The following is a 57,671-nucleotide window of genomic DNA, read 5'->3' on the forward strand; positions in this document are numbered from 1 at the left end:
TGTCCGGTATGGACTGCGCCGACCCGTACGTCGAACGCCTGCTTGAGGGCTTTGCCTACCTCACTGCCCGCGTACAGCTCAAACTCGACGCCGAGTACCCGACCTTCACCCACAACCTGCTGGAAATCGCCTACCCGCACTACCTGGCGCCGACGCCATCGATGACCGTGGTGCAATTGCACACCGACCCCGACGAAGGCTCCCTGGCCAGCGGCTTTCCGCTGCCGCGCGACACCGTGTTGCGCGCCGCCCTGGGCCGCGAAACCCAGACCTGCTGCGAGTACCGCACCGCGCATCCGGTGACGTTGTGGCCGTTGCAGGTCAGCAGCGCCGAGTACTTCGGCAACCCCGCCGCCGTGCTCGGGCGCCTGGCCGCCAGCGAGCCGAAAGCCAAGGCCGGCCTGCGCCTGACCCTGCGTACCGGCGCCGAATTGCCGTTCAACAGCCTCGACCTGGACAACCTGCCGCTGTACCTCAGCGGTGCCGACGAGCAGCCGTTCCGCCTTTACGAACAACTGCTGGGCAACGCCTGCGCGGTGTTTGCGCGCAAGCCCGGTGGCGATTGGGTCGAGCGCCTGCCCCAGGACGCGTTGCGCTCACGGGGTTTCGACGACGCCGATGCGGCCATGCCGGTGGTCGCGCGGGCCTTCCAGGGCTATCGCCTGTTGCAGGAATACTTCGCCCTGCCCCACCGTTTCCTGTTCGTCGAATTCGCCGAGCTGAGCCGCGCGGTCAAGCGTTGCGACGGCCAGGAGTTGGAACTGATCGTGCTGTTCGACCGTCACGAGCCAAGCCTGGAAGGCAGCGTCGGCGCGGCGCAGTTCCTGCCGTTCTGCACCCCGGCGATCAACCTGTTCCCCAAGCGCGTGGACCGCATCCACTTGTCCGACCGGGTCAACGAGCACCACGTGATCGCCGACCGCACGCGGCCGATGGATTTCGAAATTCATTCGTTGAGCGGCATCACCGGCCACGGCACCGGGCCAGAGCAGCCCTTTTTGCCGTTCTATGCGGTCCGCGACCCATCCCGTTACGGCCGCGACCAGGCGTACTACACCGTGCGCCGCGAGCCGCGGGTACTGTCCAGCGACCAGCGCCGCAACGGCCCGCGCTCCACCTATGTGGGCAGCGAAACCTTTGTCAGCCTGGTCGACAGCCGCCAGGCGCCGTATCGCCATGACCTGCGCCAACTCGGCGTGACCGCGCTGTGCACCAACCGCGACCTGCCGTTGTTCATGAGCGTGGGCAACGGCAAGACCGACTTCACCCTGGCCGACAGCGCGCCGGTGTTATCCGTGCGTTGCGTCGCCGGGCCAAGCCGCCCACGCGCCAGCCATGCCCATGACGCCAAGGCCTGGCGCCTGATCAGCCAGTTGTCGCTCAACTATTTGTCCCTGAGCGAGCAAGGCCAGGGCGCGGCGGCATTGCGCGAACTGCTGCGCCTGTATGGCGACAGCAATGACGCGGCGCTGCAATTGCAGATCGAAGGCTTGCGCGACGTCAGCAGCAAGGCCGTTACCCGGCGCCTGCCGATGCCCGGCCCGATTGTGTTTGGCCGCGGCCTGGAAATTACCTTGGAGTTCGATGAAAACGCGTTTCGCGGCACCGGCGTGTTCCTGCTCGGTGCGGTGCTGGAACGCTTCCTGGCACGCTACGTGTCGATCAACAGTTTTACCGAGACGGTGATCCGTACCACCGAACGCGGCGAGATCATGCGATGGAAAGCCAAGCCCGGGCGTCGTCCGACCCTGTGAGTACGTTGGATGCGATGCATCAGGAGCCCTGGGAATACGATTTCTTCCAGGCGTTGCGGCGTATCGAGTGCGAATCGCCCGAGCTGCCGCGCCTGGGCCATTCCCTGCGCCTGGCGGATGACCCGTTGCGCCTGGGGCAACAGGCCGATTGCACCTTCGCCCCGGCCACCCTGGCCTCGGTCGATCCCGGCGGCGACGGCAAACCGGCGCGGCTGGAACAGTTCTTCTTCGGCCTGGGTGGCCCCAACGGCCCGTTGCCGCTGCATATCACCGAGTACGTACGCGAGCGCCAGCGCAACAACGCCGACAGCACCAGCAAGCAGTTCCTGGATGTCTTCCACCACCGCCTGCTGAGCCTGTTTTACCGGGCCTGGGCCGAGGCGCGGCCGACGGTCAGCCACGACCGCCCGGACGATGACTACTGGTCCGCACGCCTCGCTGCCTTGAGTGGCCGGGGCATGCCGAGCCTGCTTAACCAAGGATTGATTCCGGACACGGCGAAGCTGCACTACAGCGGCCACCTGTCGGCACAAACCCGCTACCCGGACGGTTTGAAGGCGATCCTCGGCGAGTATTTCGGCCTGCCGGTGGAGATCGAAGAATACGTCGGCCAATGGCTGGAACTGCCCGAACGCAGCCGCGTGGGCGTGAGCGCCCACCAGCTGGGGGTGGACTTCTGCCTGGGCAGCCACGTGTGGGACCGCCAGCATAAATTCCGCATCCGCCTGGGCCCGCTCAAGTTGGACGACTACATGGGCATGCTGCCCGGCAGCCAGCCGTTCAACGAGCTGGTGGCGTGGGTGGCCGAGTACCTGGGCCATGAATTGGACTGGGACTTGAACCTGGTTCTGCAACAACCCGAAGTACCGGCGCTGCAACTCAATGGCCAGTTCCGCCTGGGCTTCAACACCTGGCTCGGCTGCCCTGCGGTTGATGCCAACGACCTAATCCTGGCCCGGCATTACGCCGATCAAGCCACCACCTCAAGGAATCCAGAGCATGGGTGAAATCAGTCGCGCCGCACTGTTCGGCAAACTCAACAGCGTGGCCTACAAGGCCATCGAAGCCGCCACCGTGTTCTGCAAGCTGCGGGGCAACCCGTACGTGGAACTGGCCCACTGGTTCCACCAGTTGCTGCAACTGCAGGACTCGGACCTGCACCGCATCATCCGCCAGTTCAACGTCGAGCCGGCGCGCCTGGCCCGAGACCTCACCGAAGCCCTGGACCGCCTGCCGCGTGGCTCGACGTCGATCACTGACTTGTCTTCCCATGTTGAAGAGGCGGTGGAACGCGGCTGGGTGTACGGCAGCCTGATGTTCGGCGAAAGCCAGGTGCGCACCGGCTACCTGGTGCTGGGCATCCTCAAGACGCCAAGCCTGCGCCATGCGCTGCTGGGCTTGTCCTCGGAGTTCGACAAGATCAAGGCCGAAGCCCTGAGCGAGCGGTTTGACGAATACGTCGGTGATTCGCCGGAAAACGCTTTGACTGCCAGCGACGGCTTCAATGCCGGCGCCGTGCCGGGCGAGGCCAGCGGCGCCATGGCACCGAGTGCGATGGGCAAGCAGGAAGCCCTCAAGCGCTTCACCGTTGACCTCACCGAACAAGCGCGCAGCGGCAAGCTCGATCCGATCGTGGGCCGTGACGAAGAGATCCGCCAATTGGTGGACATCCTCATGCGCCGCCGCCAGAACAACCCGATCCTCACCGGTGAAGCCGGTGTGGGCAAGACCGCCGTGGTCGAAGGTTTTGCCCTGCGCATCGTCGCCGGTGACGTGCCGCCCGCACTCAAGGATGTGGAACTGCGCAGCCTCGACGTGGGCCTGCTGCAAGCCGGCGCGAGCATGAAAGGCGAGTTCGAACAGCGCCTGCGCCAGGTCATCGAAGACGTCCAGGCCTCGCCCAAGCCGATCATCCTGTTTATCGACGAAGCCCACACCCTGGTGGGTGCCGGTGGCGCTGCCGGCACCGGCGACGCGGCCAACCTGCTCAAACCCGCCCTGGCCCGTGGCACCCTGCGTACCGTGGCCGCGACGACCTGGGCCGAGTACAAGAAGCACATCGAGAAAGACCCGGCCCTGACCCGCCGCTTCCAGGTGGTACAAGTGGCCGAGCCGTCGGAAGACAAAGCGCTGTTGATGATGCGCGGCGTGGCCTCGACCATGGAAAAGCATCACCAGGTGCAGATCCTCGACGAAGCCCTGGAAGCCTCGGTGAAACTGTCCCACCGCTACATCCCGGCGCGCCAGCTGCCGGACAAATCCGTGAGCCTGCTGGACACCGCCTGCGCCCGCGTCGCCATCAGCCTGCACGCGGTGCCGGCCGAAGTGGACGACAGTCGCCGCCGCATCGAAGCCCTGGAAACCGAGCTGCAAATCATCGCCCGTGAGCATGCCATCGGCATTGCCATTGGTGCGCGCCAGAGCAACAGCGAAGCCCTGTTAAGCGCCGAGCGTGAGCGCCTGGCGACCCTGGAAAGCCGCTGGGCCGAAGAGAAAACCCTGGTGGATGAGCTGCTCGCCACCCGTGCAACCCTGCGCGAAAAGGCCGGCGTCGTGGACAGCGGCAACGATGAATTGCGTGCGCAACTGGTCGACCTGCAACAGCGCCTCACCGCGCTGCAAGGCGAAACCCCGTTGATCCTGCCGACCGTGGATTACCAGGCCGTGGCTTCGGTGGTCGCCGACTGGACCGGTATCCCGGTGGGCCGCATGGCCCGCAACGAACTGGAAACCGTGCTCAACCTCGACCAGCACCTGAAAAAACGCATCATCGGCCAGGACCACGCCCTGCAGATGATCGCCAAGCGCATCCAGACCTCCCGCGCCGGCCTCGACAACCCGAGCAAGCCGATTGGCGTGTTCATGCTGGCCGGCACCTCCGGCGTGGGCAAGACCGAAACCGCCCTGGCCCTGGCCGAAGCCATGTACGGCGGCGAGCAGAACGTGATCACCATCAACATGAGCGAGTTCCAGGAAGCCCACACGGTGTCCACCCTCAAGGGCGCGCCACCGGGCTATATCGGCTACGGCGAAGGCGGCGTGCTGACCGAAGCGGTGCGGCGCAAGCCCTACAGCGTGGTGCTGCTGGACGAGGTGGAAAAAGCCCACCCGGACGTGCATGAAATCTTCTTCCAGGTGTTCGACAAGGGCGTGATGGAAGACGGCGAAGGCCGGGTGATCGACTTCAAGAACACCCTGATCCTGTTGACCACCAACGCCGGTACCGAGCTGATCTCCCAGGTCTGCAAGGACCCGGCGAACATCCCCGAGCCGGAAGAAATCGCCAAGGCCCTGCGCCAGCCACTGCTGGAGATCTTCCCGCCCGCCCTGCTCGGCCGCCTGGTGACGATCCCGTACTACCCGCTGAGCGACGAGATGCTCAAGGCGATCACCCGCCTGCAACTCAACCGCATCAAGAAGCGCGTGGAGACGACCCACAAGGTCGCCTTCGACTACGACGACGCGGTGGTCGACCTGATCGTCTCGCGCTGCACCGAGACCGAAAGCGGCGGGCGCATGATCGACACCATCCTCACCAACAGCCTGCTGCCGGACATGAGCCGTGAATTCCTCACGCGCATGCTCGAAGGCAAGGCATTGGCGGGTGTGCGCATCAGCAGCCGGGATAACGAGCTGCATTACGACTTCAGCGACGCCGAATAACGACTGTTGGAATGCAATGCAAATGTGGGAGGGGGCTTGCCCCCGATGGCGGTGAATCAGTCGCCTGATACATCAACTGACACACTGCTATCGGGGGCAAGCCCCCTCCCACATTTGAACTCAGTTTCTTCAGTTATTTAGTCATTTTCGAGACGCCCGATGCTATTCAACCAAGCCTCACGCCTGGCCAAGATCACCAGCCCCCTCGGGCCGGATGTGCTGCTGCTCAATGAAATGGGCGGCGGCGAAGAGCTGGGCCGCCTGTTCAACTATGAACTGCAACTGACGTCCCTGGACGCCAACATCGACCTCAACCAGTTGCTCGGCAAGCCCATGAGCGTCGGTCTGCAACTGGCGGACGGTGGTGAGCGGCACTTCCACGGCATCGTCGCGCGCTGCAGCCAGAACATCGACCAGGGCCAGTTCGCCAGTTACCAGGTGACGCTGCGCCCGTGGTTCTGGCTGCTGACTCGCACCTCGGACTGCCGGATTTTCCAGAACCTGAGCATCCCGCAGATCATCAAGCAGGTGTTCCGCGACCTGGGGTTTTCCGACTTCGAAGACGCCCTGAGCCGGCCGTACCGCGAGTGGGAATACTGCGTGCAGTACCGCGAGACCAGCTTCGATTTCGTCAGCCGCCTGATGGAACAGGAAGGCATCTACTACTTCTTCCGCCATGAACAGGACCGCCATGTGCTGGTGCTGGCCGACGCCTATGGCGCCCACACCACGGTGCCGGGCTATGCCTCGATCCCGTACTACCCCAAGGACGAGCAACAGCGCGAACGCGACCACATGCACAACTGGCACCTGGCGCAGGAAGTCCAGCCGGGCTCGCTGGAGCTCAACGACTACGACTTCCAGCGCCCCAGCGCCAGCATCGACGTGCGTTCGGCCATGCCGCGCCCGCACACCGCCGGCGACTATCCGCTGTACGACTACCCCGGCACCTACGTGCAAAGCGCCGACGGCGAACACTACGCGCGAACCCGCATCGAAGCCCTGCAAACCCTGCATGAACAGGTCGAGTTCGCCGGCAATGCCCGTGGCCTGGGTTCCGGCCACCTGTTCAGCCTCACCGGCTTCAGCCGCCAGGACCAGAACCGCGAATACCTGATCGTCGGCTGCCGCTACTACATCGTCCAGGAAAGCCTGGAAAGCGGCGGCGGTTCGGGTTCGGCGCAGTTCGAAAGCAGCCTGACCTGCATCGACGCCCAGCAAAGCTTCCGCCCGCTGGCCACCACCCACCGCCCCATCGTCAAAGGCCCGCAGACGGCATTGGTGGTTGGCCCCAAAGGCGAGGAAATCTGGACCGACCAGTACGGCCGCGTGAAGGTGCACTTCTACTGGGACCGCCACGACCAATCCAACGAAAACAGCTCGTGCTGGATCCGCGTGTCGCAGTCCTGGGCCGGCAAGAACTGGGGCTCGATGCAGATTCCACGGATCGGCCAGGAAGTGATTGTCAGTTTTCTCGAAGGCGATCCGGACCGCCCGATCATCACCGGGCGGGTGTACAACGCCGAGCAGACGGTGCCCTACGACCTGCCGGAAAATGCGACCCAGAGCGGCATGAAGAGTCGCTCCAGCAAGGGCGGCACGCCGGCCAACTTCAATGAAATCCGCATGGAGGACAAGAAGGGGTTGGAGCAGTTGTATATCCATGCCGAGCGTAACCAGGACATTGTTGTCGAGGTGGACGAAAGTCATTCCGTCGGGCACGACCGCAATAAAAGTATCGGCCATAACGAGACGGTCACCATCGGCAACAACCGCCTGCGTATCGTCAAGCAGGAAGACATCCTCTCGGTGGGCCAGAGAAAGACCGACAGCATCAGCCAGAGCTACGTCATCGAAGTGGGCGAAAACCTGCGCCTGGTCTGCGGTGAAAGCATCCTGGAGCTCAACGCCAGTGGGCAGATCAACCTGACCGGCGTGAACATCAGCTTCTATGCCAGCGGCGATGCCGAGTTCAATACCGGCGGCGTGCTGCACCTGAACAACGGCGGCGGCCCTGGCGCCACGCCCGACGGCCAGGGCCAGAAAGGCGCCATCGACGCCAATATCAAAGCCGCCTTCCCCGCGCCCAAAAGCTCCTGACGAGACCCGTTTGCCATGACGTACCGAATCAACGAATTCCAGTTCCAATTGCCCGCCAGTGAGTTGCAGGACGCGACGATCAATATCCTCAAGTTCCCGGAGTTGGGCACATCCCTGATCGTCAGCCGCAGCCTGTTGGCCGACGGCGAAACCCTGCACAGCAACTTCAACGACCAACTCCAGCGCCTGGAAAAACAAGTACAGGATTTGCGCTATCAAGCGGGTGTGGACGTGCGTTTGGGCGCCGCGCAGGAGGTGGAAGGCATCGAGCTGCGCAGCCAGTTCAACAAGGGCAATGACAAGGTATTCCAGTATCAGTTGGCGCTGGTGATACCGGGCACGCGCAAGATGCTCGCGTTGAGTTATGTGAAGGCGGACACGCTGGGGGATGCAGAGGCGGCGCACTGGGCCTTGATCAAAAACTCGCTGTCGTTCGACGCTATTTCCTGATGAGCTGCCCGCATGTCTGACGCGTTATGGGCGGCCCGGATGGGCGATGCGCTCTCCCACACTTCGATGATGGCCGACATCCTCGGCGGTGTGCTGGAGGTGGCGGCCAACATCGCAATCACGGCGGTGGCGACTGCGGCGGTGGTTGCCGCCACCGGGATTACCGTGGCCACCGGCGGGCTCGGCTGTTTCCTGCTGGGCGCCGTGGTGGGCACGATTGTCGGCCTGGCCATGAGCAAGACCGGGGCGGACAAAGGCTTATCGAATTTATGCGAGAGCTTCAGCAACGCCCTGTTTCCACCCACGGTGCAGGCGAACATTCTCACAGGCTCCACCAATACCCTCACCAACAGTATTCCGGCCGCTCGCGCTGCCGGGGCGATCAGTTCTCACGTCGCACCCGCCGGCACTGAACTGGAAGAACCCGCGCCCGAGCCGGAAGCCAGCTACCTGGACATGGCCGAGAGTTTCTTCTCGCAGATGTGGCGCCCCACGGTTGCCACACCTGCGCCCGGCGCCGAACCCAAGCCGCTGGATTTGGTCACGTGCATGAAGCACCCGCCGATGCCGCCGCAGTTTCTGGCCGAGGGTTCGGAAAAAGTCACCATCAATGGCCAGCCGGCAGTGCGCAGCGGTGACCGCAGCACCTGCGATGCAACGGTGGTGTCGTCGGGGCTGATTTCCTCCAACGTGACCATTGGCGGCGGTTCGGTGGTGGTGCGCGAGATCCGCAGCGGCAAGACGCCGGGCGTCGGGCTGGCGGTGACGGCGTTGTTGATGCTCAAGGGCGGCAAGGGCAAGTTCTTCAGCAAGCTGCCGTGCATGTTGATCGGCGGCGCGACCTCGATGGCCGTGAGCAGCGCGATGGGGGCGATGGCCAATGCGGCCATGGGCTCGTCGAACCCGGTGCATGCGGCCACCGGCGCCAAGGTGCTGGGCGGCGATGATGAGCTGGATTTTGTCCTGCCCGGCATCCTGCCGATTGATTGGCAACGCTTCTACAACAGCCGCGACGAACGCTCGGGCAGCCTGTTCGGCGCAGGCTGGAGCGTGCCGTATGAAGTGTGCGTCGACATCCAGCCTCACCCCGACGGCGGCGAAACGCTGGTCTACACCGATGAACAGGGCCGGCCTATCGACATGGGCAGCATTCCCCTGGGCGGCGCGGTGTTCAGCGCCGGTGAAGGGCTGGCCGTGCGCCGACACCTCAACGGGCAATTGCTGATCGAAAGCGATGACGGGCTGTATCGCTTATTTGAGCCTTCCGCCAACCCGGCGTTGCTGCGCCTCAGCCAGCTCGGCGACCGCAACGACAACCGCATCCATGTTGATTACGACGAAGCCGGGCGGCTGATCCGGCTGCGCGATACGTTCGACCTGGTGCAAGTGGAGTTGATCCGCGATCAAGGCCACGTGGCGCGGCTCGAACGCCTTTACCCCGATCAGCGCCGCGAAGTACTGGTCAGCTATGACTATGACACCGCTGGCAACCTGGCGCTGGTGCGCGACGCCACCGGCCAGGTGCAGCGGCGCTTCAGCTACGACAGTGGTCGGCGAATGGTGGAGCATCAGTTGCCCACCGGATTGCGTTGCTTCTACGAATGGGCGTTGGTTGACTGCTTGGAGTGGCGGGTTGTCCGGCACTGGACCGATGAGGGCGACGCGTACCAGTTCGACTATGACTTGAAGGCCGGGCTCACTCGTATCACCGACGGTTTGCAGCGCGTCAGTACGCGGCATTGGAACACGCAGCACGAGATCATTCGACACAGCGATAATCTCGGGCAGACCTGGCTATTCGAATGGAACGACGAACGCCAACTGCTCAGCGCCACCGATCCGTTGGGTGGGCGCTATGAATACAGCTACGACGAAGCCGGCAACCTGATCGGCGAGAGCGACCCGTTGGGCCGCAGCGATTCGATTCTGTGGCTCGAACATTGGGCGCTGCCGCTGATGGAAACGGACGCCGCCGACAACAGTTGGCAGTATCGCTATGACCCGCGTGGTAACTGCATCGCCGAAACCGATCCGCTGGGCTACGTCACCCAATATCGCTACGACGCCCATGGACAGCCAGTAGAAATAATCGATACCACCGGCAAAAGCAAAAAGCTGCGCTGGAATCCATTCGGGCAATTGGTTGAGCATATCGACTGTTCGGGTTATCCGACGCGTTTCAGTTATGACGAGCGTGGGTATTTGCAGGTCATTACTGATGCGCTGGGTGAGCGCACGCTATTCATCCATGACGCCCAGGGTCGCTTGCTCAGCAGCCAACTGCCGGACGGGCGTACCGAGCACTACCAACGAGACGTCAGCGGCCAACTGCTGGGTTATACCGACCCGGCCGGGGACACCACTCTCTACCAGTACAACCGTCGTGGCCAGGTCAGCCAGCGCACCGACGCCCATGGTCGACAAGTGCAATTCGGTTATGACAGCTATGGGCGCCTGCAAGCGCTGATCAACGAGAACGGCGAACGTTATCGGTTTGCCTGGGACGCCGCAAACCGACTGGCCGAGCAACAGGACCTTGACGGCAGCGCCAAGCGCTACGACTACGACCCGCTGGATAATATCACCACGGTGACTGTAGTCCCTGCACCTTACGGGAATGGCTTGGCGGTGGTTCCCGAAACGCCACCCGCCCGCATCGCTCACCGGCTGGCGCGCGATGCGGTCGGCCGATTGGTTGCAAAAACCACCGACGATGGCCGCACCGACTACAGCTACGATGCTGTGGACCAGCTTACGGCAGTGACTTTCACCGACGTGCAAGGCAATACCCAAGCCCTGGGCTTCGCCTACGACGCCCTCGGTCAATTGCTGGCCGAACAGAGCTCAGCAGGCAACCTGCAACACCACTACGACGAGCTCGGCAACCTAATCCAGACCCAACTGCCTGACGGCCGCTGGCTCAATCGCCTGTACTACGGCAGCGGCCACCTGCACCAGATCAACCTCGACGGCCAGGTGATCAGCGACTTCGAGCGCGACCGCCTGCACCGCGAGGTCCTGCGTACCCAAGGCCAGCTCAGCACCCGCAGCGAATACGACCGCAGCGGCCGACTGCGCTCACGCCAACGCCGCCTGGTGAGTCAGCCTTCGTTAATGCCGGCAGCAGCGCGAAAACAGTTCGAGTACGACCCCGCTGACAACCTGATCGGCAAACTCGACCAGCAACCCGCCGCGCAACACCGCCAACTGCTGCACTACGACGCCACCGGCCGCATCATCGCCAGCCAGGACAGCCTGCACGGCCAGCGCGAAACCTTCGCGTATGACGCCGCCGCCAACCTTCTGGACGGCCCGCAGGCCGGTGCCGGGTTGGTGGTGCACAACAAGCTGCTGACGTATCAAGACAAGCGTTATCGCTATGACGCCTTTGGGCGAATGGTCGAAAAGCGCAGCGCCAAACGCGGTGTACAGCGATTTGCGTATGACGCCGAGAGTCGGTTGATCGAAGTACGCAATGAAAACGGCAGCGTGGTCAGGATGACCTATGACCCGCTGGGCCGGCGCATTGAGAAGACTGAGCATGGCAAGGATGGGTATCCGCTGGGGGAAACCCGATTTACCTGGGATGGTTTGCGGTTGTTGCAGGAGCATAAGCACAGCCAGACCAGTCTTTATGTCTACGAAGATGACGGCTACGAACCCTTGGCGCGGGTCGATGGCGCTGGGCCGTTACAGAAAATTCGTTACTACCACAACGACCTCAATGGCCTGCCGGAACAGCTGACAGACGCGGATGGGCATAGCGTCTGGCAGGCAACGTATCGGGTGTGGGGCAACACCCTGGAAGAGGTGCGCGAGCCTTATTACATTGAAGAGCAGAACCTGCGGTTCCAGGGGCAGTACCTGGATCGGGAGACAGGGCTGCATTTCAATACGTTCAGGTTTTATGATCCAGATGTGGGCCGGTTTACGACGCCGGACCCGATTGGATTGGACGGCGAGCTCAACCTCTACCAATACGCACCCAACCCCATTGCATGGTTAGATCCTTGGGGGTGGAAGACCTGTGGCGCTGCAAACGGAAACTCCAGACAAAATAACAAGCCAAACCACGTTTATGTCATCCGTAACAAAACGACTGGCCAGGTACATAAATACGGCATTAGCGGCGGGAAAATTTCTAAGAACGGCAAGTCTTACCGCGCTGAATCTCAGGTGCGCAAACTCAACAAACCACCCGGCTCTGATAAATACGAGTCAGCTATCATCAGGAAAAATGTAACGAGAACCAAGGCATTGAAGGTTGAGCAAGGTAGAGTAAATGGCTACTCGGTAGCCGCTCAAAGAGCCGGCCAAACACCTACGTTCCCAAAAGTTGGTATCAATCCAGTGGGTAACTCACTACCCAACGCGACGAGATAGAGATTCTGATGAGCAAATATTTATCAACACTTGAGATTGCCTCTCCTTCCGAGCGTCTGCAGCCCCACAGCATCCGCGAGGCAGCCGTACTCTATATTTATCTCCTTGCAACTAAGTGCAAGATACCCACTGGCGGAGTTGCCAAAATAATTCTTCAGCCAACGTCTGTTGAGGCGGAGCAGACACTCGCGAATGTTTGCACCTATTCCCACCCATTCAAACACCTGAATGAGTTACCTGCGAATGCTTCAGAGAGCGCAATTCGCCAGTCGTTAATCGAAGATATTCATGAAGCGCTTTTATCATTGGCGGTGCTTAAGGGCTGGGATACCGATCCGATACATAAGTTGCACGCCGAGATCATCAAGCGTGAGTATCAATTTTCAGGCACTGCAGGGCGGCCCCAAAAAAACCCATCCAATACACTGTCCGCGACTGCTGCCTGGCGCACGGATCGGTACATTAATATCGGTGTTTTGGTACAGGGCGCCAAAGACACACCTGAGAGATTTTTTACCGCTGCGCGAATCGGTATTGCTTTGGGCCTTTTTGAGTCACTGATAGGGGCTGTTGAGTGGGTAGATGATCAAACGGTCAGGCTCTTCCAAGCAAACAAGCGCGACTATTGGGACATTGATGTAATCACCCAAACCGTGGAATTTCACTTCCCACGAGCCGACTCCGGCGACGCTCATGGCCAATTTGACTTGGCGAAAATGTACATCGATGGATGGATAGTAGATCAGGACATTGAACAAGCCAGGAAGTGGCTGGAGCGCTCAGCCGAACAAGGTTTTCCACGCGCGATTAAGCTCTTGCAGCGCATGAATGACGGCACTGAAAATCTTGCCGACCCCGTGATGAACAGCAAAAAATGACCCTGTGGCGATAAATTTTCCCCACAGGAAAAGAACATGAGTGTCCTCGACAAAGCATTTAAAGAACTGCGTAACTATAAAGGACTATAAAAGACACCCTGATGAAACCGCCCAGCGCTGCATCGTCGTGCCGTTTCATGTCACAGACCCCAAGCAGGTGGAAGTAGCCTCGGCGTCCGAAAAATTCAACGTTACGCTGGATCTGGAGAAGCGCGACTATGCGTTGTACTTCGAGGTCTGCGAAGGCGACGAGATTTTCTACAAGATCCCCTTGGTCCCAACTGACACCAAAGTCGCTGCCAAGTACCTGCTGGACGATCCGTGGGGTGGCGAGAAAGACCAGGAACTCGTCGAAGGCATTCGTTAAAGCACTTAATAAGCGGCCACAAAAAAAGGGCACCCGACCCAGTCGGCGTGCCCATTTTCCTACCACCCCGCCCCCTGTCGAGACGGCACTGCTTACGCGTTAACGGTGTCTTTAAGCGACTTGCCCGGCTTGAACGCAACGGTGTTGCTCGCCTTGATCTTCACAGGCTCACCGGTTTGCGGGTTTTTACCGGTGCGGGCGCCACGGTGGCGTTGCAGGAAGGTGCCGAAGCCCACCAGGGTGACGCTGTCCTTGCGGTGCAGGGCGCCGGTGATTTCTTCGAGAACGGCGTTGAGGACGCGGTTGGCCTGTTCTTTGGTGAGATCCGCTTTTTCAGCGATGGCGGCTGCGAGTTCTGGTTTACGCATATGTGAAGCCTCTTTGACGGTTTTTTGTTGTTATGTCCGTGCTGCTCGTCTGTGGAGCAGCGCCCAAAGCGCCGCAGGCTCTACTCTGCGGCAGACGGGAGTGAGGATGGCATGCCCTCGCACGCTCCGCCAGTCTCGCGGCGACCTTTCTCGGGGGAAAAACGTGCTTATTCCGACAGAACGACCGGTATTTACGCCAGCAACGGCGGAAGTTCTTTGTTGAGGGCGAGTTTTTCCATCACGGCGCTGCCGGTCAGCGCGTAACCCAGCAGGCGGCCGCTGGCGTCGCGGCACAGGGCCTTGATGTCGGCACCCTGGCCTTCGACGCTCCACACCCCTTCGGTGCCCCGTGGCGGTGGCGAAACCACCAGCGGGCAGACCGGGGTTTTCACGGTGACCGGCATCGGGCCATAGCTGACAGCTGTGGCGTTGCCGGCCAGGGTCTGGGCCAGGGCACGGGCGCAGCTCATCAGCGGCATGACGTACAGCAGGTTGAGGCCATCGACCTCGGCGCAGTCGCCCAGGGCGTAGATATTGGCGTGGGAGGTCTTGAGGTGGCGGTCCACCATGATCCCACGATTGGTCTGCAGACCGGCGGCGGCGGCCAGGTCGACACGCGGGCGCAGGCCGATGGCCGAGACCACCAGGTCGCAGTGCACCACTTCACCGTCCGACAGATGCGCTTCCAGGCCGTCAGCGCTGCGTTGCAGGCGGTTGAGCACCGGGCCCAGGTGGAAACGCGCCCCCAGCCCTTCCAGGCCAGCCTGTACCGCTGCGGCCGCCGCCGGGTGCAGCAGGGTCGGCATCACTTGCTCGCACGGCGCCACCAGGTCGATTTCATAACCGCCGAGGATCAGGTCGTTGGCAAATTCACAGCCGATCAGGCCGGCGCCGAGCAGCAGCACGCGGCGCTTGCCGGCCGCGGCGGCGCGAAAGCGGGCGTAATCTTCGAGGTCGTTGATCGGGAAAACCAGCTCAGCCGCATCACCTTCGACGGGGACACGCACGGTTTCTGCGCCCCAGGCCAGGACCAGATCACGATAGGCCACCGCTTCTTCACCGATCCACAGGCGCTTGTGGCCGGGGTCGATGCCGCTGACACGGGTGTGAGTGCGCACTTCGGCCTTGAGTTGCTCGGCCATGGCGCCGGGTTCCGCCATGCTCAGGCCATCGGCTTCCTTGTTCTTGCCAAAGCCGGTGGAGAGCATGGGCTTGGAGTAGGAGCGCCCGTCATCCGCGGTGATCAGCAGCAATGGGGTCTCGCTGTCGAGCTTGCGAAACTCCCGGGCCACGTTGTAACCGGCCAATCCTGTGCCGATGATCACGACAGGTGTGTTCATTCCGTTCTCCTTGTAGTACGTCTCTGAAACTGAAAATTAGCCGATTTCGATCATTTCGAAATCCATTTTGCCGACGCCGCAGTCCGGGCACAGCCAGTCTTCCGGTACGTCCTGCCACAGGGTACCCGGAGCGATACCATCATCCGGCCAGCCGTCTTTTTCGTCATAGATCAGGCCGCAGACTACACATTGCCACTTCTTCATTTACTTGCTTCCTCAGGGTCCAGGCAGGTTGGCCGGCGGTCGATGGATCCAGCGTTGCCGCGCGGCTCAGGGCGTTTTGTACTGATCGGGGCCGACAGATGCAAGCTTGATCGACGCAAGGCGCCGGGACGGCCCGGCAAAAGATCAGGACGCCATGGTAAGCTCGCCGCCTCTTTTGCCGCCAATACTGACGCACCGTGCCGCACTCAATCGCCCTTCCCGATGCTTGCCAATGGTTGACCCAGAGCCTCCTGAGCCCTGCGCCCGCGCCCTTGACCCTGAACTGGCTGTTCGACGAAGGCTCGCTGACCCGCCGGCTGACGTGGCTGTCCCACGATGGCTTCAGCGTGACGCCGCTGTTCGAAGGCTGGCAGCCGCTGCGCGATGATGAATGCGCGGCGCTGCACATGCCACCGGCCAGTATCGGTTGGGTGCGCGAGGTGTATCTGCGCGGGCATGGCCAACCCTGGGTGTTCGCCCGCAGTGTGGCGGCGCGCAGTGCGCTGCAGGGCGACGGCTTGCAGATGGACGAATTGGGCAGCCGTTCCCTCGGCGAATTGCTGTTTTGCGACCGCGCGTTCACCCGCCAGGCCATCGAGGTGTGCCATTACCCCCGCCAATGGTTGCCCACCACGGACCAGGCCGACGGGCTGTGGGCGCGCCGCTCACGCTTCGATCGCGGGCCGCTGAGCGTGCTGGTGGCGGAAGTCTTCCTGCCGGTTTTCTGGCACGCGCTGCATGACCATCCGGAGAACTGCTGATGTATCAACGTCTGCTCAAATCCTTGAACCGCCTGCACCCCAGGGCCTGGGATTTCATTCAGTTGACCCGCATGGACAAGCCTATCGGCATCTACCTGCTGCTGTGGCCGACGCTGTGGGCGCTGTGGATCGCCGGCAAGGGCTCGCCGTCCCTGGCCAACATCGTGATTTTTGTGCTGGGCGTGACGCTGACTCGTGCTGCCGGTTGTGTCATCAATGACTGGGCGGACCGCAAGGTCGATGGTCACGTGAAACGCACCGCGCAACGCCCGTTGGCCAGCGGCAGGATCAGTTCGAAAGAGGCCCTGGTGTTCTTTGCGGTACTGATGCTGATCAGCTTCCTGCTGGTGCTGTTGACCAACGCCACCACCATCTGGTTGTCGCTGGGCGGTCTGGCACTGGCGGTCAGCTACCCGTTCATGAAGCGCTACACCTATTACCCCCAGGTGGTGTTGGGCGCGGCGTTTTCCTGGGGCATGCCGATGGCGTTCACCGCCGAAACCGGCCACCTGCCCGCTATCGCCTGGCTGCTCTATATAGCCAATCTGCTGTGGACAGTGGCCTACGACACCTATTACGCGATGACCGACCGCGACGACGACTTGAAGATCGGCGTCAAGTCCACCGCCATTCTGTTCGGCGATGCCGACCGTGTGATCATCCTGACCCTGCAAGGCCTGGCGCTGCTGTGCCTGTTGCTGGCCGGCGCACGGTTTGAGCTGGGGGGTTGGTTCCACCTGGGCCTGCTGGCGGCGGCAGGCTGCTTTGCCTGGGAGTTCTGGTACACCCGCGACCGGGACCGGATGAAATGCTTCAAGGCGTTTTTGCACAACCACTGGGCCGGGTTGGCGATTTTTGTCGGGATTGTGGCGGATTACGCGTTTCGCTGAGGTTTTTGCAGTGCCTGGTCGGGCCTCATCGGGGGCAAGCCCCCTCCCACCTTTTGAGGTGTGAACACATTCAAATGTGGGAGGGGGCTTGCCCCCGATGGTTTCAGCAGCGCCGCGAAATCAGGGCTTGATCACATGCCATGCCCCACCCTTGCCATCACCGCTCTTGTCACCGGCCTTGTGGTCATCCTTGTAGGTGTAGACAGGTTTGCCTTTGTAGGCCCATTGACTGGTCTGGTCATCACGGGTGATCACGGTCCAATCGCCCATTGATTTGTCAGTAGACTCCGCTTTCAGCGGCGGCCAGTTGGTCGCGCACTGGTCCTTGCACACTGACTTGCCATCGGCGTCCTTGTCGAAGGTGTAAAGGGTCTTCCCGCTGTGATCCACTAACAGGCCCTTCTGGGTCATCGCCGGCTCCGCCGCGAATGCCAGTGTCGGCAGCGTCAATGCCGCCGTGACCAGCAGGGCCTTCCAGGAAAAAGTACTGTGAGTCATCGGAACCTTCCTTTTGTGGTTGTCAGGATTCGGACCCAAAGCGTAGTCCAGAGTGCCCCGAATTGCCCAAGCGACTAAATTACTGTCACACGACTGCAATAATTCCGTTATCTAATGCGGCGCAAGACAGTTAAATGACAAGAGGATTTTAGGCATGGTTGGCAGGAGCATTCTGATTGTTGACGACGAAGCGCCCATCCGCGAGATGATCGCCGTTGCGTTGGAAATGGCCGGCTATGACTGCCTGGAGGCGGAGAACTCCCAGCAGGCCCATGCCATTATCGTCGACCGCAAGCCGGACCTGATCCTGCTGGACTGGATGCTGCCCGGCACCTCCGGCATCGAACTGGCCCGCCGCCTCAAGCGCGATGAGCTGACCGGGGATATCCCGATCATCATGCTCACTGCCAAGGGCGAAGAGGACAACAAGATCCAGGGCCTGGAAGTCGGCGCCGATGACTACATCACCAAGCCGTTTTCCCCACGGGAACTGGTAGCGCGCCTGAAAGCCGTGCTGCGCCGTGCCGGCCCGACCGATGGCGAAGCGCCTATCGAAGTCGGTGGCCTGCTGCTGGACCCGATCAGCCACCGCGTGACCATCGACGGCAAGCCGGCCGAGATGGGCCCGACCGAATACCGCCTGCTGCAGTTCTTCATGACCCACCAGGAGCGTGCCTATACCCGTGGCCAGTTGCTGGACCAGGTGTGGGGCGGCAACGTGTATGTCGAGGAACGCACCGTCGACGTGCATATCCGTCGCCTGCGCAAAGCCTTGGGCGATGCCTACGAGAATCTGGTACAAACCGTGCGCGGCACCGGCTACCGGTTCTCCACCAAGGGCTGAGCCAGTCACTTTCCTTCCTTAACAGCTGACAAGGACGCATGTTTAAGTGAACCAGAACTGGCATGGCACCCTGATCCGCCACATGCTCCTGTTGATCACCGCCTGCCTGTTGGTGGGCCTGGTCAGCGGCTATTACGGCTGGAGCCTGGCCATCGGTATCGGCCTGTACCTGGGCTGGACCCTCAAGCAATTGCTGCGCCTGCATGAATGGCTGCGCCAGCACAAACCCGACGAAGCACCGCCCGATGGCTACGGCCTGTGGGGTGAGGTGTTCGACAGCATCTACCACCTGCAACGCCGCGACCAACGGGTACGCGGGCGCCTGCAAGCCGTGATCGACCGGGTGCAAGAGTCCACCGCTGCGCTCAAGGACGCGGTGATCATGCTCGACAGCGACGGCAACCTGGAATGGTGGAACCGCGCCGCCGAGACCCTGCTGGGCCTCAAGACGCCCCAGGACAGCGGCCAGCCGGTAACCAACCTGGTGCGTCACCCGCGCTTCAAGGAATACTTCGAGCAGGACAACTACGAAGAAGCCCTGGAAATCCCCTCGCCCACCAACGACCGCGTGCGCATCCAGCTGTACCTGACCCGCTACGGCAACAACGAACACCTGATGCTGGTGCGCGACGTAACCCGCATCCATCAGCTGGAGCAGATGCGCAAAGACTTCGTTGCCAACGTCTCCCACGAACTGCGCACGCCGTTGACGGTGATCTGCGGCTACCTGGAGACGCTGCTGGACAACGTCGAGGAGATCAACCCGCGCTGGAGCCGTGCCCTGCAGCAAATGCAGCAGCAGGGTTCACGCATGCAGACCCTGCTCAACGACTTGCTGTTGCTGGCCAAGCTCGAGGCCACGGATTATCCGTCGGACAACCAACCGGTGGCCGTCCACAGCCTGTTGCAGACCATCAAGAATGACGCCAAGGCCCTGTCGGGCGAGCGTGGGCAGCAGATCAGCCTGGATGCCGACCCGCAGGTGTTGCTCAAAGGCAGCGAGGGCGAATTGCGCAGCGCGTTCTCCAACCTGGTGTTCAACGCGGTGAAGTACACCCAGGACAAGGGCACTATCCGCATTCGCTGGTGGGCCGACGAGCAAGGCGCACACCTGAGCGTGCAGGACTCCGGCATCGGCATCGACGCCAAGCATCTGCCGCGCCTGACCGAGCGTTTCTACCGCGTCGATTCCAGCCGCAACTCCAACACCGGCGGCACCGGGCTGGGCCTGGCCATCGTCAAGCATGTGCTGCTGCGCCACCGCGCGCGCCTGGAAATCAGCAGTGTGCTGGGGCATGGCAGTACGTTCACCTGCCACTTTCCGCCAGGGCAGATGACCCGTTCGCGGCTCGTCGGAAATGACGAATAACTCAAACACAGCACAAAACCAAATGTGGGAGGGGGCTTGCTCCCGATGGCGGTGCATCAGTATCAGATATGCTGACTGACACACTGCTATCGGGAGCAAGCCCCCTCCCACAATTGGAATTGTGCTGTTTCGAATAAGGCATTCCACACCCCACCCGGCGGCACCCACTAGGCAAGCGCCCCGTCAGCCGCTACATTGGCCGACTTGCGCCTGCCTTTCAGGCCCTTCTGTCACCCCTTATTGAACACACGGAACCTGCAAAACCCAATCATGGACCCTTCCCCTGGTATCACCCTCGCCACACTCTTCGCCGATTTCGGCATGATTCTTTTTGCTCTGATCCTGGTACTGCTCAACGGTTTTTTCGTTGCGGCGGAATTTGCCATGGTCAAGCTGCGCTCGACCCGGGTCGAGGCCATCGCTCACACCAACGGCTGGCGCGGGCAGATCCTGCGTACCGTGCACAGCCAGCTCGACGCCTACCTGTCGGCCTGCCAGCTGGGTATCACCCTCGCCTCCCTGGGCCTGGGCTGGGTCGGTGAGCCGGCGTTCGCGCACATCCTCGAACCGCTGCTGGGCGCCCTAGGTGTCGAATCGCCGGAAGTGATCAAGGGCGTGTCGTTCTTTGCCGCGTTCTTCGTGATTTCCTACCTGCACATCGTGGTCGGTGAACTGGCGCCCAAGTCCTGGGCCATTCGCAAGCCCGAGTTGCTGTCGCTGTGGACGGCGGTGCCGCTGTACCTGTTCTACTGGGCCATGTACCCGGCGATCTACCTGCTCAACGCCAGCGCCAACGCGATCCTGCGCATCGCCGGCCAAGGCGAACCCGGCCCGCACCACGAACACCATTACAGCCGCGAAGAGCTCAAGTTGATCCTGCACTCCAGCCGTGGCCAGGACCCGAGCGACCAAGGCATGCGTGTACTGGCCTCGGCCGTGGAAATGGGCGAGCTGGAAGTGGTGGACTGGGCCAACTCCCGTGAAGACCTGGTGACCCTGGACTTCAACGCCCCGCTCAAGGAAATCCTCGCGCTGTTCCGTCGCCATAAATTCAGCCGCTATCCGGTGTATGACGCGGTGCGCAACGAGTTTGTCGGGCTTTTGCACATCAAGGACCTGCTGCTGGAACTGGCGGCCCTGGACCACATCCCCGAATCGTTCAACCTGGCCGAGCTGACCCGCCCGCTGGAACGTGTGTCGCGGCACATGCCGTTGTCGCAGTTGCTGGAGCAGTTCCGCAAAGGCGGCGCGCACTTTGCCCTGGTGGAAGAAGCCGACGGCAAGATCATCGGCTACCTGACCATGGAAGACGTGCTGGAAGTGCTGGTGGGCGATATCCAGGACGAACACCGCAAGGCCGAGCGCGGCATCCTCGCCTACCAGCCTGGCAAACTGCTGGTACGGGGCGATACGCCGCTGTTCAAGGTGGAACGCCTGCTGGGCGTCGACCTGGACCACATCGAGGCCGAAACCCTCGCAGGGCTGATCTACGACACCCTCAAACGGGTGCCGGAAGAGGAAGAAGTGCTGGAGGTTGAAGGCTTGCGGATCATCATCAAGAAGATGAAAGGGCCGAAGATCGTGCTGGCCAAGGTCCTGCTGCTGGATTGACCCTCAATTGCCCAATGCAAAATTGGGCAATGTCCCGACCGGCTGGTTGAATTCGTAAGGAATCGACACCAGCCCGGCCGCGGTACTCTGTTGCACCACAAAGTGCAGGTGCGGCCCGCTGCTGTTGCCGGTATTGCCCGACAACCCCAGCGCGCTGCCCACCGCCACACGCTGCCCCGGCCTGACACTCACCGAGCCTTGCTTGAGGTGCAGGTACACACCCTGGGTGCCGTCATCGTGCTGCACGCGCACGAAATTGCCTGACGCATCGTTGCCGCGTCCGATCTGGCTATTCTCGATTTTCATCACCACACCCCTGCGTGCCGCGATGATCGGCGTGCCTTCGGGCATGGCGATGTCCATGGCGTAGCGGCTTTTGGCGTCGGTGTGGCTGAAACTGCCGTTGGGGCCTTGGGTCAGGCGGAACGGGCCGCCACGCCAGGGCAAGGGGTAACGGTAGGCTTGTTGCGGGTAAACGGGTTTTGGCCTGTAGAGTATCGGCGGCTGTACGCGCTCGACCCTACGTTCCTGGATCACGAACGCCTGGGCGCCGGGGGTTTGCCGATCGCTGAAAAACACCATGCCGTTGGCATCGGTGGATTTGTACAGGGTCATGGCCTGGGTCGAATTGGCGACCAAGGCCAATATGCAGGACAGCAAAAGGCGAAGGAGCATGGCGCGAACCTGCCGGAGTGAATGAACAGCAAGCTAGCAAGGGATCATGACAATCCCGGGGCACGCCCCTTCGGACTGAAGGTCAGGCCCCCGGCACAAAATGCTTCTGCGCCGTACCGCGCGCAATCAGGCGAGAGATGTAGTCAAGCTTCTGCGCATCCTGGTCGATAAAGCGGAAGGTCAGTTGCAGCCAGTCACTGTCCGGCTTGGGTTCGAAGGCGACGATGGCGTGCAGGTAGCCGTTCAGACGCGCCACCTCGGCGTTGTCGCCCTGTTCCAGGTCGAGCACGGCACTTTCCAGTACCTGAGGCAGGACTTCACCGCGACGCACCACCAGCAGCGCTTCCTTGATGCTCAGTGCCTTGATCACGCATTGCTGGGTGCCGCTGGACAGGCGCAACTGGCCCTGGCCACGGCCGCCAGTGGGTGCAGCGCCTGGCGCTTGGACCGGCGGGGCGTTGTTAAGCAGGCCTTTGCTTGGCGCAGAGGCAGCCGCCGCAACGGGGGCTGCACGTACGGCTTCGGGCTTGCCACCGGTCAGGGCACTCAGGGAATCATTGCCGAAGGCCGAGTTCATCTTGGTCGGCGCGCTGGCGACCAGGGCGTCGAGGCGACCGACCTTGTGCAGGGCTTGCTTGACCTTGTTCAGCAGTTGCTCGTTGGTGAACGGCTTGCTGACGTAACCGGAAACCCCGGCCTGGATCGCCTGGACCACGTTCTCTTTGTCGCCACGGCTGGTCACCATCACAAACGGCATGGCCTTGAGGTGCGGTTGCTCGCGGCACCAGGTCAACAACTCCAGGCCGGACATCTCCGGCATTTCCCAGTCGCACAGCACCAGGTCGAAGCTCTCGCGCATCAGGATGGTCTGGGCCTTCTTGCCGTTTACCGCATCTTCAAGCTTGATCCCGGGGAAGTAGTTGCGCAGGCACTTCTTCACCAGGTCGCGGATAAACGAGGCGTCATCCACCACCAATACACTGACTTTACTCATCGACCCTTCATCCTATAAAAACTTCGGCACGCAAAACGCCTGACTAATGGCATTTTGCCAAAACTCTGTAGTCACGTTCGGACTTTCTTTTACCCGATTCGCAAAAAATTCAGGCGCCACAAACGAAAACGCCCGACCAGAGGCCGGGCGTTAATTTCTCGGGCAACCTTACTTATCGTCAGGTTCGCCCGGAACATTAGGGATTTGATCGGCTGAACCCTCAACTTCGGCCTTCATGCGCTTGAGGCCCATGTGCCGTACGTCGGTACCGCGCACCAGATAGATCACCAGTTCCGAGATATTGCGCGCGTGATCACCGATCCGCTCCAGGGAGCGCAACACCCAGATGATGCTCAAGACCCGCGAGATAGAGCGCGGGTCTTCCATCATGTAGGTGGCCAGCTCACGCAGGGCGGTCTTGTATTCACGGTCGATGACCTTGTCGTACTGCGCTACCGACAATGCCAGCTCGGCGTCAAAGCGCGCGAAGGCATCCAGGGCATCCCGGACCATGTTGCGCACTTGGTCGCCGATATGACGCACTTCCACATAACCGCGCGGCGCTTCACCCTCTTCGCACAGCTGGATGGCGCGGCGGGCAATCTTGGTGGCTTCATCGCCGATCCGCTCGAGGTCGATCACCGACTTGGAAATGCTGATGATCAGGCGCAGGTCGGATGCCGCCGGCTGGCGACGGGCGAGAATGCGCAGGCATTCTTCGTCGATGTTGCGTTCCATCTGGTTGATCTGGTCGTCGATCTCGCGCACTTGCTGGGCCAGGCCCGAGTCGGCCTCGATCAGCGCAGTGACGGCGTCGTTGACTTGCTTCTCCACCAGCCCGCCCATCGCCAGGAGGTGGCTGCGCACTTCCTCGAGCTCGGCGTTGAACTGCGCGGAGATATGGTGGGTAAGGCCTTCTTTGCTAATCATGTTGGCATCCTTGGAGCGTCCGGTAAGGTGCGGAGAACCGCAGCGTCAGTGCAATCAGAACCACAGCTTCCTAGCCGTAGCGACCGGTGATGTAGTCTTCGGTCTGCTTCTTCGCCGGATTGGTGAACAGGGTGTCGGTATCGCCGAACTCCACCAGCTTGCCCATGTACATGAACGCGGTGTAGTCGGAAACCCGCGCCGCCTGTTGCATGTTGTGGGTCACGATAACGATGGTGAACTTGGACTTGAGCTCGTAGATCAGTTCTTCGACTTTCAGCGTCGAGATCGGGTCGAGTGCCGAGCACGGTTCGTCGAGCAGCAGCACTTCCGGCTCCACGGCGATGGTGCGCGCGATCACCAGACGCTGCTGCTGGCCGCCGGACAGGCCGAGTGCCGACTCATGCAGGCGGTCCTTGACCTCGTCCCACAGCGCCGCGCCTTTAAGGGCCCACTCAACCGCTTCGTCGAGGATGCGTTTCTTGTTGATGCCCTGGATGCGCAGGCCGTAGACCACGTTTTCGTAGATGGTCTTGGGGAACGGGTTAGGCTTCTGGAACACCATGCCCACACGGCGACGCAGTTCGGCCACGTCTTCGCCCTTGCGGTAGATGTTGGTGCCGTAGAGGTTGATGGCCCCGTCCACGCGGCAACCGTCCACCAGGTCGTTCATGCGGTTGAAGGTACGCAGCAGCGTGGACTTGCCGCAGCCCGACGGGCCGATAAAGGCGGTCACGCGCTGCTTGGGGATGTTCATGCTGACGTCGAACAGCGCCTGCTTGTCACCGTAATACAGGCTCAGGCCCGGTACTTCGATGGCCACGGTTTCCTGGGCCAGGCTCAGGCTCTGTTTGTCGCGACCCAGGGCAGACATGTTGATGCCGTGGGAATGGGTGTCGTGTTGCATGGGATGCTCCCTGTGCTGTTGTGTGGGAGGGGGCTTGCCCCCGATAGCGGTGCATCAGGAACATGTGTGCTGGCTGGCACACCGCAATCGGGAGCAAGCCCCCTCCCACAAATAAGTCCGCGTTCAATTCAGATCAGCTGTCCAGCGCCTTGTACTTCTCACGCAGGTGGTTACGAATCCACACTGCCGACAGGTTGAGCGTGGCGATCACCAGCACCAGCAACAAGGCGGTGGCGTATACCAGCGGCCGTGCGGCCTCGACGTTAGGGCTCTGGAAACCGACGTCATAAATATGGAACCCCAGGTGCATGATCTTCTGGTCCAGGTGCAGGTACGGGTAGTTGCCGTCCAGCGGCAGCGACGGGGCGAGTTTCACCACGCCGACCAGCATCAGCGGCGCCACTTCACCGGCGGCGCGGGCCACGGCGAGGATCATGCCGGTCATCATCGCCGGGCTGGCCATCGGCAGCACGATCTTCCACAGCGTTTCCGCCTTGGTCGCGCCCAGCGCCAGGGAGCCTTCACGCACCGTACGCGGAATCCGCGCCAGGCCTTCTTCGGTGGCCACGATCACCACCGGTACCGCCAGCAGCGCCAGGGTCAGCGAGGCCCAGAGCAGGCCCGGTGTACCGAAGGTCGGTGCCGGCAGCGCTTCGGCGAAGAACAGACGGTCGACCGAGCCACCCAATACATACACGAAGAAACCCAGGCCGAACACGCCGTAGACGATGGCCGGTACACCCGCCAGGTTGTTCACGGCGATGCGGATGATGCGCGTCAGGGTGTTCTGCTTGGCGTATTCACGCAGGTACACCGCCGCCAGCACGCCGAACGGGGTCACGATCATCGCCATGATCAGGGTCATCATCACGGTGCCGAAGATCGCCGGGAAGATCCCGCCTTCGGTGTTGGCTTCCCGCGGGTCATCACTGAGGAATTCCCACACCTTGCTGACGTAGAAACCGATCTTGGTCACGGTCCCCATGGCGTTCGGCTGGTAGGCGTGCACCACCTTGCCGATGCCGATTTCAATTTCCTTGCCGTTGCCATCGCGAGCGGTCAAGGCGTCACGGTTGAACTGGGCGTGCAGGTCGGCCAGGCGCGCTTCGATGTCCTGGTAACGCGCGTTCAGCTCGGCGCGGTCGGCCTCCATGTCGGCCTGGGCGGCCGCGTCGAGCTTGCCTTCCAGTTCCAGTTTGCGGCCATGCAGGCGGATGCGCTCGAGGCCGGCGTTGATCGCGCCGATGTCGGACTTCTCCAGGGTCTTGAGCTGGGCCGCCAGCTTGTTCACGCGGTCCACGCGGGCTTGCAGCTCCGGCCACGCGGCCTCGCCTTCAGCGATGACCTTGCCATCCTGCTTGACGTTGACCAGGGTGCCGTAGAAGTTGCCCCACTCACGACGTTCGATGGTCATCAGGTTCTTCGGCGTGCTCTGGTCCTTCAACCATTCGCCGACGATCCAGGTGAAGTCGTTGCCGTTCAGGTCGCGGTTGCCGACCTTGATCAGCTCGCGGGTCATGAATTCAGGGCCCGCATCGGGCACCGGCAGGCCCGCGCTTTTCAGGCGCTCGCGCGGCACTTCTTCTTTCTGCACCACTTCGCCGATGACGATATGGTTTTCCTGGCCCGGCACGTTGTAGTTGGCCTGGATCAGGTCGGCCGGCCAGAAGTGGCCCAGGCCCCGCACGGCAATCACGGCCAGCAAACCAATGGTCATGATGACCGCGATGGACACCGCGCCACCGCTGATCCAGACGCCCGGAGCGCCGCTCTTGAACCATCCATTCAGGGAGTTCTGTTTCACAGACTTCTACCTTTCTTAAAGCGACGAGTATTTCTTGCGCAGACGCTGACGAATCAGCTCGGCGAGGGTGTTCATGATGAAGGTGAACAGCAGCAGCACCAGCGCCGAGAGGAACAGCACGCGGTAGTGACTGCCGCCGACTTCCGACTCGGGCATTTCCACCGCGACGTTGGCCGCCAGGGTGCGCAGGCCTTCGAACAGGTTCATCTCCATCACCGGCGTGTTGCCGGTGGCCATCAGCACGATCATGGTCTCGCCCACGGCGCGCCCCATGCCGATCATCAGCGCCGAGAAGATGCCCGGGCTGGCGGTCAGGATCACCACGCGGGTCATGGTCTGCCACGGTGTGGCGCCCAGGGCCAGGGAACCCAGGGTCAGGCCGCGCGGTACGCTGAACACGGCGTCTTCGGCGATGGAGTAGATGTTCGGGATCACCGCAAAGCCCATGGCCAGGCCGACCACCAGGGCGTTGCGCTGGTCGTAGGTAATGCCCAGGTCGTGGGAGATCCACATGCGCATGTCGCCGCCGAAGAACCAGGTTTCCAGGTACGGGCTCATGTACAGCGAGAGCCAGCCCACGAACAGGATCACCGGGATCAGGATCGCGCTTTCCCAACCATCGGGAACCCGCAGGCGAATGGATTCAGGCAGGCGGCTGAAGACAAACCCGGCCACCAGGATGCCAATCGGCAACAGCATCAGCAGGCTGAAGATCCCCGGCAGATGCCCTTCGACATACGGCGCCAGGAACAGGCCGGCGAAGAAGCCGAGGATCACCGTCGGCATGGCTTCCATCAGTTCGATCACCGGCTTGACCTTGCGGCGCAGGCTAGGGGCCATGAAGTAAGCGGTGTAGATCGCCGCGGCAACAGCCAGTGGCGCCGCCAGCAGCATGGCGTAGAACGCCGCCTTCAGGGTACCGAAGGTCAATGGCGCCAGGCTCATCTTGGGTTCGAAGTCGGTGTTGGCGGCGGTCGATTGCCAGACGTACTTAGGTTCGTCGTAGTTTTCGTACCAGACCTTGCTCCACAACGCGCTCCAGGACACTTCCGGGTGCGGGTTGTCCAGCAGCAGCGGCTGCAGCTTGCCGCCGGCTTCGACGATCACCCGGTTGGCGCGCGGCGACATACCAAACACGCCCTGGCCGTCGACCACCGGATCCACCAGCAGGGTGCGGTGGGCGGTGCTGTGGAACACGCCGAATTTGCCGGAGGCGTCGAGGGCGGTGAAGCCTTTGCGCCGCTCTTCGGCGGTGATTTCCACGATGGGCGCGGTGCCCATCTGAAAGGTACGAATCTGCTTGAAGCGCTGCTCGCCATCCGGGTCGCGGGCCATGAACCACTGGGCCAGGCCGCCTTTGGAGTTACCGACGATCAGCGAGATGCCGCCCACCAACTGGGTGCTGGCGGTGACTTCGGCAGTGCCATCTTCCAGTAATTTGTAGCGACCGTTGAGGCTCTTGTCGCGCAGGCTGAACACATCCGCCAGGGCACGTCCGTTGATCACGTACAGCCACTGCTGGCGTGGATCGATGAAGATCGCCTTCACTGGCTCGGTCATTTGCGGCAGCTCGACACGCTTCTGCTCGCTGGTGACTTCACCGGTCATCATGTTTTCTTCGCGGCTCAGGGTCAGCACGTTCAAGTGCGAACCGGCCGAGCCTGCCACCACCAGCGACGAATCGGTGGCGTTGAGGGCAACATGCTCCAACGGGCGGCCGGCATCGTCGAGCACGATCGGCGTTTCACCGTAGGGGTATTCAATCGCAGGCGTGATGGTTTTCTTGCCGTCCGGGTACGACACCTTATAGGTGTGACGGAACACCAGGGACTGGCCATTGGACAAACCGAGGATCACCAGCGGGCTGCCCGGCTGGTCTTCACCGATGGAAGCCACGCTCACGCCGGGCGCAAGCGGCAGGTCGACACGCTTGAGTTCGGCACCGCTCGTGACGTCAAAGAACAGCGCCTGGCCCTTGTCGGAAACTCGCATGGCGACCTGGTTCTGTTCTTCCAGGGAGATCAACAACGGCTTGCCGGCGTCCTGCATCCAGGCGGGCGTCAGTGCGTCTTCCTTGGTCAGCGAGGCGCCTTGGAACAGTGGCGCGACCACGTAGGCGAGGAAAAAGAAGATCAGGGTGATCGCACCCAGAACGGCGAGGCCGCCCACCAGCACGTACCAACGGGTCAGGCGATCCTTGAGCGCGCGAATACGGCGCTTGCGTTGCAGCTCAGGCGTATTGAAATCAATGCGCTTGGGGGGAGAAGTTGTCGTCATGGTGGAATTGGCCAGATCATTCATGCGCACACCCTAGCGATCCTGTATGACAGAAAGATGACAGTGCAGTGACGCAACAAATCCGCCGCGAAGCAGGGCTGGCAGCGGACTAGAAAATTCGGATGCGGGGCCGGTATCCCGGCCCCGCAGAGGCAATCAGTTGCCTTCTTTAAGACCCAGGTCAGCCAGGGCCTTGGCGGCAACCTTGGCTGGCAGTGGGATGTAGCCGTCCTTGACGACCACTTCCTGGCCCTGTTTGGACAGAACCAGTTTCACGAACTCGGCTTCCAGCGGGGCCAGAGGCTTGTTCGGGGCTTTGTTGACGTAAACGTAGAGGAAACGCGACAGTGGGTATTTGCCGTTCAGGGCGTTTTCTTCGCTGTCTTCGATGAAGTCAGTGCTGCCTTTCTTGGCCAGGGCCACGGTCTTCACGCTGGCGGTCTTGTAGCCGATGCCCGAGTAACCGATGCCGTTCAGCGAAGAGCTGATCGACTGCACGACCGAAGCCGAGCCGGGTTGTTCGTTCACGTTAGGCTTGTAGTCGCCTTTGCACAGGGCTTCCTCCTTGAAGTAGCCGTAGGTGCCGGATACCGAGTTACGGCCGAACAGTTGCACTGGCTTGTTGGCCAGGTCGCCGGTCACACCCAGGTCACCCCAGGTTTTCACATCGGCTTTGCCACCGCACAGGCGAGTCGAGGAGAAGATCGCGTCGACTTGTTCCATGGTCAGGTGCTGGATCGGGTTGTCCTTGTGCACGAACACGGCCAGGGCGTCCACGGCAACCGGGATAGCGGTTGGCTTGTAGCCGTACTTCTGCTCGAAGGCCGCCAGTTCGGTGTCCTTCATCTTGCGGCTCATCGGGCCCAGGTTGGAGGTGCCTTCAGTCAGCGCAGGTGGCGCGGTGGCGGAGCCGGCAGCTTGAATCTGGATGTTGACGTTCGGGTATTCCTTTTTGTAACCCTCGGCCCACAGGGTCATCAGGTTGGCCAGGGTATCGGAACCGACGCTGGACAAGTTGCCCGACACACCAGTGGTCTTGACGTAAGCCGGGATTGCCGGATCAACACCTGCAGCCACCGCGTTGGCGGTCGCAACGCCAGCAGCGACAAAAGTCATTGCCGCCATCAAACGTTTCAGTTTCATGCCTTGCTCCTAGCAGATAGGGATAGTTGGATCGGGGCCAAGTATCGAGAGGCCGTGTGAACACTCTATGTCTGAAATATGACAATTGGATGAAAGGCCAGCATTGGAGATCACACAACAAAAGGAGAGAAGGTCGGGACGTACGAGGAGGTTAGGGCGACTAAGCGACTTCTTGGAAACAAGCTGTAATTGTTATAAAACGCAAGGCATGTGGCGAGGGAGCAAGCTCCCTCGCCACATGGTTACCGGTAAAAGCGCTAAACGGGGTTACCGCCCGCGCTTCCACAGATACCCACCCACCACCATCCCCATCACGCACAGGACAGCCACGTAGTAGGCCGGCCCCATCGGGCTTTCCTTCATCAGCAGCGACACCGCCAGGGGCGTCAGCCCGCCGAATACGGCGTAGGCCACGTTGTAGGAAAACGACAGGCCACTGAAGCGCACCACGGGCGGGAAGGCTTTCACCATCACGTAAGGCACCACGCCAATGGTGCCGACGAACAGGCCGGTCAAGGCGTACAGCGGGAACAGCCAGTCCGGGTGGGTCATGAGGCTGTGGTACAGCGTCCAGGAGGTCGCCAGCAGCAAGGCGCAACCGCTTACCAGTACACGCCCGGCACCAAAACGGTCAGCCAGGGCGCCGGAGGCAATGCAGCCAAGGCTCAAAGTCACGATGGCCAGGCTATTGGCCTGCAGCGCAACAGTAGGGCTGAAGTGGTAGATGGTCTGCAGCACGGTCGGGGTCATCAGGATGACCACCACGACGCCGGCTGACAGCAGCCAGGTCAGCAGCATCGACAACACGATGGCGCCGCGGTGGTCACGTAATACGGCACGCAATGGCAGCTCGGCGGCCAGGGTCTTGCGTTGCTGCATCTCGGCGAAGATCGGCGTTTCATGCAACCAGCGGCGCAGGTACACCGACAGCAGGCCGAACACGCCACCGAGCAGGAACGGAATGCGCCAAGCGTAATCCGAGACCTGCTCAGGGCTGTAAATAGTGTTGATCGCGGTAGCCACCAGCGAGCCCAGCAGGATCCCTGCGGTCAGGCCGCTGGTCAGGGTGCCGCAGGCGTAGCCGATATGGCGCGGCGGTACGTGTTCGGAGACGAACACCCAGGCGCCGGGAACTTCACCGCCAATCGCTGCGCCCTGGATGATGCGCATCAACAGCAACAGGACCGGTGCCCACAGGCCGATCTGCGCGTAGGTTGGCAGCAGGCCCATGATCAGGGTCGGCACGGCCATCATGAAGATGCTCAGGGTGAACATTTTCTTGCGGCCCAGCAGGTCACCGAAGTGCGCCATGATGATGCCGCCCAGCGGGCGTGCCAGGTAACCGGCGGCGAAGATGCCGAAGGTCTGCATCATGCGCAGCCATTCGGGCATATCGACAGGGAAGAACAGTTTTCCGACCACGGTGGCGAAAAACACGAAAATGATGAAGTCATAAAACTCCAGCGCCCCGCCCAAGGCAGACAGCGACAGGGTTTTGTAGTCGTTGCGGGTCAGCGGGCGCGACGGTTGCGCACTGCTTGCAGGCACGGAGGACATGGCAAGGCTTCTCTTATAGTAGTCAGCTTGATAAGGACGACACGCCCGGGACCGGCGGCGGTCTGGCAAGATAGCAAATCGCTTGTAAAAGCACAGCGCCAGGAGAACAGTTGCGCGCAAAAGCCGCGATACAGCGGCTATTTACCGACCAAATGAGCGCCGGGAGGTCGTCGTGGCGCCAGGGTCTCGATATACTCGGCCCTTGCAAGCGCAAGAACCCCAGGTTTGAGGGGCTGCTGCGCCAAAACGTCGTTGGGTGCCATCCAGCCGATTTGGCAGAGTTTCCCTTTAGTACGCCTTACGAGAAACGTATCGAACGGAGTATGTTTGTGCTGAAACGTTTTTCTAACAGTCGGCTATCCACCTTGCTCCACCTATAAAAGCGTCACGGGTCAGAGGCCCCCCGGCATGATCGAACTCGAACAAGAAGATCCTATCCCGCAAGGCGATCTCGCCCTGCAAATCACCGCGCTCCCGCGTGAAACCAACGGTTTTGGCGATATCTTCGGCGGCTGGCTGGTCGCGCAGATGGACCTCGCCGGTACCGCCATGGCCAGCAAGGTCGCAGGCGGGCGTGTGGCCACCGTGGCCATTGACCGCATGGCGTTCCTGGTGCCGGTGGCAGTGGGCGCGCAATTGTCCTTCTATACCCAGGCCCTGGAAATCGGCCGCAGCTCGATCCAGATGATGGTCGAAGTGTGGAGCGACGACCCGCTGTCCAGCGAATGGCGCAAGGTCACCGAGGCGGTGTTTGTATTTGTCGCTATCGATGGCAGCGGCCGCACACGCTCGGTGCCATCGCGCGCGCGTTAAACCTCGCGGGGTTTTGACGGTCAATTGCCCCATTGCCTGCCATTGAGAGTGCCTGTTATGCCTACGCCCCACGTTGAGACCGTAAAAATCGACGAGCTGGACTGCTGGCGCATCCGCCATAACGGCGCCGAGCTGATGATTGCCCAGCAGGGCGCGCATATCTTCAGTTACGGCCGCGAAGGCGAGCAGCCGCTGATCTGGCCGAACCCTGAGGCGGTGTTCAAGAAGGGCAAGGGCATTCGTACCGGCGTCCCGGTGTGCTGGCCCTGGTTTGGGGTGTTCGACCGCAACCCGTCCAGCGTAAAGGCGATGCGCCAAAGTGATCAGCCTGCGGGCGCTCACGGTTTCGTGCGTACCACGACCTGGGTATTGGCCGGGACCTCCCTTGAAGGTGAAGCGCTGCGAGTGGACCTTGAACTACCGGTTCCTGCAGGCGGCTTCCCCGGCTGGCCACATCAGGTGGAGCTGAAACTGAGCCTGTTGCTGGACGACCAACTGCACATCCGCCTGACCAGCCACAACCGTGGCGACGGCACTGTCACGCTCAGCCAGGCGCTGCATACCTACTTCGCCGTGAGCGACGTACGCAACGTGCAGGTCGAAGGCCTGGACGGCTCGGCGTACATCGATACCGCCGATGGCTGGAGCGAGAAAACCCAGTCCGGCCTGCTGCACTTCACTGCCGAGACCGACCGCATCTACCTCGATACGCCCCCGTCGCTGAGCATCCTCGATCAGGACTGGCAGCGTCGCATCCAGCTCACCAGCCAAGGCTCGAAATCCACCGTGATCTGGAACCCCTGGACCGAACGCGCCAAGGCCTTCGACGACATGGCCGATGATGGCTGGCAGGGCATGCTGTGCATCGAGACGGCGAATGTGCTGGATGATGTGGTGACGCTGGCGCCGGGTGAAAGCCACACGCTGGGTGTGAGCATCACCGGTGTTACCCGGTAGATGGAGTTCCAAATGTGGGAGGGGGCTTGCCCCCGATAGCGGTGAATCAGTCACCAAAGACAGTGACTGGCACCCTGCTATCGGGGGCAAGTCCCCTCCCACATTGGGTTCAGCGGAAGCTTATAGATCGGATTCCTTTACGACCCGCACCTTGCCCGCATCCAGCGCATAGGCGGCGTCGGCCAAATCGTTGTTCACCGTCTCCACCTTCAACGTGCCGGTCACCCACAGCGGCGTGTAGATATCATCCAGCTTCAAACCCTTGGGATAACGCACCAGCACCAACTGGTTAGGCGGCGGTGGCGGCACGTGGATGCAGGCGCCCGGGTATGGCACCAGGAAGAACAGCGTGCTGCGCCCCTTGGCGTCGGTTTCCAACGGCACCGGGTAGCCGCCGATCCGGATGTTCCTGCCGTTCATGGCGGCCACGGTCTTGGTCGAATACATCACCGCCGGCAAGCCTTTGCTCTGCTTCAGGCCACCTTTGTCGGTGAACGTGCCTTGGGCTTCGGGGGAGTTGTGATCGATCTCGGGCATGGCCTCGAGGGCCTTCTGGTCCGACAGCGGCATCAGGTCGAGCCAGTCGGTTTCCGGCAATTCACCGGCATGGGCCAGGCCAGAGCCCAGCAGAAGAAGAGTCAACAGGAGACGGCGCATGGAGAGGCTCGGCAAGTACAAGTGGCGAGCATTCTAGCCCTCTGCGCCTGCGCAGCGCAGAGGACTTTGTCGGCTGATTACTTCTTTTTGATCAGGCCGTAGATCACCAGCAGGATGATTGCGCCGACCAGTGCGCCGATAAAGCCTGCGCCTTGACCCGCCTGGTAGATGCCCAGCGCCTGGCCACCGTAGGTCGCGGCCAGGGAACCGGCGATACCCAGCAGGATGGTCATGATCCAGCCCATGCTGTCGTCGCCGGGCTTGAGGAAACGCGCCAACAGGCCGACGATCAAGCCGATAAAGATGGTTCCGATGATACCCATGGCATTTCCCTCTGAATGAAGTGAGCTATGCCAAAGCCTAGACAGGCTTTGGCATCCTGCAATCAGAGGACGGCGATAACCAATGGTTCCCGCCGACCCCCGGGTTATTGCTCGGCGATCAGCGCTTCGACCTTGAGGATCTGCGCTTGCAGCGTTGCGCGGTCCTTGCAGCGCAGGTTGGCGTGGCCGACCTTGCGCCCGGCCTTGAAGGCCTTGCCGTAGTGATGCAGATGGCAGTCTTCGATGGCGATCACGCGCTCCACCGGCGGTACCACGCCGATAAAGTTGAGCATCGCGCTCTCACCGACCTTGGCCGTGGAGCCCAATGGCAAGCCCGCGACAGCGCGCAGGTGGTTTTCGAACTGGCTGCACTCGGCGCCTTCGGTGGTCCAGTGCCCGGAGTTATGCACACGCGGGGCGATTTCGTTGGCCTTGAGGCCGCCGTCGACTTCAAAGAACTCGAACGCCATCACACCGACGTAATCCAGCTGCTTGAGCACGCGGCTGGAATAGTCTTCGGCCAGGGCCTGCAACGGGTGATCGGTGCTGGCCACGGACAGCTTGAGGATGCCGCTGTCGTGGGTGTTGTGCACCAACGGGTAGAAGCGCGTCTCGCCATCCCGGGCACGTACGGCGATCAACGAGACTTCGCCGGTGAACGGCACGAAGCCTTCCAGCAGGCAGGCCACGCTGCCCAGTTCGGCGAAGGTGCCGACCACATCGGCGGCGGTGCGCAGGACTTTCTGGCCCTTGCCGTCGTAACCCAGGGTGCGGGTTTTCAGCACGGCCGGCAGGCCGATGCTGGCGACGGCGGCGTCCAGGTCCGCCTGGGACTGGATATCGGCGAAGGCTGGGGTCGGAATGCCCAGGTCCTTGAACATGCTCTTCTCGAACCAGCGGTCACGGGCAATACGCAAGGCTTCGGCGCTCGGGTACACCGGTACGAACTGCGACAGGAAGGCCACGGTTTCGGCCGGTACGCTTTCAAACTCGAACGTCACCAAATCGACTTCGTCGGACAGTTGGCGCAGGTGGTCCGGGTCGCTGTAGTCAGCGCGCAGGTGTTCACCCAAGGCTGCCGCACAGGCGTCCGGCGCCGGGTCCAGGAAAGCGAAGTTCATCCCCAGCGGGGTACCCGCCAGGGCCAGCATGCGGCCCAGTTGGCCGCCACCGATTACACCGATTTTCATCGTCAACACCCTCAGGCGATACGTGGGTCTGGATTGTCCAGCACGCTGTCTGTCTGCTCGGCACGGAATTTCTTCAGCACCGCGTGGAACTGCGGGTGCTTGGCGCCCAGGATACTGGCGGACAGCAGGGCTGCGTTGATGGCACCGGCCTTGCCGATCGCCAGGGTGGCCACCGGGATACCGGCCGGCATCTGCACGATGGACAACAGCGAATCCACGCCCGAGAGCATTGCCGACTGCACTGGTACGCCAAGCACCGGCAGGTGAGTCTTGGCCGCGCACATGCCCGGCAGGTGAGCTGCGCCACCGGCACCGGCGATGATCACCTCGATGCCACGGGATTCTGCTTCATCGGCATACTGGAACAGCAAATCCGGGGTGCGGTGGGCAGAGACCACTTTCACTTCATACGGAATGCCGAGTTTTTCCAGCATATCGGCGGTGTGGCTAAGGGTGGACCAATCGGACTTGGAGCCCATGATCACGCCAACCAATGCACTCATCGTCGTGCCTCTTCTCTCTGGGCGCCCGCAGGCGCGTCAAAAAACAACAAGCCACGCGGGAAATCCGGCGTGGCTTGTTGTACGAAATGTGGCCGGTTGGACCGGCCGAAGGCCGCGCAGTATACCGTAATAATCCAGATAAACAGCCCCTGGAATGACCATCTGTCATGACAGCTGCCAATCCCGGCTTTGCTGACCTGAAAGTCAATCAAGCCGCGCTCCGCCCTACAGCTTTAAATGCATTTTCCCCGAGAATAAAAGCCTTGCCGCCTACAACGTCAGGGATTGAAAAAAACAGGCCTCTCAGAAAAAAAACAAACAATCCTGCACTTTCAAAGTTCTGTTTCGCACGCCTATTTTAACCGCCTCAACAAGGAGAAATAACTTGAGCACTATTAACCCCCCAACCCTCCCAGCAATGCAAACCATCACGCCTGAAAACAACCAAGCCCTATCCAAGCACCCCGAACAAAAACCCGCCTCATATTTTGCCCCCGACCGAGTATCCACCGACCGGCTAAACCCGCACCGCCTGAACATGACCATTAATGATCAGAAGTTTTCCCTTGAAATGCGACCCGAAGTACCAGGGCCGCGTTTGCAGCACCAAACGGCTGACTCTGCAAGAAGCAAACGCTCAGTGGACGATCACCATCACACTTCAACCGGCAAGCGTCCCATCAACTTACACATCGTGATTCATGAAGATCTAAAAGGTGTAGATCGTAACCAGCTGTTCAATGAACATTTCTCCTGGCTGAAAACTGAACTTGAAGAAATTTCCGGCAGAGACATACATTTTTCTTTCCTCTCCCCACACGAAATGCGCCACATGAACTACAAACATGAAGACTTTGGAAAAGCAGGCCAAGCCTGGGCTCAAGAAGTTGAAGACCTGCGAGACAAACTCGGATTCGATCCAGATATAAACAAATTCTTGCTTTTAACCAAAGATGATTTAGCAAAAGGTGTTGCCGGAACCGGCGTTAGCGATTACGCAATCGCGAAAGCGCACTCTGTCGCTCCAGCTCACGAAGTAGGCCACATGTTCGGCGCGACCCATGAAGACGCCGAAAACTACTTTAATAAGGAGGGCAAAACGATTTCATCGCTATACGGCGAGAGCGTCGCGCTCGAGGTAATACGGAAAATCCCACAATTCCGCCGTATATGGGGTTACCAGCCATCAATTATGAATGGAGGTGACGGCATACAGCAGCCTCAGGGGCAGGCTTACCGCTTCAGCGACAAAAACAGAGAAAATATCCGTAATTACCTCAAGAACATCCCTTGATGCGGCTATACCGCCCATCTTACAAAGAAAGCCAATCCTGTTGACTTTCCTCTAGCCTGCCGCCCCGCCGGCAGTCGCCGCGCCACCTTCCAACTTGCGCCACAACAACCGCACATTCGCCTTGCGCACCAGCGCGCAGCGATACAGACGAATTTCCAGCGGCACGTGCCATTGCGGCCCGCCGCAGACCACCAACTCACCGCGGGCCAGTTCGGCACGCACGCTCAGTTGCGGCACCCAGGCGATGCCCAGGCCTTCCAGGGCCATGCTTTTGAGGCTGTCGGCCATGGCGGTTTCGTACACCGTGGTAAAGCGCAGCGCGCGCTGGCGCAGCAACAGGTGCACGGAACGGCCGAGGAACGCCCCGGCGCTGTAGGCCAGCAGCGGCACACTGCCCTCTCCTTCGAGGTCGAACAGCGGCTTGCCGTCGGCGTCGGCCGCGCATACCGGGAGCATTTCGGTGTTGCCCAGGTGCAGTGAGGGGAAGATTTCGGCGTCCATCTGCATGGCCGCATCCGGGTCGTAGAAGGCCAGCATCAAATCGCAACCGCCTTCGCGCAGGGCGTGCACGGCGTCACCGACGTTGGTGGCAACCAGCCGCGTGGCGATGTTCAGGCCGTCGTTGCGCAGTTGTGCGATCCAGCGCGGGAAGAAACCCAACGCCAGGGAGTGGGCAGCGGCCACTTGCATGACTTCGCCCTGCCCGCCTTCCAGGTGATGCAAATGGCGCAGCACTTCGCCGAGCTGCTCGACCACGGTACGCGCGGTGACCAGGAACAACTGCCCCGCCGCCGTCAGCTCAACCGGCGTGCGCGAGCGGTTGACCAGGGTCAGGCCCAATGCGGCCTCAAGGCTGCGGATACGTCGGCTGAACGCCGGCTGGGTGACAAAGCGCCGCTCCGCCGCCTGGGAAAAGCTGCGAGTCGCCGCCAGGGCGCTGAAGTCTTCCAGCCATTTGCTCTCAAGGTTCATCACTGCCTCCCACGGATACGCACCATTTTGGCACACACGCCCGCCATGATAGCCGGGTCACACTCACATTATGCCGTTTATGCATAGGCCAGTGTTTAACAGCATTGGCCCAAAATTTCCTACAGGCCTAGCATTCGCAGCGTTCCGGCCTGTTCCGGGTCCATATCGAGATGATTTCCGTCATGTCCTCCGCTGCATCATTCCGCACAGAAAAAGACCTGCTTGGCGTACTCGAAGTACCTGCCCAAGCGTATTACGGCATCCAGACCCTGCGAGCGGTGAATAACTTCCGCCTCTCGGGCGTTCCGATTTCGCATTACCCGAAATTGGTGGTCGGCCTGGCAATGGTCAAGCAAGCGGCGGCTGATGCCAACCGCGAGTTGGGCCAGCTCAGCGAAGCCAAGCACGCGGCCATCAGCGAAGCCTGTGCCCGCCTGATCCGCGGCGATTTCCACGAAGAATTCGTGGTGGACATGATTCAAGGCGGCGCCGGCACTTCAACCAACATGAATGCCAACGAAGTCATCGCCAACATCGCGTTGGAGGCCATGGGCCACAACAAGGGCGAATACCAGTACCTGCACCCCAACAACGACGTGAACATGGCGCAGTCGACCAACGACGCCTACCCGACCGCGATCCGCCTGGGCCTGCTGTTGGGCCACGACGCGCTGCTGGCCAGCCTCGACAGCCTGATCCAGGCGTTCGCCGCCAAGGGCGTCGAGTTCAGCCACGTGCTGAAAATGGGCCGCACCCAATTGCAGGACGCCGTGCCGATGACCCTCGGCCAGGAATTCCGTGCGTTCGCCACTACCCTCGGTGAAGACCTGGCCCGCCTGAAAACCCTGGCGCCAGAGCTGCTCACCGAAGTGAACCTGGGCGGTACCGCCATCGGCACCGGCATCAACGCCGACCCACGCTACCAGGCCCTGGCCGTACAACGCCTGGCCGTTATCAGCGGCCAGCCAGTGGTCCCGGCTGCCGACCTGATCGAAGCCACCTCCGACATGGGCGCCTTCGTGCTGTTCTCCGGCATGCTCAAGCGTACCGCCGTGAAACTGTCGAAGATCTGCAACGACCTGCGCCTGCTGTCCAGCGGCCCACGCACCGGCATCAACGAGATCAACCTGCCGGCGCGCCAGCCAGGCAGCTCGATCATGCCCGGCAAGGTCAACCCGGTGATCCCGGAAGCGGTCAACCAAGTCGCGTTCCAAGTCATCGGCAACGACCTGGCCCTGACCATGGCGGCCGAAGGCGGCCAGCTGCAACTGAACGTGATGGAGCCGCTGATCGCCTTCAAGATCTTCGACTCGATCCGCCTGCTGCAACGCGCCATGGACATGCTGCGCGAGCACTGCATCGTCGGCATCACCGCCAACGAAGCCCGCTGCCGCGAACTGGTGGAACACTCCATCGGCCTGGTCACCGCGCTGAACCCGTACATCGGCTATGAAAACGCCACCCGCATTGCGCGTATCGCCCTCGAAAGCGGCCGCGGCGTGCTGGAACTGGTGCGCGAAGAAGGCTTGCTCGACGACGCCATGCTCGACGACATCCTGCGCCCCGAAAACATGATTGCCCCACGCCTGGTCCCGTTGAAGGCCTAAGCGTTTGTTGCACCGCTCACCAGGTTGAGGGACTAGACACCTCTCACCTTTTGAGGGCCTGAAGGCTCGTTCTTCAGGCCCTTTTTTTTGCCTCAAGGTTGTGAAATGACGCCCATAAAAAATCCAATATCGCCCTGCAAACCCTCCTTGCCTGTAACAGCTTGGCTGAAACCTTTAATCAGCCCGAGCAGACGGATCACGTTCGCCTAGGTATAGTGCCGCCCCTCTTCGCGTCTGCGGCCGTCGGTAACGAGCCCGGATACACGCGATAGCGCATGAATAACAACACCCGCAAAAGGATTGGGGTCGAACCGTCGCGCACTGCCTGGTGCTATGCGAGGGGTAGGACCGTCCTGCGTTTGCCATTAGAAAAATCAGCGAGGAACACTCCATGCTCGAAGTCATCAACGACTTCCTCTCAGGGAAAGTACTGATCGTGCTCATTGTCGGGCTCGGCGGTTATTTCACGATCCGCTCGCGTTTCGTTCAATTGCGTCACTTTTTCCACATGTTTTCGGTGTTTCGCGACAGCCTGAAAAACAGCTCCGACCAACTCAGCTCGTTCCAGGCGCTGATGCTCAGCCTGGCCGGGCGTGTCGGTGCCGGTAACATCGCGGGTGTCGGCATTGCCGTGACCCTGGGCGGCCCGGGTGCCGTGTTCTGGATGTGGGTCACCGCGCTGGTGGGCATGTCTTCGAGCTTTATCGAGTGCTCCCTCGGCCAGTTGTACAAGCGCACTGACGCGGAAGGCACCTACCGTGGCGGCCCGGCCTATTACATCCAGCACGGCCTGCACAAGCGCTGGCTGGGGATGGTCATGGCGTTCCTGCTGCTGGTGACCTTCGGCTTTGCCTTCAACGGCCTGCAAGCCCACGCCGTGACCCACTCGCTGAACAACGCGTTTGGCCTGGACACCACCTACACCGGCCTGGCCCTGGCGGTATTGCTGGGCCTGGTGTTCATCGGCGGGATCAAGCGCATCGCCTCGATCGCCGACCTGCTGGTACCGGTCAAGACCCTGGTCTACATCGCCGTGACCCTGTATGTGATCGTGCTGCAATTCGACCACGTACCGGCCATGCTCGCGACCATCGTCAAAAGCGCCTTCGGCCTCGACCAAGCCTTCGGCGGCCTGGTGGGCAGCGCAATCATCATGGGTGTGAAACGCGGCGTGTTCGCCAACGAAGCCGGCCTGGGCAGTGCGCCCAACGTAGCGGCCGTCGCTTCGGTAGAACACCCGATCGCCCAAGGCGTGGTCCAGGCGTTCAGCGTGTTCCTCGACACCTTCGTGATCTGCACCTGCACCGCGCTGCTGATCCTGCTCTCCGGTTTCTACACCCCAGGCTTCGAAGGCGACGGCATTGCCCTGACCCAGAACTCCCTGGCCGCTGTGGTGGGTGACTGGGGCCGCATGTTTATCTCGGTGGCCCTGGCGTTGTTCGTGTTTACCTCGATCATGTACAACTACTACCTGGGCGAGAGCAACCTGCGCTTCCTGGTGGGCAACAACCGCAAGGTGCTGATGGGTTATCGCGCGCTGGTGCTGGTGCTGATTTTCTGGGGTTCGATCGAGAACCTGAGCACCGTGTTCGCCTTCGCCGACATCACCATGACCATGCTGGCGTTCGTCAACCTGTTCGCCCTGGCATTCCTGTTCAAGATTGCCATGCGCATCCTGAACGACTACGACAACCAGCGCGCGGCAGGCATCAAGACCCCGGTGTTCGACTCCAGCCAGTTCCCAGACCTGGACCTGGATCGCAAGGCCTGGCCGGCTAATCCGGTAAAACCGCAAGCGACCCCAGCGGCGGAACTGAACGCTCAAGTGCAACGCTGAGCGTAGACAGATGACACGCCGCCCGGCCTTGGGCATGCTCTGGGCCCGGCGGCGTTTTTCGTTCAGGAGAATCTTCGATGTCCCCAGCCAATAATCTCATGGTGCTCTACACCGGTGGCACCATCGGCATGCAGGCCAGCGCCAATGGCCTGGCCCCCGCGTCCGGTTTTGAAGCGCGCATGCGCGAACAGCTCGCCAACGTGTCAGTACCCGCCTGGCGCTTCCGGGAAATGTCCCCGCTGATCGACAGCGCCAACATGACCCCCGCCTACTGGCAGCGCCTGCGCACCGCCGTGGTCGAGGCCGTGGATGACGGTTGCGATGCCGTGCTGATCCTGCACGGCACCGACACCCTCGCCTACAGCGCAGCAGCGATGAGCTTCCAGCTGTTGGGCTTGCCGGCGCCGGTGGTGTTCACCGGTTCGATGTTGCCTGCCGGCGTCCCCGACAGCGATGCCTGGGAAAACGTCAGCGGAGCCCTGCTGGCGTTGGGCAAGGGCCTGGCACCCGGCGTGCACCTGTACTTCCACGGCGCGCTGATGGCCCCGACCCGCTGCGCGAAGATCCGCAGCTTTGGTCGCCATCCGTTCGCCGCGCTGCAGCGCAACGGCGGTGTGGCCAAGGCCGAAGCGCTGCCCGCCGCGCTGGATTACCGCCAACCGAAGGCCCTGGCCAATGTCGGTGTATTGCCGCTGGTACCGGGCATCGCCGCAGCACCATTGGACGCATTGCTCGGCAGCGGCATCCAGGCACTGGTGCTGGAATGCTTCGGCAGCGGCACCGGGCCCAGCGATAACCCTGAGTTTCTTGCCAGCCTCCAGCGCGCCGAAGAAAACGGCATCGTGGTCGTGGCAATCACCCAATGCCATGAAGGCGGCGTGGAACTGGATGTGTACGAAGCCGGCAGCCGCCTGCGCGGCGTGGGCGTGTTGTCAGGTGGCGGCATGACCCGTGAAGCGGTATTCGGCAAGCTCAACGCGTTGCTCGGGGCCGGGCTGTCCATCGCCGAAGTCCGGCGACTGGTAGAGCTGGACCTGTGCGGCGAACTGAGCTGACCCCACCGCCGCACTGTAGATAGTCACCCCCTTCCCTGGCTGGCCGGCCCCTAGGATGGAACACCCGAGCGAACACCTCGGGCCGTTTCCATCAACCGGCAAGACAGGGATGCCCCATGACCACGCCCATCTCAATCGCTTCACAACAGCCACTGGAATTGCTCACCCAACTGTTAACAGGCCCGTCGTTCAGGGAAGTGGCGGCGGTGTTGTTGCGCCAGGCACTGCAGGCCCGCTACCCCACACTGGCAATCGACCCCGATATCTGCCTGATCGGCACCCCTGGTTGGGAGATCATCGACGAACAGGCCTGCGCCACTACCACCGCTTACCGCACACTGAGCGACAGCCTGACCGATCAGGCCGTGCTCGGCGAACCGACCCTGTACATCGAAGGCGAACACTTCCTGACCCAACAACCGCTCACCGAGCCGCCAACCCATTTGCCGGTGCGCATCGGTGACATCGCCCATCTGCTCAATACCCTGGCCCCCGTCATGCTGACGGCCTGGCAGGAGCAACAACTGGCGTTCTGGAACAAAAGCAACGGCAGCGGCCCCCATTGGCATCAGCTGTCCAACTCATTGCGCGGGGTGTGGAATGTCCGGCAGGCACCGGGCTGGAACGAAAGCGACTGCGCCATGGCGCGCCAGTTGTTTCACGCGCCCACCTACGATGTGCGACGGCTCGACGACCCATACACCAGCCACGCCTACCTGCTCGACATCGATCAGGTCGACGGCGCGCAGGTGACCCACCTCAACCGGCTCGCGCTGTCGGTCCTGATCGGCAAGCAGGCCGGGCGAGACGTTATCCTCACCCACTCGCTGCTCAAGGGCTATGAGAAGTTCACGTCCCTGGCACAGCTGGGCCGAAGCCTGCCCGCTCGTCTGGACACCTCGGCACCCCGCACACAGTTGCAATGGCGCCTGTTCGAACCTGACGGCAATTTTTTCGATTACCAGGCCTGCAGCCTGATTGCCTTGCAGGTCGAGGCTATCGGCAGCCTGGACTTCTCCGACCTGCGCCACCCGGACACGGCTCCGCCACCCGGTGCCACCGAGTTGACCACCGGTCCCGGCCCCGGCCGCGAGTGGTACCAGCAGGCGCTGCCGGGCTGGCTGCAGGAGGCGTCGACGTCCGACCTGAACTTCTATGCGCGGCATCTCAAGGACCTCGCGTCCCTGAACAGCAGCACCGGCGGCAAGTTGTATCAGGACGATATCCCGCCCATCGAGCAGTACGCGCTCAATCACCTCAAGGCGGAAATCCTCAAGGACCATCCGCAAGCCGGTGCCCTGGCCTTGGATACGCTCACCCTGAAAGTCCAGCAGCCGGTGGTGTGGGGGACTTTCACGGTGCCCGGCATGACCGAGACCACCACCTTCAACCTCGCCGAACTGGCGCTGCACAACCTGATCGCCATCCCGGTCGGCAACAAGACCTTGCAGCTGCATAACGGCCAAAATCTGCCGGACTGGCTGACCGTCGAGTACATCGAGAGCCTCATTTCCCGGGTGGACATCGGCCGGAACTACCCGGCGCTGATCAAAAGCAAGCTGCTGGAAATCCCTCGCGAGGCCTCATCGCGAAAGAACCTCTACATCCAGCACCTGCGCATCCAGCTGCCGTTGCTGGCCCTGCAGGGCAAGATTCAGCAACAGGATGGCATCGATGACCGCGGCTATCGATACGTCGCCGCCCTGATGCAAGCCGAGGCCTCGGATCACACGATAGACGGGCAGACCATCGTCATGCGGCCTCTGGCGTTCATCCCGCAACGGCGGGACGACGCCACTGCCGATGAGGTCGAAAACATGTACGTCATCGGCCCGCAAGATCCCGCCGCCGGTCCCTGCCTGCTCTATCGACCGCTGTTCACGCCGGCCCTGGTGCAATACCCGTCCCCGGCCAACCTGATGTACGCCATTGCACAGTCCCCCGACCTGCGCCGTTCGGTGCTGGCCTGGTTGCCGGACAGCGCGCGCGATGCTTACGCCAACTATGTGTTCCCGGGAGAATTGCCTTCTCCCTGGGCCGTCGCCGATTTTCTGGTGGACGCCTCGACACTGGAAACCATGAGCGGCCCCATCGGCCTGGGCAAAGACCCACTCAAGGGTGACCTGCTCGCCGGGCTGTTTGAAGCCAACGCCCAGGCCCTGGTCAAGCTGGCCGACCGCCAGTCGACCTCCAATACCGAGAACCGCTGGGCGACCCTCAAGCAAACAGGCTGGACGCTCCTCAATGCCGCGCTGCCCTTTACCAGCCCCAGCGTGGCGACAGGCCTGTGGATCTGGCAGATCGTCGATCAGTTGCAACAGTTTGTCGGGGCCACGGAGCAGGATGACACCGCGGTCCAATGGACCACTTTCACCGACGTGCTGCTGAACCTGTCGATGGCGATTACCCTGCATATCAGCACCCGCCTGCGTCCCCGCGGCGCTCGGCCCGAGCGGGAATCCAGGCCGACCGAGCCCTCGGCAGGGCAGCGGGTCGAGATCAAACAGCTGGGCGCCATCGCCGGCAATGAAAGCCCACCGGGTCACACTCCACTGCTGCATACCAGCGGCGCGCTCAATCGGTCGGCCGCCACCCTGGGGCGGGTGCTGGACCGTTTCAAAGTCAGCCAGCCTGGCGCAGCGAGCAGCGTCGACACCCGCCCGGGGCCGACCCGCCACCTGACCCGCGTCGCCGAGCGTTTCTACGCACAGGTCGGCGAGCGCTGGTTTGAAGTGAGCGCGGACGACGAGGGCAACGTGGTCATCATCGACCCCCGGCAGCCGGATCGAACCGGACCGCCGCTGATTCACAACGCCGCCGGCCAATGGTTCGTCGACACCCGCCTGCGCCTGCGCGGCGGCGGCCCCAAGCGCATGCTCAACAAAGCCGAAGCGGAAGCGACCCTCAAGGCCGCCGAAGTACGGGCCAAGCTCGAGGCCTTCGAAAACGCCAAGAAGACCGCACAAAGAGCGCTGCAACAGGCCCGCCAGGCCATGACCGACGTCTCCGGTAACGCTGCCGAAGTCAAACGCCAGCACTACATGGACACCCTCGACCAGCAGAGCGCGGATTACGAAGCGGCGCTGCAACACCTCAAGACCCTGAGTGTGTTCACCCCGGTCCCCGACTACCAGCAAAAAGCCCTGGGTTATATAAGAGCGCAACTGGAGCTTACCGAAGCCGCGATCAGGGAGGCCCAGACCACCTTCACCCCCCAGCTCAGGGGCGTGCTTGACCAGCTCGAACACCCCGACACCCGGCACCCGACGCGGTACGTCGAAGACGCGCGACAAATGACCGAGATGAGTGAAGACATGATCACGCGCCTGGACTACACCCATGCGCGCTTCACTCAACTCAAGGCCCTGGCCAAGGAGGGCGTGCAGTTGATCCAGAGCGCCAGGAAAAAACTGCCGGCCTACACCAGCATCGACCTCAAGGCCCTGCAGATAACCCTGGCGCGCAGGTTGTGCCTGCCGGAGGACAGCGCGACCCGTGCACCCCAGGCCTGGGCCAACCTCAATGAGATTGTCGACAACGCCGATCTGTCGGTCCAGGCCCTGCGCGACACCCTCAACGAACGCAGCGAGGCGCGGCTGGACGAACGCATCGAATCCCTGAGCAGCCTGATCGAACAATTCAAGGTCCTTGACGAGCGCCTGGAGGACTTCTCCCAGGAGTTTTCCAGCCTGACCCACCTCTCCCCGCTGGAACGCCTGCGCAAACAGGTCAAGGATTTCTCCAGGCAGGCCTTGACCCATCTGTCCCAGCTGCACGCTGAGCGGGACATCCTGCGCAATCGGCCCACCCCTCCACCGACGCCCCCCAAGCCCTTGAAGAAATTCATCCATACCCGTTACAACGGCGTGATGATCGGCGAGCCCCGCCTGACGGCGGTCGGCCTTGAAACCGATCTGGTGGATATCAAGTCACCGCTGACCCGACAGGTCATTGCCACCTTCCATGAGAAAAGCCCCAACGTCTGGGTGCAACGGCTGAGCCCTGCACACACCGAGCAGGCGGTGCCCGAGCTTCAGTCCAGCCTCGGACAGGGCCGCACGCTGCTGGACGGTTTGCCCGCGTTCAAGCAACGGGCCATCGAGCAAACACGCCAAGCCGGGCGCACCGCCGTCGGCATCGAATACCTGTACCACCGTCACGCGTTGCTGCTGGAAGAAACCAGCCGGCACATCGAGCAGGCCCTGGCCGACAGCACCATCACAGCGGATCAAACCCAATCGGCAACCGCCCTTGGCAAGCAGCTCAACGACGCGGCACAGGACCTGTACCGGCGCGCGTCCGAGAGCATGACGCGCATGATCAAACAGCACCCCCCAACCACCAAAGGCGTCGAATGGCTGAGTGAGCGCGACGAGATCGTCATCAAGAAATCCGTGAGGCGTCGCCGGCTCAAAAGCAGCACACCGGACTACCTGGACGAATACATCATCACCGAACGCGCGACCCATCAAGTGCTCTGGTACGCGCACTTTCATTATTCGACCGACTGGACGCCTGCCAAGGCCTACCTGAGCGCACGATTGAAGACCACCCATGAATATCGACAAGGCTCGGCGGCCGACTCGGTCAAAGGCCTGAACGAGCAGCAGCAAATCGACTATTACCGCAGCGAGATCAGCCTGGAGGCGGCCAAACGGCTATTTTTTGACCACAAGTAAGCGGCACACTCCTTGCTGCCTCTGGGCAAACCCTGGCAGGACTCCCCCATGCTGCACTCGCACCTGACTACGCTCAACGCCGTCTCCCTGGTACTCGACACCTTCAGGGACGAGGGCGTGAGCCGCGACGTGCTGCTGGCCGGCAGCGGTATCTGCGGCGCCGACCTGAACCGCGCCGACACGCGCATCACCACCAACCAGGAGATGCGCGTATGTGCCAATGCCGTGGCCCTGCGCCGCGATATCGGCCTGGAGTTGGGCCGGCGCATGCACGTGTCATCCTACGGCATGCTCGGCTATGCGCTGCTGACCAGTGCCACCTTCGGTGACGCTTTGCGCCTGGCCCTGCGCTATCCGGCGCTGTTGGGAACACTTTTCGAGCTGAGCCTGGAAGACGACGGCCAGCGCATCTGGTTCACCGCCGACGGGTATCGGGAAAACCCGGCGCTGGCCACCTTCAATGTCGAGTTCTGCCTGGTGTCGTTGAAGGTCATCTGTGACGATCTGCTGGGCCATGCCCTGCCGTTGCTCGGTGCGCGTTTCGAACACCGCGCCCCCGACTATCGCGCACGTTATGCCGAGCACTTCGATTGCCCTCTTGCCTTTGCCGCCAGTGCCAATGCCTTCGCTTTCGACCGGCACTGGCTCGACCAGCCGTTGCCGCTGGCCGACCCCATCACCCACCGCGCCATGGGCGAGCGCTGCCGCAAACAGAACACCGAATTCACCGGGCGCCAGGCCTGGCTCGGCCGGGTACGCCAATTGCTGGCCGCCCAATTGAACGCCGCCCCCGGCATCGATGGCCTGGCCGGGCAGATGAACTGTTCGCCGCGCACCTTGCGCCGGCATCTGCATGACCTGGGTTGCAGCTATCAGGAACTGCTGGACGAGTTACGCTTCGAGCGGGCCAAGCAGTTGCTGGGCGAGGACCAACTGCCGATCTATCGCATCGCCGAGCAGTTGGGCTTCAGTGAAACCGCAAGTTTCAGGCACGCCTTCGTACGCTGGAGCGGCGTGGCACCGAGTCAGTTCCGCGCTTGAGTCGCGCGCACCGACATGGGGCGAATAACGGACACAGGCTTTGGCCATATTTATCCCCTTTTGGCCGCTCCTGCCGTTCTCCAAACCTGCCCACGCCGCAACACTGCAAGGCATCCCAAGCAGCCTGCGGAGAACAACAACAATGCTGACAATCTACTCGGACGATCATCATCTGCACCACGGCCGTTGTGAATTGATGGACGGGCAATTGATGCCCTGCTTCGAAATGCCCGCCCGCGCCGACCATGTGCTGCAGCGGGTCAAGGACCGCCAGCTCGGCCCGGTGCAAGCGCCGCAGGACTTTGGCCTGGCCCCCTTGCAACGCATCCACAGCCGCGAGTACCTGGATTTTTTCAAAGGTGCCTGGGCCCGTTGGGTCGAGTTCGGCCAGGACGGCGACCTGCTGCCCTATACCTGGCCCGCCCGCACCCTGCGCGCTGTCTTGCCCACCAGCCTGCACGGCCAGTTGGGTTACTACAGCTTCGACGGCGGCGCGCCGATTACCGCCGGCACCTGGCAGGCGGCCTACAGTGCGGCGCAGGTGGCGCTGACCGCGCAACGGGAGATCCAGCAAGGCGCCCACAGTGCCTTCGCGCTGTGCCGGCCACCGGGACACCACGCCGCCAGCGACTTGATGGGCGGTTATTGCTACCTCAATAACGCCGCCATCGCCGCCCAGGCATTTCTCGACCAGGGCCACCAGAAAGTCGCGATCCTCGACGTGGATTACCACCACGGTAACGGCACCCAATCGATTTTCTATGGGCGTAGCGATGTGCTGTTCACCTCGATCCACGGGCACCCGGAAGCCGAGTTTCCGTTTTTTCTCGGCTATGCCGATGAGCTGGGCGACGGGGCCGGAGAGGGTTTCAACTTCAACTATCCGTTGCCGGCCGGTTCGGGCTGGGACACCTGGTGCGCCGCACTGGAACAGGCTTGCCAGGCGATTGAGGGCTACGGCGCCGACATCATCGTGGTATCCCTGGGCGTCGACACCTTCAAGGACGACCCCATCTCGCAGTTCAAGCTCGACAGCCCCGACTACCTGGCCATGGGCAAGCGTATCGCCCGCCTGGGCAAGCCGACGCTGTTCGTGATGGAAGGCGGCTACGCGGTAGAAGAAATCGGCATCAATGCCGTCAACGTGCTCGAAGGTTTTGAGGGGACTGCCTGATGAATATGCTCAAGTCGCTTGTGCTCTGCGCCGCCGTATTAAGCACCGCCGCCCACGCTGAAGAAAAAACCCTGCGGGTCTACAACTGGTTCGACTACATCACCCCCAAGGCCCTGGAAGATTTCAAGGCCCAAAACCCGTCGATCAAGTTGGTCTACGACATCTTCGACACCAACGAAGCCCTGGAAGCCAAGCTGCTCACCGGCAATTCCGGCTATGACGTGGTGGTGCCATCCAATGTGTTCCTGGCCAAACAGATCGAGGCCGGTGTGTTCCAGGCCCTGGACCGCAGCCAGTTGCCAAACTGGAACCACCTCGATCCCAAGTTGATGAAGCTGATCGAGGCCAACGACCCGGGCAACAAATTCGCCGTGCCCTACATGTACGGCACCATCCTGATCGGCTTCAACCCCGACAAGGTCAAGGCCGCACTCGGCGCCAATGCACCGGTGGACAGCTGGGACCTGATCTTCAAGGAGGAGAACATCAGCAAGCTCAAGCAATGCGGCGTGGCGCTGCTGGATTCACCCTCGGAGATCCTGCCCCTGGCCTTGCAGCACCTGGGCCTGGACCCCAACAGCAACAACCCCAAGGACTATGAAAAAGCCGAAGCCTTGCTGCTGAAGATCCGCCCGTACATCACCTACTTCCACTCCTCCAAGTACATGGCCGATATCGCCAACGGCGACATCTGCGTCGCCGTCGGCTACTCCGGCAGCTTCTCCCAGGCCGCCAATCGCGCCAAGGAGGCCAGGAACGGCGTGATCGTCGACATGCGCCTGCCCAAGGAGGGCGCGCCGATCTGGTTCGACATGCTCGCCATTCCCAAGGGCGCGAAGAACCCCCAGGACGCCTACACCTTCATCAACTACCTGCTGCAACCGCACGTCATTGCGCCGATCAGCGATTTTGTCGGCTACCCCAACCCGAACAAAGACGCTACCGGGCAGGTGGACCCGGCGATCCGCAACAACCCCAACCTGTACCCCACCGAAGCCGCGATGGCCACGCTCTATACCTTGAAACCCCTGGGACGCGACGCCGAACGCGCCAGGACCCGCGCCTGGTCCAGGATCAAGTCCGGGACCTGAGCAAACGTGACCGGGAAGTGCTTCCCGGCCACGATGACTTATCTACCGACCGCCCGGCCGCAGCGCCAATTACCTTGCAGCTCTTCATGCCGACCCAGGCCAAGGAGCTGCAGATGCCCAACGATTCACCCCCTAGCAACAATCGCCCGCCCAGCAGCTATGAGCTGCTGACGCAACTGAGCGTCGGCCCGTCGATCCGCGACGTCGCCGCCAACCTGTTGCGTTCGTCCCTCATGGAGCAATACCCGACACTCGCTATCGACCCTGACCTGGCCATGGTCATCACGCCGCGCTGGCGCATCGTTGGCGATGTCATCCAATCCGCACCCGCCACCGCGCAATCGCTGACCTCGGTGCTGGCCAACCAGGCCCTGGCGCCCGAGCCGGTGATCTATATCGACGGCGAACACTTCCTCACCCTGGAGCCCGAGGCCAAGCCCGCCGTGCACCTGCCGGTGCAGATCGATGCCATTGCGCGGCTGATCAATGAGCTGGCGGCGCTGATCTTTACCGCCTTCCAGGAGCAGCAACTTGATTACTGGAACGCTTCCAACGGCCTGGCGGGCCCACGCTGGCAAACGCTCTCCCATTCCCTGCGCAAAGTCTGGAACGTCACCGCGCAGGACGGCTGGGATGAACACGATTGCGCCATGGCCAGGACGTTGTTCCACTTTCCGGACCGGGCCAAGCGTCGGAACTTCGACACATTCCAGACACACGCTTACCTGATCGATATAGATGGCCTTAAAAACAACCGCTCCACTCACGTCGGCCTGTCGGATATCGCGGTGCTGATCGGGGTACATGAGCAACGCCAGCGGGTCCTGACGTATTCGCTGATCAACGGCTACGAGAAATTCGAGTCACTGCAAAAGCTCGGCGAAGCCTTGCCCGCGGCACTGACTCAAGCTGATGGGGAGGTAACCGTGCAATGGCGATTGTACGAACCCGCCGGGGATTTTTTCGACAGCCTGGCGTGCAACCTGATCGCCCTGCAATTGCAGGCCATCGGGTCAATTGGCTCCGCCGACCTTGAAGCCCCCGCCACGGCTGCCGTCACTGGCCAGGCCGTCGCGCGCATCCTGCCGGTGATTGAAGACTTGAGCGATCACTCATTGTCGAGCATCCACCAGATCCACGAGCAACTTCCCGACTGGCTTGCCAATGCCTCGGACCTGGACGTATCGACCTACAGCCGTTACGTGATCGAGCTGGCCGAACTGCATACCCACAACCACGGCCAGTCTTTCCAGGACGGTATCCCGCCGATCCGCGACTACGCCCGGCAGCAACTGCAAAACCGGATCAAGGCCCATGCAAATGGCACGAGCCTGAACCTGGACAAGATAGAGATCAGCATCGAAAGCCCGGTGGTCTGGGGCACCTTCGTGCTGCCCGGAACCAGTGACATCACCCGGCGCAACCTGATCGACCTGGCCCTGGAAAACCTCACCGGGCTGCCCACCGGTACGCCCAGCGTGCACTACAACGGCGGCGAGGGGCCGCAATGGCTGACGTACAACTACCTCAAGGACGTGATCGAAACCCTCGACATCGGTGAGCGTTACCCGACGCTGATCAAACACACCCTGCTCGACGACCCCGTTCAATCGAGGCTTCGGCAAACCCTCTACACTTCGCACTTGCGGGTGCAACTGCCACTGCTGGCCTTGCAGTGGAAAATCCAGGGCCTGCACGGCATCGATGATCGCGGTTATCGCTATATCGCTGCCGCGGTGCAGGCACACGCCCATGAACGGCAGGTCGAGGGGCAAGAGATCGTCATCCGGCGCCTGGCGTTCATTCCCACCCTGCGCACCAGCCAGGCGCAGGACGGGGTGGCGAATATGTTTGTGATCGGCCCCCGCGACCACACCCAAGGCCCTTGCCTGTTGTACCGCCCACTGCTGGAGCCGGTGCTGATCCAGTACCCGTCACGGCAAAACCTGTTGTATGCCATCAAGCATCACCGCACCCTGCGCGACTCGGTGCTGGCCTGGCTGGCCGAAGATGTACGCTTCAACTACGAGCAGTATGTCTTCCCTGCCGCATTACCTTCGCCGTGGACCGTGGTGCGCGGGTTGGTGGAGCCGCAAGTGGTGGTGCAAATGAGCGGCCCCCTGGCCTTGAGCGACGAAGTGGTGGGCAACGACAGCCTGGCGACGCTGTTCAGGGACAACGCCAACGCGATGGTTGAATTGGCGACGCGGCAATCGGTGTCCAACGCCCGGAAACGTTGGGCAAGCTATCGAGAAGCCGGCTGGCTGATTTTCAGCGCGGCGTTGCCATTCATGGGCCGCACCGTGGGCATCGCGGCCTGGATCTGGCAAATCATGGACGACCTGCAGGCGACCGCCCAGGCGGAGCCGGAGCCTGACGGGCAGGTGTCCTGGACAGCCCAGGTGGATCTGCTGCTCAACCTGGGCATGGCCCTGGTGCTGCACGTCGCCCTGCGCCATCCGCCGGTACGAAAGACGCCCAAGGCCACGTTGCCGAAACAGGAAGCCACCCCGACCCAGGCGCCTGAAACCAGACTGCCGCCGGAGCACCGGATCCCCGTGATGCGCCGCCCCGACTTGCCCGACGCCGAACCGCCCGCTCGCCATCAAGGCCCGCTGTACAACAGCGGCGCACTCCAACGTTCTCCGACAAGCCTGGGGGCCACACTGGACCGCCTCAAAGTGGCCAGGCCCGACGGGCTGGGGGAAGCCGTCAAGGAAACAGGGCCGCACCTGCATCTCTATGCGCTTGCCGATAAATGGTACGCGCCGGTGGGCGCACGCTGGTTCGAGGTGGCGGTGGATGAGCACGACAATGTCATGATCGTCGATCCGGGCCGCCCCACTCACATCGGCCCGCTGCTGGTGAGCAACCTGGCCGGGCAATGGTTTGTCGACACTCGCCTGCGCCTGCGCGGTGCCGGTTTCAGGAATCGCCGGCAATCGGCTCGCGGCAAAGTACCTTCGCGGATCACCGACCTCCGGCAGAAACTCAACCAATTCGATGCTGACGAACGGCGCGGGCAAGCTGAAGTCGCCCAGGCCCACGCCGCGATAGACCCGGTGCCCGGGCCCTCCTCCGATCGCCAGCGCCAGGCGTTCCTCGACAAGGTCGACAGCCGCCTGGCCGACTATGACGTGCCCATTCGCCAGTTACGTTCGCTGAATGTCATCGATTCGGTACCCAACTACCAGAGTTCGATGATCGACTACCTGAACAAACAACTGCTGCTGACCCGCTCGGCCATCGCGGAACGCTTGCCGGTCTTTCGCGACAAGTTGCTGGTGTCGGTGGAAGACATGGAAGCCCTCACCTCCCTGGACATCAAGCAGCGTAACGAGATCGCACAGACGATGGCGAAGCTGAACCTGGATATGATCAACCGCATGGAGTATGCGCAGTCGCGCTATCGCCAGTTGGAAAGCCTGGGCATAGAGGGTGCCAAGGTCATCCAGACCAGCGTGCAGGCCCTGCCCGACTTCAAGCTGCACGACCTCAAGGCCATGCAACTCACCCTCAGCCGCTACCTGTGTATTGGCGAAGGCAGCGGGGAGGCCTTCACCGACGCCCGTGCGCAACTCAATGACATCGTGGATAACGCCGATCTCACGGTGCAAACGTGGATCGAGACCCTGGTGGAAACCAGCATCAGCGACCTGCACGAGCGTATTGAAGTGCTCAACAGCCTGGTCGACCAGTTCGCGATTGTCGACCAACGCCTGCTGGACCTGCACGCCGAACACCCGGAACAGGTGCAGCGAGAACCCCTGGAAAACCTGCGCCAACGCATCGATGAATTCAACCAACAGGCGGTGCATGAGCTGGCGCTGTTGATCAGGCAACGAAAAGCCCTGGAGCCCAAGCCTGGCCCATCAAAAGCCCCCCCGACACCCAAGCGCAAAGTCATCAAGACACGCTTCAACGGGGTGGTGGTGGGCGAGCCCCGTGAAGCCGAAAGCGGCCTGGTGGACGTCAAGGCCCCGGTGACGGGCAAGCTCATCGCGACCTTTCACGAAAAAACCCCTGGGGTCTGGGTTGAACGCCAGAGCACACCCTCAAGCCCCCGAGAGCCCCAGGTGATCGACCTGGGCACCAGCATCGACACCGCCCAGAGCCTGCTGAATGAAGAGCCCGCCGCCACCCTGCGCACCCTGGACCACGCGAAGAAAGCCGGGCGTATTCCGGTGGAAATCGAAGAGATGTTCCACCAGTACGCCGCACGCCTGGAACACGCAATGGCCACGATCGAAGAGGCGCTCACCCGGCTCAACCTCACGGAAAGCGACCGCCCGCCCGCCGCCGCCCTCAACCGTCGCCTCAATGACGCCGCACAACGGCTATACGAAATGGGCACAAACACTCGCATCAGCATGACCAAACAACAACCACCCACGGCGGCACGGGTGGAGTGGCTGCACAGCCAGGGCCTGGTGAAAATCGCCAAAGTGGTCACGCGGCGGCGGCTCAAGGGCCCCGGCAAAAACTACCTGGACGAATACGAGGTGCGTGATCACCAGACCCATGCGGTGCTCTGGTATGCGCACTTTCACTATGAGTCTCCCCAGGCGGCGCTGGAGCACTACACCGCCGGCCACCTCAAGACCCGCGACCAGCAGAAACTGGGGGGCGCTGTGCACCGCACGGGCTTGAGCGACCGTGACCAGATCGCGATTTATCGCAGTGAAATCAGCCCGATCCTGGCCCGCTCGTTGTTTTTCCAGACCTGACCGTCAATCGTGCTGCCAGGCCCTGCGCAACGTTGCCAGGGCCTCGGCAACGGCCGTCTCGGGTACGGCGGCAAACCCCAGCACCAGGCCGGCGCACTGGTCTGCCGGAGTGGTGGAGTGCGCCAGCCAGTAACTGCTTAAACCATTGACTTCGACACCCACGGCACGGGCCTGCTCAAGCAGCTGTTGCTCGCGGGCCAGGCTGTCCACGCGCACGGTCATGTGCAGCCCTGCGGCGATAACGGGCAACTCGCCCACCCCCGGCAGACCACGCGGCCACCCGGCGAGCAAGGCATTGCGCCGGCTCAATGCCGCGCGCCGCATCCGGCGGATATGCCGCTGGAAGTGCCCGGCCGCCATAAACTCGGCCATCACCGCCTGGGTACTGACTTCCGAGTGGCGCATATCCACCGCACGGCGCCGTGAGAAAGCATCAACCAGGCCTGGCGGCAACACCAGATAGCCCAGGCGCAAGGCCGGGAATGCGACTTTGCCGAAGGTACCGACGTACAGCACGCGGCCGCTGCGGTCCAAAGCCGCCAGCGGCGCCAGGGGGGCGCCGCTGTAGCGGTATTCGCCGTCATAGTCGTCCTCCACGATCCAGCCGCCGGTGCGCTCGGCCCAGGCCAGCAACTCCAGGCGCCGCGCCAGGCTCATCACCACGCCCAGCGGATATTGGTGGGAGGGCGTGACATAGGCCAGGCGGCAATCACCCAAGGTATTCAGGACCTGGCAATCGATGCCGTCGCTGTCCACCGGCACGCCCTGCAGGTTGGCACCGGCCAGGGCGAACGCGTGACCGGCGGCCCGATAGCCCGGGTTTTCAACCGCCACCCCGTCACCAGGCTCTACCAGCAACTGTGCACAAAGGCTGATTGCCTGTTGTGCACCGCTGGTGATCACTATTTGCTCAGCCGTACATTGCATGCCCCGTGAGCTGCGCAGGTAAGCGGCGATCAAGCCGCGCAGGCGGCTGTCACCCGCCGGGTCGCCATAGCACAGCTGCGCCAGGTCCGGCTTGCGCCAGAACGCCCCGTTGAGCTTGGCCCAGACCTCGAAAGGGAATAGATCGAAGGCTGGCACGCCCACGCGAAATGCCTTGGGCGGACCCGCCGGCGGCTGTGGCAAATGGTTATTTTGCACCCGCCCCAAGGCCGGCCTGTGGATAACTTCGCCATCGAGGTTTTGCGGCAATTCCGTCCATTTTGTGGATAAGTCTGGGGATAAGCTTGTTGATAAGCCTGTGGATACTTTTGTGGATAGTTTTTTTGCCGTGGGCAATTGGGCGACATAGGTGCCGTCACCCACACGGCCTTCGATAAACCCCTCCGCGTACAACTGATCGTAGGCGCGCACCACGCTGTTGCGGGAAATCAACAGCGCAGCGGCCAGGTCACGGCTGGCGGGCAGGCGCGTACCGCTGGCCAGGCGCCCATCCAACACGCGCTGACGCAGGGCTTCATAAAGCTGGCGCGTCAGGCCTTGGCGTCGATCCAGCTCGATACCGGCAGGGTTGAAGGACAGCGGCGGCGAAATGGGCGACATCATATTGGACCTATGAAATTGGCCGAAGATGGCTCTTACAACGAACCATTAGCCTGCCTAGGATGCAGGCATTCGCCAAGGAAAATATTCATGTACACACCCCGCGCCTTTGCCCTCGACGACTTGCCCGAAATACAGCAACTGATCCAGCACACACGCCTGGCGCAGTTGGTCACCTTTGGCGAGCAAGGCCTGCAGGCCAGCCACTTGCCGCTGCTGCTCAACCCGGATGAAGGCCCCAACGGCACGCTGTACGGGCACCTGGCCAAGGCCAATCGGCAGTGGCAAGACCTGCAAGACGGCAGCGAAGCCCTGGTGATCTTCGCCGGCGCCGAGGCCTACATCAGCCCGGGGTTTTACCCGGCCAAGGCTGAGCACGGCAAAGTGGTGCCCACCTGGAATTACATCGCGGTGCATGCCTATGGCAAGGCCGAGGTGTTTA

Annotated in this window: 43 protein-coding genes (2 of these 43 running past the window's edge); 25 read left to right on the plus strand and 18 right to left on the minus strand. The window is 61.8% G+C overall.

The window, feature by feature from the left end:
* The 8 genes from tssF to comJ all read left to right on the plus strand — a co-directional run.
* Window positions 1–1,754, plus strand: partial view of a type VI secretion system baseplate subunit TssF gene (gene tssF, locus J1N02_RS12710; protein WP_027608262.1) — the 3' portion only. 106 nt of this gene lie to the left of the window's left edge; only the last 1,754 of its 1,860 coding nucleotides appear in the window; its start codon lies off the left edge, out of view; the stop codon is at window positions 1,752–1,754.
* Window positions 1,718–2,761, plus strand: coding sequence for a type VI secretion system baseplate subunit TssG (gene tssG / locus J1N02_RS12715; RefSeq protein ID WP_027608261.1), 1,044 nt, complete (start codon window positions 1,718–1,720; stop codon window positions 2,759–2,761). Before tssF ends, tssG begins: the two co-directional genes overlap by 37 nt.
* On the plus strand, window positions 2,754–5,417 hold the full coding sequence (tssH, locus tag J1N02_RS12720; protein ID WP_065946493.1) for a type VI secretion system ATPase TssH: 2,664 nt from the start codon (window positions 2,754–2,756) through the stop codon (window positions 5,415–5,417). The genes tssG and tssH overlap by 8 nt, the downstream gene beginning before the upstream one ends.
* A 159-nt stretch (window positions 5,418–5,576) precedes the next feature.
* A complete protein-coding gene (locus J1N02_RS12725) occupies window positions 5,577–7,517 on the plus strand; it encodes a type VI secretion system Vgr family protein (RefSeq protein ID WP_098480709.1) in 1,941 nt (646 codons plus the stop codon).
* Window positions 7,518–7,532: 15 nt separating this feature from the next.
* Window positions 7,533–7,967: a DcrB-related protein gene (locus J1N02_RS12730; protein ID WP_098480708.1), complete on the plus strand. Its 435-nt coding sequence runs from the start codon at window positions 7,533–7,535 to the stop codon at window positions 7,965–7,967.
* A gap of 12 nt (window positions 7,968–7,979) precedes the next feature.
* On the plus strand, window positions 7,980–12,350 hold the full coding sequence (locus tag J1N02_RS12735) for an RHS repeat-associated core domain-containing protein (RefSeq protein ID WP_098480707.1): 4,371 nt from the start codon (window positions 7,980–7,982) through the stop codon (window positions 12,348–12,350).
* Window positions 12,351–12,358: 8 nt separating this feature from the next.
* A complete protein-coding gene (locus J1N02_RS12740; RefSeq protein ID WP_098480706.1) occupies window positions 12,359–13,228 on the plus strand; it encodes a tetratricopeptide repeat protein in 870 nt (289 codons plus the stop codon).
* Between the two features lie 40 nt (window positions 13,229–13,268).
* A complete protein-coding gene (gene comJ, locus J1N02_RS12745; RefSeq protein WP_421147389.1) occupies window positions 13,269–13,595 on the plus strand; it encodes a competence protein ComJ in 327 nt (108 codons plus the stop codon).
* A gap of 92 nt (window positions 13,596–13,687) precedes the next feature.
* Here the strand turns inward: comJ and J1N02_RS12750 are convergent, their stop codons facing one another.
* The 3 genes from J1N02_RS12750 to J1N02_RS12760 all read right to left on the minus strand — a co-directional run bounded on the left by J1N02_RS12750 (window position 13,688) and on the right by J1N02_RS12760 (window position 15,507).
* A complete protein-coding gene (locus tag J1N02_RS12750; protein WP_003176958.1) occupies window positions 13,688–13,963 on the minus strand; it encodes an HU family DNA-binding protein in 276 nt (91 codons plus the stop codon).
* Between the two features lie 191 nt (window positions 13,964–14,154).
* The gene (locus J1N02_RS12755; protein ID WP_027608256.1) at window positions 14,155–15,303 is read right to left on the minus strand and encodes an NAD(P)/FAD-dependent oxidoreductase; all 1,149 of its coding nucleotides are present in this window, start codon (window positions 15,301–15,303) and stop codon (window positions 14,155–14,157) included.
* Between the two features lie 36 nt (window positions 15,304–15,339).
* On the minus strand, window positions 15,340–15,507 hold the full coding sequence (locus J1N02_RS12760; protein ID WP_003213373.1) for a rubredoxin: 168 nt from the start codon (window positions 15,505–15,507) through the stop codon (window positions 15,340–15,342).
* Between the two features lie 197 nt (window positions 15,508–15,704).
* Between J1N02_RS12760 and J1N02_RS12765 the strand changes: the two genes are divergently transcribed.
* Together J1N02_RS12765 and ubiA are read left to right on the plus strand one after the other, a co-directional pair.
* Complete coding sequence (locus J1N02_RS12765; protein WP_092355899.1) at window positions 15,705–16,268, plus strand: chorismate--pyruvate lyase family protein; 564 nt, start codon at window positions 15,705–15,707, stop codon at window positions 16,266–16,268.
* The gene (ubiA, locus tag J1N02_RS12770; protein WP_092355902.1) at window positions 16,268–17,158 is read left to right on the plus strand and encodes a 4-hydroxybenzoate octaprenyltransferase; all 891 of its coding nucleotides are present in this window, start codon (window positions 16,268–16,270) and stop codon (window positions 17,156–17,158) included. Before J1N02_RS12765 ends, ubiA begins: the two co-directional genes overlap by 1 nt.
* Window positions 17,159–17,278: 120 nt before the next feature.
* Here the strand turns inward: ubiA and J1N02_RS12775 are convergent, their stop codons facing one another.
* The gene (locus J1N02_RS12775; RefSeq protein ID WP_141156325.1) at window positions 17,279–17,656 is read right to left on the minus strand and encodes a hypothetical protein; all 378 of its coding nucleotides are present in this window, start codon (window positions 17,654–17,656) and stop codon (window positions 17,279–17,281) included.
* Window positions 17,657–17,810: 154 nt separating this feature from the next.
* Here J1N02_RS12775 and phoB point away from each other — a divergent pair, with 154 nt between their 5' ends.
* From phoB to J1N02_RS12790, 3 genes are all read left to right on the plus strand, one after another.
* Window positions 17,811–18,500 (plus strand): phosphate regulon transcriptional regulator PhoB, encoded by a 690-nt coding sequence (gene phoB / locus J1N02_RS12780; RefSeq protein ID WP_003176964.1) that lies wholly within the window; start codon window positions 17,811–17,813, stop codon window positions 18,498–18,500.
* 82 nt (window positions 18,501–18,582) lie between these two features.
* The gene (gene phoR, locus J1N02_RS12785) at window positions 18,583–19,869 is read left to right on the plus strand and encodes a phosphate regulon sensor histidine kinase PhoR (protein WP_249776265.1); all 1,287 of its coding nucleotides are present in this window, start codon (window positions 18,583–18,585) and stop codon (window positions 19,867–19,869) included.
* A 270-nt stretch (window positions 19,870–20,139) separates the two neighbouring features.
* Complete coding sequence (locus tag J1N02_RS12790; protein ID WP_098480703.1) at window positions 20,140–21,480, plus strand: hemolysin family protein; 1,341 nt, start codon at window positions 20,140–20,142, stop codon at window positions 21,478–21,480.
* Between the two features lie 3 nt (window positions 21,481–21,483).
* Here the strand turns inward: J1N02_RS12790 and J1N02_RS12795 are convergent, their stop codons facing one another.
* The 8 genes from J1N02_RS12795 to J1N02_RS12830 form a co-directional block, all read right to left on the minus strand.
* Window positions 21,484–22,155 (minus strand): peptidoglycan DD-metalloendopeptidase family protein, encoded by a 672-nt coding sequence (locus J1N02_RS12795; protein ID WP_421147390.1) that lies wholly within the window; start codon window positions 22,153–22,155, stop codon window positions 21,484–21,486.
* Window positions 22,156–22,237: 82 nt separating this feature from the next.
* Complete coding sequence (locus J1N02_RS12800; RefSeq protein ID WP_027608249.1) at window positions 22,238–23,149, minus strand: response regulator; 912 nt, start codon at window positions 23,147–23,149, stop codon at window positions 22,238–22,240.
* Between the two features lie 168 nt (window positions 23,150–23,317).
* Window positions 23,318–24,079 (minus strand): phosphate signaling complex protein PhoU, encoded by a 762-nt coding sequence (phoU, locus tag J1N02_RS12805; protein WP_027608248.1) that lies wholly within the window; start codon window positions 24,077–24,079, stop codon window positions 23,318–23,320.
* A gap of 70 nt (window positions 24,080–24,149) precedes the next feature.
* Complete coding sequence (gene pstB / locus J1N02_RS12810) at window positions 24,150–24,983, minus strand: phosphate ABC transporter ATP-binding protein PstB (RefSeq protein ID WP_027608247.1); 834 nt, start codon at window positions 24,981–24,983, stop codon at window positions 24,150–24,152.
* 133 nt (window positions 24,984–25,116) lie between these two features.
* Window positions 25,117–26,787 (minus strand): phosphate ABC transporter permease PstA, encoded by a 1,671-nt coding sequence (gene pstA, locus J1N02_RS12815; RefSeq protein WP_027608246.1) that lies wholly within the window; start codon window positions 26,785–26,787, stop codon window positions 25,117–25,119.
* A 15-nt stretch (window positions 26,788–26,802) separates the two neighbouring features.
* The gene (locus J1N02_RS12820; protein WP_174562752.1) at window positions 26,803–28,836 is read right to left on the minus strand and encodes an ABC transporter permease subunit; all 2,034 of its coding nucleotides are present in this window, start codon (window positions 28,834–28,836) and stop codon (window positions 26,803–26,805) included.
* Window positions 28,837–29,220: 384 nt separating this feature from the next.
* On the minus strand, window positions 29,221–30,207 hold the full coding sequence (locus J1N02_RS12825; protein ID WP_016978637.1) for a phosphate ABC transporter substrate-binding protein PstS: 987 nt from the start codon (window positions 30,205–30,207) through the stop codon (window positions 29,221–29,223).
* Between the two features lie 267 nt (window positions 30,208–30,474).
* Entirely contained in the window at window positions 30,475–31,764 is a 1,290-nt protein-coding gene (locus J1N02_RS12830) for an MFS transporter (RefSeq protein ID WP_027608244.1), read from the minus strand.
* Window positions 31,765–32,172: 408 nt separating this feature from the next.
* Here J1N02_RS12830 and J1N02_RS12835 point away from each other — a divergent pair, with 408 nt between their 5' ends.
* Window positions 32,173–32,577 carry an acyl-CoA thioesterase gene (locus tag J1N02_RS12835; RefSeq protein ID WP_003176975.1) on the plus strand — a complete coding sequence of 135 codons (405 nt, stop codon included), beginning with the start codon at window positions 32,173–32,175 and terminating at the stop codon, window positions 32,575–32,577.
* A gap of 57 nt (window positions 32,578–32,634) precedes the next feature.
* Entirely contained in the window at window positions 32,635–33,534 is a 900-nt protein-coding gene (locus J1N02_RS12840; protein ID WP_421147391.1) for a D-hexose-6-phosphate mutarotase, read from the plus strand.
* 120 nt (window positions 33,535–33,654) lie between these two features.
* On the opposite strand, the gene J1N02_RS12845 is transcribed toward J1N02_RS12840, so the two are convergent.
* From J1N02_RS12845 to purE, 4 genes are all read right to left on the minus strand, one after another.
* Window positions 33,655–34,191: a DUF3299 domain-containing protein gene (locus tag J1N02_RS12845; protein ID WP_027608241.1), complete on the minus strand. Its 537-nt coding sequence runs from the start codon at window positions 34,189–34,191 to the stop codon at window positions 33,655–33,657.
* A 77-nt stretch (window positions 34,192–34,268) separates the two neighbouring features.
* A complete protein-coding gene (locus tag J1N02_RS12850; protein WP_016978642.1) occupies window positions 34,269–34,514 on the minus strand; it encodes a GlsB/YeaQ/YmgE family stress response membrane protein in 246 nt (81 codons plus the stop codon).
* 104 nt (window positions 34,515–34,618) lie between these two features.
* On the minus strand, window positions 34,619–35,704 hold the full coding sequence (locus J1N02_RS12855) for a 5-(carboxyamino)imidazole ribonucleotide synthase (protein WP_421147392.1): 1,086 nt from the start codon (window positions 35,702–35,704) through the stop codon (window positions 34,619–34,621).
* 11 nt (window positions 35,705–35,715) lie between these two features.
* On the minus strand, window positions 35,716–36,207 hold the full coding sequence (purE, locus tag J1N02_RS12860; protein WP_003176980.1) for a 5-(carboxyamino)imidazole ribonucleotide mutase: 492 nt from the start codon (window positions 36,205–36,207) through the stop codon (window positions 35,716–35,718).
* A gap of 385 nt (window positions 36,208–36,592) precedes the next feature.
* Here purE and J1N02_RS12865 point away from each other — a divergent pair, with 385 nt between their 5' ends.
* Complete coding sequence (locus J1N02_RS12865; protein ID WP_421147393.1) at window positions 36,593–37,501, plus strand: hypothetical protein; 909 nt, start codon at window positions 36,593–36,595, stop codon at window positions 37,499–37,501.
* 51 nt (window positions 37,502–37,552) lie between these two features.
* Here the strand turns inward: J1N02_RS12865 and J1N02_RS12870 are convergent, their stop codons facing one another.
* Window positions 37,553–38,473, minus strand: coding sequence for a LysR substrate-binding domain-containing protein (locus J1N02_RS12870; protein WP_092355923.1), 921 nt, complete (start codon window positions 38,471–38,473; stop codon window positions 37,553–37,555).
* 182 nt (window positions 38,474–38,655) lie between these two features.
* Between J1N02_RS12870 and aspA the strand changes: the two genes are divergently transcribed.
* From aspA to J1N02_RS12910, 8 genes are all read left to right on the plus strand, one after another.
* A complete protein-coding gene (gene aspA / locus J1N02_RS12875; protein WP_025854459.1) occupies window positions 38,656–40,080 on the plus strand; it encodes an aspartate ammonia-lyase in 1,425 nt (474 codons plus the stop codon).
* Window positions 40,081–40,471: 391 nt separating this feature from the next.
* Entirely contained in the window at window positions 40,472–41,917 is a 1,446-nt protein-coding gene (locus tag J1N02_RS12880) for an alanine/glycine:cation symporter family protein (RefSeq protein WP_027608238.1), read from the plus strand.
* Window positions 41,918–41,994: 77 nt separating this feature from the next.
* Window positions 41,995–42,972 (plus strand): asparaginase, encoded by a 978-nt coding sequence (locus J1N02_RS12885; protein ID WP_027608237.1) that lies wholly within the window; start codon window positions 41,995–41,997, stop codon window positions 42,970–42,972.
* Window positions 42,973–43,088: 116 nt separating this feature from the next.
* Window positions 43,089–47,651: a hypothetical protein gene (locus tag J1N02_RS12890; protein ID WP_421147394.1), complete on the plus strand. Its 4,563-nt coding sequence runs from the start codon at window positions 43,089–43,091 to the stop codon at window positions 47,649–47,651.
* A gap of 48 nt (window positions 47,652–47,699) precedes the next feature.
* Window positions 47,700–48,692, plus strand: coding sequence for an AraC family transcriptional regulator (locus tag J1N02_RS12895; protein WP_092355932.1), 993 nt, complete (start codon window positions 47,700–47,702; stop codon window positions 48,690–48,692).
* Between the two features lie 142 nt (window positions 48,693–48,834).
* On the plus strand, window positions 48,835–49,866 hold the full coding sequence (locus J1N02_RS12900; protein WP_419480152.1) for a histone deacetylase family protein: 1,032 nt from the start codon (window positions 48,835–48,837) through the stop codon (window positions 49,864–49,866).
* Window positions 49,866–50,957: a polyamine ABC transporter substrate-binding protein gene (locus tag J1N02_RS12905; RefSeq protein WP_027608233.1), complete on the plus strand. Its 1,092-nt coding sequence runs from the start codon at window positions 49,866–49,868 to the stop codon at window positions 50,955–50,957. The genes J1N02_RS12900 and J1N02_RS12905 overlap by 1 nt, the downstream gene beginning before the upstream one ends.
* 113 nt (window positions 50,958–51,070) lie before the next feature.
* Complete coding sequence (locus J1N02_RS12910; RefSeq protein WP_421147395.1) at window positions 51,071–55,684, plus strand: dermonecrotic toxin domain-containing protein; 4,614 nt, start codon at window positions 51,071–51,073, stop codon at window positions 55,682–55,684.
* 3 nt (window positions 55,685–55,687) lie between these two features.
* Here the strand turns inward: J1N02_RS12910 and J1N02_RS12915 are convergent, their stop codons facing one another.
* Complete coding sequence (locus tag J1N02_RS12915) at window positions 55,688–57,229, minus strand: PLP-dependent aminotransferase family protein (protein WP_405126332.1); 1,542 nt, start codon at window positions 57,227–57,229, stop codon at window positions 55,688–55,690.
* Between the two features lie 90 nt (window positions 57,230–57,319).
* Here J1N02_RS12915 and J1N02_RS12920 point away from each other — a divergent pair, with 90 nt between their 5' ends.
* Window positions 57,320–57,671, plus strand: the 5' portion of a protein-coding gene (locus tag J1N02_RS12920; RefSeq protein WP_027608230.1) for an FMN-binding negative transcriptional regulator. 287 nt of this gene lie beyond the right edge of the window; 352 of the gene's 639 nt are visible here — the first part of the coding sequence; it begins with the start codon at window positions 57,320–57,322; its stop codon lies off the right edge, out of view.

Source organism: Pseudomonas sp. NFX5, assembly GCF_049132125.1.
In the GTDB taxonomy this organism is placed as follows: domain Bacteria; phylum Pseudomonadota; class Gammaproteobacteria; order Pseudomonadales; family Pseudomonadaceae; genus Aquipseudomonas; species Aquipseudomonas marginalis.

Excerpts from the sequence above, each read along its gene's own strand:
- J1N02_RS12845 (WP_027608241.1), bottom strand. The coding sequence starts at position 34,191 with ATGCGCCGTCTCCTGTTGACTCTTCTTCTGCTGGGCTCTGGCCTGGCC.
- tssG (WP_027608261.1), top strand. The coding sequence starts at position 1,718 with ATGGAAAGCCAAGCCCGGGCGTCGTCCGACCCTGTGAGTACGTTGGAT.
- J1N02_RS12870 (WP_092355923.1), bottom strand. The coding sequence starts at position 38,473 with ATGAACCTTGAGAGCAAATGGCTGGAAGACTTCAGCGCCCTGGCGGCG.
- J1N02_RS12855 (WP_421147392.1), bottom strand. The coding sequence starts at position 35,704 with ATGAAAATCGGTGTAATCGGTGGCGGCCAACTGGGCCGCATGCTGGCC.
- J1N02_RS12885 (WP_027608237.1), top strand. The coding sequence starts at position 41,995 with ATGTCCCCAGCCAATAATCTCATGGTGCTCTACACCGGTGGCACCATC.
- phoU (WP_027608248.1), bottom strand. The coding sequence starts at position 24,079 with ATGATTAGCAAAGAAGGCCTTACCCACCATATCTCCGCGCAGTTCAAC.
- J1N02_RS12840 (WP_421147391.1), top strand. The coding sequence starts at position 32,635 with ATGCCTACGCCCCACGTTGAGACCGTAAAAATCGACGAGCTGGACTGC.
- J1N02_RS12725 (WP_098480709.1), top strand. The coding sequence starts at position 5,577 with ATGCTATTCAACCAAGCCTCACGCCTGGCCAAGATCACCAGCCCCCTC.
- pstB (WP_027608247.1), bottom strand. The coding sequence starts at position 24,983 with ATGCAACACGACACCCATTCCCACGGCATCAACATGTCTGCCCTGGGT.
- J1N02_RS12905 (WP_027608233.1), top strand. The coding sequence starts at position 49,866 with ATGAATATGCTCAAGTCGCTTGTGCTCTGCGCCGCCGTATTAAGCACC.
- J1N02_RS12850 (WP_016978642.1), bottom strand. The coding sequence starts at position 34,514 with ATGGGTATCATCGGAACCATCTTTATCGGCTTGATCGTCGGCCTGTTG.
- J1N02_RS12820 (WP_174562752.1), bottom strand. The coding sequence starts at position 28,836 with ATGCAGGACGCCGGCAAGCCGTTGTTGATCTCCCTGGAAGAACAGAAC.
- aspA (WP_025854459.1), top strand. The coding sequence starts at position 38,656 with ATGTCCTCCGCTGCATCATTCCGCACAGAAAAAGACCTGCTTGGCGTA.
- purE (WP_003176980.1), bottom strand. The coding sequence starts at position 36,207 with ATGAGTGCATTGGTTGGCGTGATCATGGGCTCCAAGTCCGATTGGTCC.
- J1N02_RS12730 (WP_098480708.1), top strand. The coding sequence starts at position 7,533 with ATGACGTACCGAATCAACGAATTCCAGTTCCAATTGCCCGCCAGTGAG.
- J1N02_RS12775 (WP_141156325.1), bottom strand. The coding sequence starts at position 17,656 with ATGACTCACAGTACTTTTTCCTGGAAGGCCCTGCTGGTCACGGCGGCA.
- J1N02_RS12830 (WP_027608244.1), bottom strand. The coding sequence starts at position 31,764 with ATGTCCTCCGTGCCTGCAAGCAGTGCGCAACCGTCGCGCCCGCTGACC.
- ubiA (WP_092355902.1), top strand. The coding sequence starts at position 16,268 with ATGTATCAACGTCTGCTCAAATCCTTGAACCGCCTGCACCCCAGGGCC.
- J1N02_RS12755 (WP_027608256.1), bottom strand. The coding sequence starts at position 15,303 with ATGAACACACCTGTCGTGATCATCGGCACAGGATTGGCCGGTTACAAC.
- J1N02_RS12895 (WP_092355932.1), top strand. The coding sequence starts at position 47,700 with ATGCTGCACTCGCACCTGACTACGCTCAACGCCGTCTCCCTGGTACTC.
- J1N02_RS12835 (WP_003176975.1), top strand. The coding sequence starts at position 32,173 with ATGATCGAACTCGAACAAGAAGATCCTATCCCGCAAGGCGATCTCGCC.
- J1N02_RS12800 (WP_027608249.1), bottom strand. The coding sequence starts at position 23,149 with ATGAGTAAAGTCAGTGTATTGGTGGTGGATGACGCCTCGTTTATCCGC.
- phoB (WP_003176964.1), top strand. The coding sequence starts at position 17,811 with ATGGTTGGCAGGAGCATTCTGATTGTTGACGACGAAGCGCCCATCCGC.
- J1N02_RS12760 (WP_003213373.1), bottom strand. The coding sequence starts at position 15,507 with ATGAAGAAGTGGCAATGTGTAGTCTGCGGCCTGATCTATGACGAAAAA.
- J1N02_RS12915 (WP_405126332.1), bottom strand. The coding sequence starts at position 57,229 with ATGTCGCCCATTTCGCCGCCGCTGTCCTTCAACCCTGCCGGTATCGAG.
- phoR (WP_249776265.1), top strand. The coding sequence starts at position 18,583 with ATGCTCCTGTTGATCACCGCCTGCCTGTTGGTGGGCCTGGTCAGCGGC.
- J1N02_RS12790 (WP_098480703.1), top strand. The coding sequence starts at position 20,140 with ATGGACCCTTCCCCTGGTATCACCCTCGCCACACTCTTCGCCGATTTC.
- J1N02_RS12735 (WP_098480707.1), top strand. The coding sequence starts at position 7,980 with ATGTCTGACGCGTTATGGGCGGCCCGGATGGGCGATGCGCTCTCCCAC.
- J1N02_RS12795 (WP_421147390.1), bottom strand. The coding sequence starts at position 22,155 with ATGCTCCTTCGCCTTTTGCTGTCCTGCATATTGGCCTTGGTCGCCAAT.
- J1N02_RS12880 (WP_027608238.1), top strand. The coding sequence starts at position 40,472 with ATGCTCGAAGTCATCAACGACTTCCTCTCAGGGAAAGTACTGATCGTG.
- J1N02_RS12750 (WP_003176958.1), bottom strand. The coding sequence starts at position 13,963 with ATGCGTAAACCAGAACTCGCAGCCGCCATCGCTGAAAAAGCGGATCTC.
- J1N02_RS12910 (WP_421147395.1), top strand. The coding sequence starts at position 51,071 with ATGCCCAACGATTCACCCCCTAGCAACAATCGCCCGCCCAGCAGCTAT.
- J1N02_RS12825 (WP_016978637.1), bottom strand. The coding sequence starts at position 30,207 with ATGAAACTGAAACGTTTGATGGCGGCAATGACTTTTGTCGCTGCTGGC.
- J1N02_RS12890 (WP_421147394.1), top strand. The coding sequence starts at position 43,089 with ATGACCACGCCCATCTCAATCGCTTCACAACAGCCACTGGAATTGCTC.
- J1N02_RS12740 (WP_098480706.1), top strand. The coding sequence starts at position 12,359 with ATGAGCAAATATTTATCAACACTTGAGATTGCCTCTCCTTCCGAGCGT.
- J1N02_RS12900 (WP_419480152.1), top strand. The coding sequence starts at position 48,835 with ATGCTGACAATCTACTCGGACGATCATCATCTGCACCACGGCCGTTGT.
- tssH (WP_065946493.1), top strand. The coding sequence starts at position 2,754 with ATGGGTGAAATCAGTCGCGCCGCACTGTTCGGCAAACTCAACAGCGTG.